The following is a 57,671-nucleotide window of genomic DNA, read 5'->3' as shown; positions in this document are numbered from 1 at the left end:
GACATCAACCTTGATGTATGCGACAAGTGCCACCCATTCTACACTGGTAAGCAACGTCAAGTTAGTTCTGGCGGCCGTGTTGACAAATTCAACAAGCGTTTCGGTGCGCTTACTAGCAAGTAATTACTTGCCAGATGAATTTAGAAAAAAGGGATGCGAAAGCATCCCTTTTTTTATGTCTCAATAAAATATGTGAAGAATAACTGTTAGCTATCAGCTGGGAAATTAATACTTAATGGCATATGATTTAATAACAAATACGAATTACACATAGATGTAATTTGCCATTATAAATGTCAGCGTTGAGGCTCAAATATCACTATGACCGAAGATTTTCGTCAACAAGCTCTAGATTACCATTCCCTTCCTACTCCTGGAAAAATAGCCGTTGCACTGACAAAGCCAGCAAATACGGTTGAAGATCTTGCTTTAGCGTATAGCCCAGGTGTTGCTGAGCCCGTAAGGGAAATCGCTCAAGATCCTGATAACGTTTACAAATATACCGCAAAAGGGAATATAGTTGCGGTGATCACCAATGGCACCGCTATTTTAGGTCTTGGTAATTTAGGCCCGTTAGCTTCTAAGCCTGTTATGGAAGGGAAATCATTACTTTTTAAGCGCTTTGCAGGTATTGATTCGATTGATATTGAAGTCAAACATCGCACTATTGATGAGTTCGTTGATACTGTCGCAAATATTGCCGATACTTTTGGTGGTATTAATTTAGAAGATATTAAAGCGCCAGATTGTTTTGAGATCGAACAGCGCTTAATTGAGCGTTGTAATGTTCCGGTATTTCACGATGATCAGCATGGTACGGCTATTGTCACCGCTGCTGGTATGCTCAATGCCATAGAGTTACAAGGCAAAGATATTAGTGAAGCGGTGATTGTGTGTTTAGGTGCGGGGGCTGCTGCTGTTGCGTGTATGGAGCTCTTGATCAAATGTGGCGCGCAACGTGAAAAAATTTACATGCTCGATCGTAAAGGCGTTATTCATACTCGCCGTGATGATATAAATGAATATAAGCAGCTATTTGCTAACAATACCGATAAGCGCACATTAGAAGATGTGATTGCGGGAGCCGATATTTTCGTTGGTGTATCAGGCCCTGATTTATTACCACCTGAAGCGCTAGCACTAATGGCTGAAAACCCTATTGTATTTGCTTGCTCTAACCCTGATCCTGAAATAAAGCCTGAATTAGCTCATCAAGTTAGAGATGATTTAATTATGGGAACGGGACGATCTGATTATCCTAACCAAGTAAATAACGTTCTATGTTTCCCGTTTATTTTCCGCGGTGCATTGGATGTGCGTGCAAGTCAAATTAATGATGAAATGAAATTAGCAGCCGTTCATGCAATTAGAGAGTTAGCGAAAGAGCCAGTACCACAAAGTGTGCTTGAGGCTGCGGGTGTATCACAGCTTGAATTTGGCCGAGAATATATTATTCCAAAACCGATGGATCCACGTTTATTACCGCGTGTCGCAAAAGCAGTTGCACAAGCAGCCATTGATTCAGGTGTCGCGCGTATTGAGATGCCAATGGGATATATGGAAGTGTAATCGCGCTATTCTATTGATGACAAAAAAATAAAAACCAGCTGTTAGGCTGGTTTTTTTGTAGACATAGTACTGCAATAATTATTCATTAATGTCTTCGTAGCTAATGCCCATTGCGTCCATTAATGCTTTTGCTTCTGCAGGTAGATCGTCTGGGCGATCTTTACGAATGTCATCATCAGTGGGAAGCGGTTGACCTGTGTAGGCATGCAGAAAGGCTTCACAAAGTAATTCACTATTTGTTGCGTGGCGAAGGTTATTCACCTGACGACGAGTACGTTCATCAGTCAGAATCTTAAGCACCTTTAATGGAATCGAAACAGTAATTTTTTTTACTTGTTCGTTTTTCTTACCGTGTTCCGCGTAAGGGCTAATATATTCGCCATTCCACTTTGCCATGTTTTACCTTCTCAGCGATATTGGGTTAATAATGGTGGTAACAGGAATCAACATTTTCTGTTAGCAACGGGGATTGTAGGGCGGCGATATTACGTGAACATCGCGGTTTTGTCCCGTATTGAACAGAAAAATTACAGTAAGGTTGTTACCATTATTTTGTTATGGCTGAATTTTAGCGGGATTTACTGCCATAAGCAAAGACATATAGACGTCCAGATGTGTTGACGTCTTGTTTTGTAGTGGTTAAAGTTGTTATAAATTTACTATCTTGGGTTAAATCCTGCCCCGACAAGGAATGTTTGTATGAGTGATAAGCGACTGGCGACAATTGCAGTAAGAACCGGTATTGATGTTGACTCTCAATATAATGCTGTTGTTCCTCCTATTTATTTAACGTCGACCTATAGCTTTCCAGCTTTTGGCGAAGTACCGCAATATGATTATTCTCGTTCAGGTAACCCAACTAGAAATACGTTAGCTGACGCGCTTAGTGAGATGGAAGGCGGTGCGGGTGGTGTTGTCACCAGTTGTGGTACAGCTGCGATGAATTTATTGGTTACTGCATTATTAGGTCCTGATGATTTGATTGTTGCGCCGCATGATTGTTATGGCGGTACCTATCGATTATTTAATACTCGTGCCAATAAAGGTGACTTTAAGGTTGAGTTCGTTGACCAATCGGATCAAGAAGCACTTACAGCGGCTTTAGCGAAAAAACCTAAACTAATCTGGGTTGAAACGCCGTCTAACCCATTAGTGCGTGTGATTGATATTGCGGCGCTGTGTCAGCAAGCAAAAGCCGTGGGTTGTCTTGTTGCTGTCGATAACACTTTCTTATCGCCACTATTACAACAACCAATTGAATTAGGTGCCGACTTTGTTGTTCACTCAACAACCAAGTACCTCAATGGTCACTCGGATGTGGTTGGTGGGGTACTGATTTCAAAAGATGCCGAAATGGCAGAAAATATTGCTTGGTGGGCGAACTGTATTGGTGCGACTGGCGCACCATTTGATGCTTACCTAACTCTGCGAGGTCTACGTACATTATCACCGCGTATGAGAATGCATGAAGAGAATGGTACCGCGGTATTAAGTTACCTTCAGCAACAAGCGATGGTGGGTACTATTTATCATCCAAGCCTTCCATCCCATCCTGGTCATGAGATTGCCAAACGTCAGCAAAAAGGTTTTGGCTCTATGATGAGTTTTGAGTTTGCGGGTGATCAAGCCCAACTAGAAGTGTTTGTGAAAGAGTTAAAGCTGTTTTCACTGGCAGAATCATTAGGTGGTACTGAGAGCTTAATTGCGCATCCATCAAGTATGACTCACCGTGCAATGTCTGATGAAGCACAGGCAGAAGCGGGGATCACCACCTCATTATTACGTCTTTCGGTTGGTCTTGAAGACCCTAGTGATTTAATAGAAGATCTTGATCAAGCCTTTAAACTCGCGGCGGAGGCTCACTAATGACAAAAGCATTACGCCAATTACATAAATTTGGCGGTAGTAGCTTAGCTGATCCTGAGTGCTATCGCCGAGTAGCGGATATTCTGGCGGAGTATTCAAACAATGAAGATTTAATTGTTGTGTCAGCCGCGGGAAAGACAACAAACCAACTTATATTATGGTTAGCGCAATTAGAAAAAGATGGTCGTCAAGCCCATGAAACCTTGTTATCTGTCCGCAGTTATCAGCAACAATTAATTGAGTCTTTGCTTTATTCGCCGACAGCAGAACGTTTGATTGAATTACTACATGATGATTTATCAACCATTGCTCGTTATGGTGAAAGCCCTATTAGCCCAGCACTTCGAGGCACCATTCAAGGGTATGGTGAAGTATGGTCTGCGCGATTATTAGCGGCATTACTGTGCCAGCGTGACTTACCCGCCACAGATTTGGATTCTCGGTTATTTTTACGTGCCGAACATGCCGCACAGCCAGAAGTCGATAGCCGATCGTCGAAGCCATTATTACAACAGCAGTTTGCACAACATAGCCATCACCGCTTAGTGATCACAGGCTTTATGGCTCAAAATGAGCAAGGGGAAACTGTCTTACTTGGTCGTAATGGTTCAGATTACTCTGCGACAATCATTGGTGCATTAGCAGATGTTTCTCGAGTCACGATTTGGAGTGATGTGGCTGGAGTCTATAGTGCTGATCCACGTAAAGTTAGCGATGCCTGCCTATTACCGTTATTACGATTAGATGAAGCTAATGAGCTTGCTCGCCTTGCTGCCCCTGTTTTGCATAGCCGTACGTTACAACCGGTGGCACAAAGTGCGATAGATTTAACATTGCGTTGTAGTCATCAACCTGAATCAGGCTCTACGCGAGTAGAGCGTGTTCTGGCATCGGGTCGAGGGGCAAAAATTGTCTCTTCGCTTGATGACGTGTGTTTGATTGAAGTTGATGTACCACGAGGTATGGATGTTCAACATGTACGCGAAGACGTTGAGCGTTTATTGTCGCGCCATCAATTAGCGCCTTTAGCGCAAAGCCTAGAGCAGAGTAAAGGCCGTATTATGTTGGCTTATACTCGAGAGGTGGTGAATGACGTATTAAATTTACTGCAAGATAGCGGAACACCTGCCGAATTACGGTTGCGAGAAGGCTTCTCAATGGTTGCTGCTGTGGGCGCTGGGGTGATCAATAACCCTATCCACTGTCATGGCTTTTATCAGCAGTTAAAAGGCTTACCGGTTGAGTTTATGACAGAAGCGGATTCGGGATTAAGTTTGGTTGCTGTATTGCGCCATGTCGAAACTGAAAGCTTGGTTAGTGATATTCACCAAGCGCTCTTTCAAGCTCAAAAACGAGTAGGGCTAGTACTTTGTGGTAAAGGCAATATTGGCACCCGTTGGCTTGAATTATTCGACCGAGAGAAATCAGCGTTAGAAAAACGTCATGGTTTAAGTTTTACTTTAATAGGGGTACTCGATAGTCGTCGTTGTTGGATGAACTTTACAGGTATCGATCCTTCGCTAGCACTGACACAATTTGAACAAGAAGCCATAGAGTATCAAGAGGGTGTGCTTTTCTCTCATCTTGCGAGTGCTGATTATGACGATGTGATTGTGCTTGATGTCACTGCAAGTTCCGAGCTGTCAAAGCGTTATGCAGAAATAGCAGAACACGGTTTGCACTTAATTTCAGCCAATAAAGTGGCGGGCTCTGCGAGCAGTAAAGATTATCATGCGGTGATTGATGCGTTTGCGAAAAGTAGCCGTCATTGGTTGTATAACGCGACGGTTGGTGCTGGGCTTCCGGTGAATCATACTGTCCGTGATTTACGAGAGAGTGGCGATCAGATCATCGCTGTTTCTGGTATTTTCTCAGGCACCTTGTCTTGGTTGTTCCAACAGTATGATGGCAGCGTGCCATTTTCTGAGTTAGTAGAACAAGCGTGGCAACAAGGACTCACTGAACCTGATCCTCGCCATGATTTAGATGGCAGTGATGTGATGCGTAAGCTCGTGATATTAGCCCGTGAATCAGGCCTAGAAATTGAGCCTGAACAGGTTAAAGTTGAAAGCTTAGTCCCAAGCGAACTGGCAGTATTATCTGTTGAGCAGTTTTTTGAACAAACTCAAGTGCTCGATGAGATTTTAGCTGAGCGATTAGAAAGTGCGCGAGAGGAAGACAAAGTGCTGCGTTATGTAGCTCGTTTAGATCGCCATGGCAACGCTTATGTTGGTGTTGAAGCCTTACCCCAAGAGCACGCGCTAGCTAATTTGCTTCCGTGCGATAATATCTTTGCCATTGAAAGCCATTGGTACCGTGATAATCCGTTAGTGATTCGAGGACCTGGAGCGGGGCGTGATGTAACTGCTGGTGCATTATTATCAGATATAAATCGTCTGGCCTGTTTACTGTAACGGTTTGATAAAATTTTAAAGCCCGCTTATTGTTAGCGGGCTTTTTATTTTTTAAAAGCAGCGTTGCGATTGGTTTGTGTTGTAAAAAATAAACCGCAGTAAACTGCGGTTTATTTATTTTATGAGAGAGATAAAGAACTACAGCGCAACAGGGCTGCCGTTACTGTCCATATCTTTTAGCTCAATAAGCACTTCTTCAGCCCAGTCAATCCAAGCTTGGCGGTTATGTAAACCACGACGAAGTGTTAAACGATCTAAGCGTTGTTGGCGGTCCATTGACTTATAATCGCTGAAATGAATTTTTTCTAGCTCTTTGTAATGGCCGATCAGTGTTTGAGATTCATCGATCAATGCAGCAAGTTGCTTTTGCATTGGCTCTGAATTGTGAACACCACAAACTAACAGCTTTGCTGAGAACTCATCGCGAGTTGTGGGATTACGTGCAGGTTCTTCAAACCAATTAAAGAGTGCTTGGCGACCGGCATCTGTAATGGCATAGACTTTACGATCAGGTTTACCCTCTTGAGGCTCAAGTCGACATGTTACTTGATCATTAGTCGCCATCTTATTCAGTTCACGATACACCTGTTGGTGACTCGCTTTCCAAAAATAGCCAATACTATGAGAAAACTCTTTAGTTATATCATAACCCGTTGCTTCTCTGTTGCTCAGCACGGTTAAAATTACGTGTGGTAGTGACATCTCTTCTATCCGTTAAATACGTCAAATAAAAATAACAACTGAACTAGATTACATACGCTTCGTAATGGCGTTTTTTATTTATAATCTTAATATCTTATAGTTCGGTTGAGACCGCATACAATATCATTAATTTGCTTAATATCGATACATCAAGATGAAATATCTGATGTACGGGCTTGCAAATTTATTATCTTGTGACCTTACTTCGATAGCGAAAAATCACTCGCACCATTAAAGGCTTAAACAATCTTATACATCATTGCTCATATCGAAGTTATAACTATCATAGCTCTGTTAAGAAACTTTATGCTGTATCAATATTGAGACAAAAAAGATTTTTCTTAACATATCGATAAATAACGGGAAAAAAAAGGGCCATCAAATGACCCTTATTAATTATTGCAATTTGCTATCCAGTATTTCGCATACCTGTTGCAATACCAGCAATAGTAACCATTAAGGCTTCTTCAAGTGCAGGAGGCAACTCTTCCTGCTGTCGAGTTCGATATAACAGTTCTGCTTGTAGCATATTAAGAGGCTCAACATAAATGTTGCGTAATCGAATTGATTCTGCGCCCCAAGGGTCTTGTTCCATTAAGTGATCGCTATTTTCAACCGTTAATACGGCCTTAATATCTTTACCTAATTGATCACGAAGCTTTTGACCTAATGGCCATAGAGATTCATCTGTTAGACGCTCGTCATAGTATTTAGCAATACCTATATTGGTTTTGGTGTAAACCATTTCAAGCATACCTAGACGTGTCGAGAAGAAAGGCCATTCTCGGCACATCTCTTCTAACAATTTCGTGTGGCCGTTGTTGATTGAATACTGAATAGCTTCACCAGCACCCAGCCATGCGGGTAGCAATAGGCGGTTTTGACTCCATGCAAAAATCCATGGGATCGCACGTAAGCTCTCTACACCACCTTGCGGGTTACGTTTCGCTGGACGAGAACCAAGAGGCAGTTTACCTAATTCAAGTTCAGGCGTCGCAGCACGGAAGTAAGGAACAAATTCAGGATCAACACGTACAACATTACGATAAGCTTCACAAGAGACTTCAGACAACACATCCATCAGTTCACGCCATTCTTGTTTAGGTGCTGGAGGCGGAAGTAGATTAGCTTCCAGTGTTGCACTCGCGTAAAGGCTTAAACTATTGATAGCGACTTCTGGTAAACCTAACTTAAAGCGGATCATTTCGCCCTGTTCGGTTACACGTAAGCCACCTTTTAAGCTGCGTGGTGGTTGGGATAACAGTGCAGCGTGAGCTGGTGCACCACCACGACCAATACTACCGCCACGGCCATGGAATAGGGTGATTTCAACGCCAGCTTGTTCGCAAACATCAACCAGTTTTTCCATTGCGCTATATTGCGCCCAACCTGCAGACATTACACCCGCATCTTTAGCTGAATCTGAGTAGCCGATCATGACCATTTGGTGGTTTTGAATAAAGCCACGATACCAGTCAATATTCAGTAGTTGCTCAATCACATCTGCACCATTATTCAAATCATCAAGGGTTTCGAATAATGGACAGACATCCATTCTAAATGGACAGCCCGCTTCTTGCAGTAGTAAGTGAACAGCAAGTACATCAGAGGCCGTTCGCGCCATTGAAATGACGTATGAACCTAATGCTTCACGGGATTGTTCAGCAATAGTTTTACAGGTTTCAATGACCTCTTTAACTTCTGCCGATGGCTCCCAATCACGAGGAAGGAGTGGGCGTTTTGATGATAGTTCACGAACAAGGAAAGCAATTTTATCTTGCTCGCTCCATTGGTCGTAATCACCCAGTCCAAGGTAACGAGTAAGCTCTGAAATTACATCTGAATGACGAGTACTTTCTTGACGAATATCTAAACGGACTAAGTGTACGCCAAAACATTTAACGCGACGTAATGTGTCAAGCAGTAGACCATCAGCAATGATAGCCATGCCACACTCATGCAATGATTGGTAACACGCATACAGTGGATCCCACAGCTCTGCAATATCTTCAATAATAATATCGGAGGCGGGTTTCTGACCATGAATCTTCGCATCAAGATTGTCACGAGTGTGAAGCAGCTTATTACGTAGTTGCTTTAGAATCGCGCGGTAAGGTTCATGCTCTTCGCCTGCAAGCTCACGCACCGTCTCGTTACACTGAGTCATGGATAATTCGTTGATTAACTCTTGAATATCATTGAGGTAAAGATCTGCCGCTTTCCAGCGTGATAAAGCGAGCACTTCACGTGTCACTTTCGAGGTAACAAATGGGTTACCATCTCGGTCTCCACCCATCCAAGATGAGAAGGTGACAGGTGATGCGTCAAGAGGTAGGGCTTCGCCAAGATGTTGCTGTAATTTTTCATCAAATAGGCGAAGAAATTCTGGTACAGCTTGCCATAGTGAATTTTCAATAACGGCATAGCCCCATTTGGCTTCATCAATCGGGGTTGGGCGTTGCTGACGAATAACATCGGAGTGCCATGCTTGGGCAATAAGCTGTTCCAGGCGCTGTTCGATACGCGCGCGTTCAGAGGTTGATAGCTCGCTAAGTTCTAATTGAGATAAACATTTATTAATCTGTACCAATTTGTGAATCATGGTACGTCGGGCGATTTCTGTTGGGTGTGCTGTTAGCACCAAATCAATATTTAGTTCACGAACCGCTTCAATAGAATCAAGCTGATTGACGTCATTATCGGTCAGCTTATTAAATAGCTCATCGAGTGCATTAGGGCTGCATAGTGTGGTTTCACATTGACGAGAGATAGTATGGTATTGCTCTGCAATATTCGTGAGATTTAGGAATTGGCTAAAGGCGCGAGCAACTGGAAGTAATTGATCATCGGGTAAGTTCTGTAGCTCATCGATAAGCTTTGCACGATCTTCTTCACTACCAGAATGTGCTGATTTAGATAGTTTACGAATAGTTTCGACTTTATCTAACAGTTCGTCACCATGTGCCGTTTTAATGGTATTACCAAGCAGGTGGCCTAGCATACTTACGTTACTTTTTAACGTGCTGTATTTCTCATTCATATCGCATCCATCTCGTAATTTAGTTACATCCAATTTAAACTTCTAACAGACAATCTAGCCGTGATCTCACTTTGAGGTCAACTATCATTACATTTATAAGTGTTAAAACCACTCTACTTTGATTTTGGTCATAAATGCGATTGAAGTCTGTAATTTTGTTTCATTATTGCTCGTTTGCTAACAAATAACAGTTAGTAATAATATTGTCTCAAACTGATGTCAAATCGATGAATGATGAAAATGTTACAAAAAGATGAATAAAAAGTTTTAAAAAGGATGGCTAAAGTGAGGTTTTTAAGGCTTTTCTGTTGACAGTACGTTAATTAATCAGTAAACATATAAATGCAACGCAAACGAATAATTTATTGCTTTATTTAGCCGTAACCTGAGCAAGGAATGCCGGGTCTCCATTGTTAATTTAGGATGTTTTAACATGAACCAAGCGAAGCTTTTTACTCATACCTTCCGACGACGCTAAGTCATATTCGCTTGGTGCGTATGCGCCCCTCATATTTGCTGTTTTCAGCACTCCTTGTTACACGTTACTGCTGCGAAAAATAAAGACTCAAGCCAGTTTTGCGCCTAAACGGTAACAACAATCATTAGACTAAAAATGGAATTTGTAATGTTAAAGACTTTAATTATCGGTGCAAGTGGCTATACCGGTGCAGAACTTGCGAAAATGGTGGTTAAGCATCCTCATTTAGAACTTGCGGGTTTATTTGTTTCTGAAAATAGCCTTGATGCGGGTAAACCGTTAAGTGATTTGCATGGTCAATTGAAAGGCATTGTTGATTTACCGTTACAACCGTTAATCAGTCCAAGTGATATTGCTAAAAATGCTGATGTTGTCTTACTTGCCACAGCCCACCAAGTCAGCCATGACCTTGCTGCTAGTTTCCTTAACGAAGGGTGTCAGGTTTTTGATTTATCCGGTGCGTTTCGTGTCAAAGGTGATGATTTCTATACCCAGTATTATGGTTTTGAACACCAGTACTCAAATTGGCTTGAACAAGCGGTTTATGGGTTAGCTGAATGGAATCATGATGCCATTGCTAAAGCTCAATTAATTGCCGTTCCGGGCTGTTATCCAACCGCATCACAATTAGCGCTTAAACCATTAATTGAAGCCGGTTTACTTGATACCGAGCAGTGGCCAGTGATCAATGCGGTCAGTGGGGTATCTGGTGCTGGTAGAAAAGCGACCATGACAAATAGCTTCTGTGAAGTAAGTCTCCAAGCTTACGGTTTATTTTCCCACCGTCATCAACCTGAAATCAGTACTCATCTAGGTCGCGACGTTATTTTTACCCCCCATCTTGGCAATTTTAAACGTGGCATTCTTGCAACGATTACAGCGAAGCTAGCACAAGGCGTTACGCTAGAGCAGGTAACGGAAGCATTGAACCTAGCATATGCATCTACAGCAGATAAACATGCGGTACGTCTTTTAGGAACACAAGCGGCACGTTTGCAAAATGTAGTGGGTACTTGTTTCTGTGATATTGGTTGGCACGTGGATGGTCAACATATCATTTTAACATCAGCGATTGATAACCTTTTAAAAGGGGCTTCTTCGCAAGCGATGCAGTGCATAAATATTCGAAATGGTTTCCCACAATTAACCGCTTTAGTGTAGGAGTTCGATGATGAGTCAGGTTCCATTGGTCATTAAATTAGGTGGTGCAGTACTTTCATGTACAGAAACCTTAGAAAAGTTATTTTCGGCGATTGATCATTATCAAGCTAATTCGCAGCGTCCATTAATGTTAGTGCACGGTGGCGGTTATTTGGTTGATGACTTAATGACAAAACTGCAACTACCGACAGTGAAAAAACAAGGTTTACGCGTAACGCCTAGTGATCAAATTGCTGTTATTGCTGGTGCATTAGCAGGAACTGCGAACAAATTACTTCAAGGACAGGCGATTAAGTCTGGCGTAAAAGCAGTCGGGCTCAGTCTGGCCGATGGGGGTTTATGCCAAGTGACGCAATTAGATCCTGAATTAGGTTCAGTGGGTAACGCTAAGCCGGGTAATGGCGCATTGATCACACAAATCATGGCTTCGGGTTATATGCCGATCATTAGCTCAATTGGTTTAGATGGGCAGGGCGAGCTGATGAATGTTAATGCCGACCAAGCCGCCGTTGCCGTTGCCGCCGCCGTTGATGGTGAATTGGTATTACTCTCTGATGTGAGTGGTGTATTAGATGGTGAAGGGCAGTTAATTGAAGCGTTAACAGAAGCTGAGGCTGAATCGTTAATTGAACAAGCGGTGATCACCGATGGCATGATTGTCAAAGTACGCGCCGCATTTGATGCCGCAAAAGCGCTAGGCCGTCCTATTGAAGTGGCGAGTTGGCGTTCCCCTGAAAAATTAACAGCACTATTTGCTGGCGAGAGCATCGGTACCAAATTTACGTTGTAATTGAAATTAAGTTAACAATATTTAGCACATCGCCTAAACGGAATAACCGCAAGGCTGATAAGGAGAACAGCACATGAGCAAGATTAATAAAGTTGTATTAGCCTATTCTGGCGGTTTAGATACATCGGCTATCATTCCATGGTTGAAAGAAAACTATGACTGTGAAGTTGTCGCATTCGTGGCCGATGTGGGTCAAGGCGAAGAAGAGTTGGTCGGTATTGAAGAAAAAGCATTGGCTTCAGGAGCTTCATCTTGTTATATCGCCGATCTTAAAGAAGAGATGGTGAAAGATTATATCTATCCATCACTAAAAACTGGTGCGGTGTACGAAGGTAAATACCTACTGGGTACTTCAATGGCGCGTCCAATTATTGCTAAAGCACAAGTTGAATGTGCATTAGAAGTGGGTGCTGATGCGTTATGTCACGGTTGTACTGGTAAAGGTAACGATCAGGTACGTTTTGAAGGTGCATTTGCCGCACTAGCACCACAGCTTAAAGTGATTGCTCCTTGGCGTGAATGGGATCTACGTAGTCGTGAAGCACTGTTAGATTACCTTGCTGAGCGTGATATTCCATGTACCGCATCGCTTGAAAAAATTTACTCTCGTGATGCGAATGCTTGGCACGTATCAACAGAAGGTGGGGTGCTAGAAGATACGTGGAATGCACCAAACGATTTGTGTTGGGTTTGGACAAAAGATCCAGAGCAAGCACCAGATCAAGCTGAAACGGTAACACTTAAGATTGAACAAGGTGAAGTGGTTGCGGTTGATGGTGAAGCAATGACGCCATACAACGTGCTAACGTACCTCAATGAAAAAGGTATCGAGCATGGTGTTGGTCGTATCGATATCGTAGAAAACCGCTTAGTAGGTATGAAGTCTCGTGGTTGTTATGAAACACCAGGGGGCACAATTATGATGGAAGCGCTACGTGCGGTTGAGCAGCTCGTACTGGATAAAGAATCGTTCGATTTCCGTCAAACGCTAGGTCTTAAAGCGTCGCACCTTATTTATGATGGTCGTTGGTTTACGCCATTATGCCAGTCATTAATTGCAGCGGCTGATGAGCTAGCAAAAGATGTGAGTGGTGAAGTGGTTGTTAAACTGTACAAAGGTCAAGCAACCGTGATTCAGAAACGCTCAACTAACAGCTTATATTCTGAAGAGTTTGCGACCTTTGGTGAAGATGATGTTTATGATCACAGCCATGCTGGCGGTTTCATTCGTCTTTACTCACTAGCAAGTCGTATTCGTGCTTTAAATAGCCAAAAGAAATAACCAAAACAATCACGGGGCTCCCTACTTAAGCCCCGTTTGATCACGCCATAACAAGATAAGCAAGTCGATACGTAGAGCAAAGGAGAGGTACCATGGCATTATGGGGCGGACGTTTTAGTCAGGCAGCTGACACACGGTTTAAACAATTCAATGATTCACTGCGTTTTGACTATCGTCTAGCAGAACAAGATATTGTTGGCTCAATCGCATGGTCTAAAGCCCTACGTCAGGTCGATGTATTAACTGAGCAAGAGCAGCAAAAGCTTGAGTTAGCATTGAATGAACTAAAGCTCGCTGTGATGGAAGATCCGGAGCAAATTTTATGCTCAGATGCGGAAGATATTCATAGTTGGGTCGAGCAACAGCTGATTGCCAAAGTCGGTGATCTTGGTAAAAAGCTTCATACCGGACGTTCACGTAATGATCAGGTGGCGACCGATTTAAAATTATGGTGTCGTCAGCAAGGTCAGCAATTGCTATTAATGCTAGACCGCTTACAGCAGCAGTTAGTGACAGTCGCCCGTGCTCATCAAGCTACAGTTCTACCGGGCTACACTCACTTGCAACGTGCTCAGCCTGTGACATTTGCCCATTGGTGCTTAGCCTATGTTGAAATGTTTGAGCGTGATTATTCTCGTTTAACTGATGCCCTCGAACGTTTAGACACCTGTCCGTTAGGCTCTGGCGCATTGGCAGGTACAGCCTATCCGATTGATCGTGAAGTGCTGGCGCATAGCTTAGGCTTCCACCGTGCAACACGTAATAGCTTGGATTCAGTCTCTGATCGCGATCATGTGATGGAGCTGCTTTCTACCGCTTCTATTTCTATGCTGCATCTATCACGTATGGCAGAAGATTTGATCTTCTACAACTCAGGTGAATCTAACTTTATTGAGCTGGCAGATACGGTGACATCAGGATCATCTTTGATGCCACAGAAGAAAAACCCAGATGCATTAGAGCTTATTCGTGGTAAATGTGGGCGTGTTTATGGCGCGATGACTGGCATGATGATGACAGTGAAGGCGTTACCGCTTGCGTATAACAAAGATATGCAAGAAGACAAAGAAGGCTTGTTTGATGCCCTCGATAGTTGGCATGACTGTATGGAAATGGCGGCGTTGTGTTTTGATGGCATCAAGGTTAACAAAGACCGTACTTTAGAAGCGGCTATGCAAGGTTACTCGAATGCGACAGAGCTTGCAGATTACTTAGTGGCGAAAGGCATTCCATTCCGTGAAGCACACCATATTGTTGGTGTTGCTGTGGTTGCTGCCATTGCTAAAGGTTGCGCACTAGAAGAGTTATCACTTGAGGAGATGAAGCAATTCTCTGAAGTAATTGATGACGATGTATATCCAATTCTGACTATTGAATCGTGTTTAGATAAGCGTTGTGCACTGGGTGGTGTGGCACCCAATCAAGTGGATTACGCCATTGGTCAGGCTGAAAAAAGGTTAGAGAAACGTTATTCGCCAAGTGTGAAAGTGCGTGGTGCTCGTTTAACGGATCTTGATGCGATTGAAGGTATGGTGGTGTACTGGGCGGGGCTGGGTGAAAACCTACCACGTAACCGAAACGAATTAGTCCGAGATATTGGCTCATTTGCGGTTGCGGAGCATCATGGTGTCGTCACAGGTTGTGCGTCGTTATATGTCTATGATTCAGGGCTTGCGGAAATTCGTTCGCTAGGTGTTGAAGCGGGTTGGCAGCAACAAGGGCAAGGTAAAGCCATTGTTGAGCACTTGCTTGAAAAAGCTGAACAAATGGCAATTAAGAAAGTCTTTGTACTAACACGTGTTCCTGAGTTCTTTATGAAGCGTGGCTTTACCCCGACATCAAAATCATTACTGCCAGAAAAGGTAATGAAAGATTGCGATCGTTGTCCGCGTCAACATGCCTGTGATGAAGTCGCGCTTGAAGTGCGATTGGATCAAGAGCAGCGAATTCCGACGGTTAATGTTGCTTAACGATGACTATGCCAATTATCTAGATCAAAAAAAGCCCTCATTAGAGGGCTTTTTATTTGGAGAGTTGTTGCGGTTTTGTTTTGGCTCACCAATTAAACGGCAGGTTTTAATTGATGAACAATCTGGACCACAATCCAGACAATACTTCAAAACTTAGCCTAGGTAAGTTTCTAGCTCTTCGCTACCACCGATGTGTTTACCACCGATGAATACCTGAGGAACAGTACTACGACCCGTAATTGCACGTAAAGAAACGGTTGTCGCATCCTTGCCTAGAATAATTTCTTCATACTGTAGACCTTTGTCGATCAAGTTCTGTTTTGCTTTCACACAGAAAGGGCAACCAGGTTTAGAGAATACGGTAATTGATTCTTGTAGCTTTTGTTCTGGTGCGATGTACTTCAGCATAGTGTCTGCGTCAGACACTTTGAATGGGTCGCCTGGCTCTTCGTTTTCAACGAACATTTTTTCAACAACACCATTTTTAACTAGCATGCTGTAACGCCATGAACGCGCACCAAAACCTAGGTCATCTTTCTCAACAAGCATGCCCATGCCTTTCGTGAACTCACCATTACCATCGGGAATGAAAGTGATGTTTTCAGCGTGTTGATCGGCTTTCCATGCATTCATTACGAACGTATCGTTTACCGATACACATAGGATGTCATCCACACCATTCTCAGCAAATACTGGGGCTAACTCGTTGTAACGAGGTAAGTGGCTTGAAGAACATGTTGGTGTAAATGCGCCAGGTAGACTAAATACGACAACGGTCTTATTAGCGAATAAATCTTCAGTTGTTACGTCAACCCACTGATCACCTTTGCGTGTGTGGAAAGTAACTTGTGGTACAGCCTGACCTTCTTTAGATGCGAACATAATGTAATCCCTTAAAAATATAAATGAGTCTGATGTAATCGGAGTGTTTAATCACTTGCTCCGTTTACTGTAGTTATTATGTAACTTTACTCTTGATAGCTCCAATCGTTTACTGCTATGGTTTCAATAGTCAAATCCTATTATAAGACATGCTAATGAATATTCGTGATCTGGAATATCTTGTTGCTCTTTCTGAGCACAAACATTTTCGTAAAGCAGCCGAAGCCTGTTACGTCAGCCAGCCCACATTAAGTGGACAAATTAGAAAACTAGAAGATGAGCTAGGTGTTTCATTATTAGAAAGAACTAGCCGTCGAGTATTGTTCACTGACGCAGGTCTGAGTTTAGTCGCTCAAGCGCAGAAAGTGTTGCTTGAAGTCAAAATACTTACAGAACTTGCTAGTGTGCAAGGAGAAAGTATGTCGGGACCGCTGCATATTGGTTTTATTCCAACGGTTGGTCCGTACCTTCTACCGCAAATTATCCCAAGTTTGAAAGAAGCATTTCCTGAGTTAGAACTTTTTTTACATGAAGCGCAAACTCATCAATTGGTACAACAGTTAGAAGAAGGCAAATTAGACTGCATTATTTTAGCTGCGGTAAAAGAAAGTGAACCGTTCATTGAGTTGCCGCTCTATGATGAGCCGATGATGTTAGCTGTGCCTGAAACACATAAATGGGCGAGTGAAAAAGATATTGATATGTCTTTGTTGCACGGCGAAAGTTTATTGATGCTAGAAGACGGACACTGTTTACGTAATCAAGCTCTTGGTTTTTGTTTTGCAGCAGGCGCGCGTGATGACGGTCGCTTTAAAGCCACCAGTTTAGAAACGTTACGTAACATGGTTGCAGCGGGCAGTGGCATTACGTTACTACCACAATTAGCAAGCCCGAAAGAGCATTGCCGTGATGGGGTGTGTTATATCGCAGCGAAACATCCTCAGCCAACGCGTTTGATCACATTAGCCTATCGTCCAGGCTCGCCACTTAAAGCGCGATATGAAAAGCTAGCTGAAGTGATCAAAGAAAAAATGCCAGAAGTTTTTGCCAAACATACTCAGCCATAATCTCTGTTTAGTTTACTGAAATAAAAAAAGAGCGCTCAATGAGCGCTCTTTTTATATATGTAACAGCGTTTAGAACAACTCTTCAGCCGTTTCTGTATCAAATTTTTGCTCTGATACCGCTTGCTGTACAGAGCGTGTCGGCTCAGTACCTTTAATGAAATACTCATACATTGAGCTTGCATCATTTCGGTTTGAAAGCTGACCTGTTGCACGGTCAATACGCACTTTTACAATATCACTTGGAATTTGCTTTTCTTGTTCAGGGGTATTTTTCAACGCCTGACGCATAAAGTTAATCCATGCAGGTTGTGCAGCATTACCACCGAACTCACCACCGATTGTTTGGTTCTTACCCAGATTATTATTCCAGCTAGTGCGACCTAATTCACGGCGATGATCATCAAAGCCAACCCAAGTCGTTGCCACAATATTTGGGCCATAACCTGTGTACCATGCATCCTTCGCGTTATTGGTTGTACCTGTTTTACCACCAATATCATGACGTTTTAGTACTCTTGCACGCCAGCCTGTCCCATATAGATGCCCTGGCTCACCCCAAATGTTACTGTTGAGCATTTCACGTACAAGGAACGCATTTTGCTCGCTGATCACCTCTGGTGCGTAGCGAACGGGTGGCATAGATATTACTTTTTCAAGATCTGCCGGCGTTGGTTTTTCTGTTTCAGTCGGCGCTGTGGTAGTTACTGTTTTAGTTGCCGTAGTAGTTGCCGTAGTAGATGCTGTGGTATCTGTTGATTGATCGAATTTATGATCTTCAACAGCAGTTGCCATTGCCACTTGCATCTTCGCTTGTGGATTTTTAGCTTGGCATGCATCGTTACAAACAATGGCAGGATCAGCGTAGTAAATTAACTGGTCATCATTGTTATCAACCTTGTTAATTAAGAACGGTTCAACAGCATAACCACCATTAGCAAATACAGAGTAACCTTGTACAAGTTCCAGTGGCGTTAAACTACCAGCACCAAGCGCAATAGGCTCTGCGCGAGGTAAATCTGCACGTTTAAAACCAAAACGAGTAAGATAATCAATGGTGAAATCTAGCCCAGCAATACGTAGTGCACGAATTGCCATTACGTTAATTGAGCGAGCCAAGCCGATACGAGCACGGGTAGGACCACCGTATTTACCATCAGCATTCTTAGGACGCCATGCCGTACCTTGCCACTTATCCCACTTAGTAATTGGCGCATCATTAATGAGAGTAGCAAGGGTTAAGCCTTTCTCTATGGCTGCAGAGTAAATAAATGGCTTAATACCAGAGCCGACCTGACGAATAGATTGCGTTGCACGGTTGAACTTACTTCGGGTGTAGTTAAAACCACCGACCATTGCTAACACGGCACCATTTTCGGGTGACATTGCAACAAAAGACGTATTTGCTGCAGGAACTTGGCTAAGTAGCCATTGATTCGTGGTGACTGTAGCACCGCCTGTTTTATCACTCACAATATTTTGGTTATGTTGAACCCAAATTTGTTGACCTGCAGTAAGAATGTCGCTGGCTTTTTGGGGAGCGGGACCCTGACTTGAGTCAGAAAGGAATTTGCGAGCCCATTTCATACCATTCCAATCGATAGTGGCAATATCACCATTTTTAGTCACGATAGCTGCGGTTTTACCATCAACTTTCGTTACGACAGCAGGGATAAGTTTGCCATAGATAGGCTGATTTTGAAGTTTATTTACAATTTGATTGGCATTTAATGCCGGCTGTCCTGGCTTCCAAAGAACCGCTGTAGGACCACGGTAACCATGGCGTTGGTCATAACTTAGCAGGTTGTTTACTGCGGCTTGCTGGGCATCAAGCTGAAGTTTGCTATTGATGGTCGTATATACCTTCATGCCTTTTTCATACGCAGCCGGACCATAGCGATCCACCATCCATGCACGAGCACGCTCTGCAACATAAGGTGCGTAAAGTTGAATTTCTGCGCCATGATAGTGAGAGACTATAGGTTCAGCGCGCGCAGCATCCATTTGTGCTTTGGTGATGTAGCCCTCTTCAAGCATACGTCCTAAAACAACATTACGACGAGTTGTTGCTCGGTCAATGGAATAAATTGGGTTCATTGTGGATGGTGCTTTTGGCAGGCCCGCAATAACTGCAATTTCAGATAACGTTAGTTGATCAACGGTTTTACCGAAATAGACTTGCGCTGCTGCACCTACACCATAAGCGCGATAGCCGAGGTAAATTTTGTTTAAATAGAGATCAAGAATTTGATCTTTAGTCAGTAGCTTTTCAATATGAATAGCAATGAAAGCTTCTTTGATTTTACGCATGATTGTCTTCTGATTGGATAAGAAGAAATTTCGTGCGAGCTGTTGAGTAATAGTACTGGCCCCTTGACGAGCAGAGCCTGATGTCAAGACGACAAAAGCTGCACGGGCAATACCGATAGGATCGACGCCTGGGTGCTCATAAAAACGACTGTCTTCTGTCGCAATAAAAGCTTCCTGCATGAGAAGAGGAATTTGATCTAATTTAAGAGGTATACGTCGCTTTTCACCAAACTGTGAGATCAGTTTACCATCTTCGCTATACACCTGCATCGGTGTTTGCAGCTCGACATTTTTTAACGTTGCTACATCTGGAAGGTCAGGCTTTACATACAGGTAAAAGCCAAAAATAGTACCAACTCCAAGAATTATGCAAATTAATGCAAGTATTAGTAATCGCTTTATGAACTTCACTTGAGATTTCCCGTTACGCCATCGTGCTAATTGTCATTATCCATTATCTTTTAATTACTAGTATAAAGATAACAAAAAGAAAATTAATGCCGTTGATGGTGTTTATTCGAAATAGTTTGTTTTTTCGCCACATGGGAGCATAACACGGATGTTTCGGAACCCATTAAGTATTGGGGTAGATATTGGTAGCCATAGCATAAAAGCTGTGGCGCTACAGCAGAAAAAAGATCAGTTTGAATTGGCTGCATACGCTGAAGTTGAATTAACCAAATCGGTAATCAATGAACAGCATAATGTAAATGCGACAGCGCTGTTGTCAGCAATACGTCAATTAAAGAAACAACTGCCGTGGCAAGCCAAAAACGTTACTTTAGCCTTACCTGATAGTGCTGTTATCAGCAAAGTTGTTCAACTCGATACCAGTCTCAATGAAGATGAGGCTGAGTTTGCTATCGTCCAAGCATTGGGCGCTGCGTCCCCTTTTCCTGTCGAAGAGTTGTGGTTTGATTACTTCCCCATGGTGAGTGAGCGTTTCTCAGAAGCTGCCACTACAGCACCATATCAAGTCTTTGCTTCTCGTAAAGAAACCATCGATAGCCGCGTTACTGTTTTAAAGAAAGTTGGCTTTAAACCAAAAGTCGTTGAATTACAGACCAACGCATTGTTATGGCTAACCGAATATTTAGCTGAGATAGGCAGCCAGTATACGCAGTGGGGACTGGTTGATGTCGGTAAATGCCACACAGAATTTTGCATGAAACCGGAAGGTAGCAATGCTTACCACCGTGAAATTCGCTTTGGTACTAGTCAATTTGAGGATTCTCCATATCAACAAGAGGCTGAAGAAGAGAATACTGTTGAGCGTTTTACCGAGCAATTTGCTGAACAATTAAAACGCCAAATCCAGCTTTATAACTCAACACATCCTCGCTGTAGCATTAAAGGGTTATGGCTTGCTGGTGGTTGTCAGTCCTTGATTTCAGATGCGCTATTAAAGCAGTTAGTGGGACTAGAGGTTGTTTGGATCAAACCGTTTGAACATTTTAGCCAGCCGAAGAAAGTGACATTACCGAGTGATATGTCGAGTCAATATGCTGTCGCGACCGGATTAGCGTTACGGGGGATGGCATGATCGATAAATTAAACCTTCTGCCATGGCGTGAAGAACGTCGTAAGCAACATAAACAGCGTTTTATTGGGCTTATGGCTTCTGCGGTGTTGGTTGCGTTTTTAGCGAATTATGGGGTAGTTCAATACCTAGATTTGCAGCAACAACAGCAACAAGCCCGTAATGACCAATTTCAACAGGAAATTGATTTACTCGAAAAACGATTAGCCTTTCTACCTAAGTTAGAAGAGCAGCGTAAAGCGATTCAGCTGAGGCTAAACGTGATTGCTGATATTCAACAATCACGTAATCGCGCAACGCAGTTATTGAATCAATTACCGAATGTTGTACCTGGCGGTGTCTATCTTGAATCATTAAATTTGAACTCACAACGAGTCGGCATTAAAGGGGTGGGGGATTCTAACGGTCACTTAGCCGCATTACTGGGTGGGGCAGAGCAATCTAAATGGTTCATTAATGTTGATATGCATTCATTGGTGACAACCAAAGGTAGTCAGTCTGAACAGCTTTCTCAGTTCAATGCTTCTTTTGATTTAACTGTGCCTTCTTTTGCGCAACCAAAAGTAAATAAAGTCGCAAAAAAAGACATTAATAAGGGGAAGTGATATGGCTGATTGGCAAGAACTTGAATTAGATGAAATCACTGAATGGCCTTTGCTGCCTCAATGTATTGTGGCAACGGTCTTGGCTGTGGCGTTAAGCGCGTTTGGTTATTGGTATTGGGTTAGCCCTAAAAATGATCAGCTTGAGCAAATGAAACAAAAAGAGCAGACCCTTAAGTCCCAGCTAGTCAGTCGAGCTTCACAAGTCGCTGCACTGCCTCGGGTTAAAGAGCAAGTTGCAGAATTAAACCGCCGTTACAATGAAATGATTGAGCAGTTGCCGGAAGAGCAAGAACTAGCGAGTTTGCTCGCGGGAATTAATGATATCGGTGTCAACAATGGTTTGGTGTTTCAATCAATCAAATGGGCACCCAGAGTTGAGCACGAGTTATATTACGAATTACCTATCAATATGCAGTTGACGGGGAATTACGAGCAAATTGGTAAGTTTGCGGAAGCCGTTGCGAGCTTGCCTCGTATTGTTAACTTAAACAATGCTGAGTTAAGTCGCGTTAAGCCGTTAGGTCAGCCTGATGAAACCTTGTCTTTGAAAGTCTCTGCAACGACCTATCGTTTCAAGACACCAAGCCAAGAAAAGAACAATAGTGATGAGGGCTAAGCTATGAAAAAAGTAGTGTGGTTATTACCTATTGTTATTGGTTTAGTGGGGTGTCAGGCAAATGATGATTCTGTCGCAGAGTTTATCGCAATGACCCATAACGAAGCAAAAGCGCGAGTTAAGCCTTTGCCTGAGCCTTTTGTCTTTGAGGCTGAAAAGTTTGTAATGACCAGCAAACGAGTACCGTTTGTTAAACCAATTCCAGAGCAGTTGCTGGCCAAGAAAGAGACGGGCGAGTGTTGGCAACCACAACTTGATCGTCAACTCAGTAAACTTGAAAACTTTGCGTTAGAAAAACTCTCAATGAAAGGGGCAATTGGAAACAAAAAGCAACTTTGGGGACTAGTTTTTACACCTGAAGGCGACTTGATGAAAATTAAGCCCGGTCAATATATTGGTCTTAATCGCGGCAAGGTACTTACAGTTAGCGACAAAGTAATTGAAATCGAAGAAACATTACCAGATGGCAAAGGATGTTGGCTTAAACGACCGACTAAACTGGCGCTAGTTCAGCAGTAATCAAGGATAAGTTATGAAAGGGAATGTGTGGATGTTAAGCCGCCAGTATCTAGCAACACTTTGGCTGTTATGCTGTGGGGTATTAGCTTTTCCGAGTGTTGCTGCTATACCTGCAGCTGGAATGATTGATAATCAGATTCAAGCTATTGATTTTCGTCGTGATGGAAAAGGACGAGGGGTATTAACCGTTCGTTTAGATAAGCCGCAGTCGTTAGTTGATTTACGTCGTAATGGTAACAAACTGCAGTTAGATATTTTTGATACTGTACTTAAAGATGACATGATTTATACGCTTGATGTCGTTGATTTTGCAACGGTTGTTAATAGTATAGAAACTATGCGTGTATCGAACGGTGCGCGCTTAATTTTCACTATGAAAGGCAGTTACGATTATGATTACAATCTTCGTGGTAAGCGTCTTGAAGTGATCATTGAAAAGCGTGTGAAAAAAGCGGTAAAAGGCACCAGCTCTAACGCCAAGATCAATTACAAAGGCAAGCCGATTTCAATTAACTTCCAAGATATCCCTGTGCGTAATGTTCTGCAGCTAATTGCTGATTATAACGACTTTAACTTGGTTGTCTCGGATTCGGTTAGTGGTAATGTCACGCTACGTCTTGATGATGTACCTTGGCCGCAAGTGTTAGATATTATTCTGCAATCAAAAGACTTAGATAAGCGAGTGCGTGGTTCTGTGTTATTGGTTGCCCCTAAAGCGGAACTCACAGCAAGCGAACATCAGGTAATGGAAGCGAAGCGTAAGCAACAAGAGTTGTTGAGCCTGCGTTCTGATTTGATTCAAGTGAACTATGCGAAAGCAACGGACATTGCAGAGCTTTTAAGCGGCAGTACTGATGGTGTTGGGATGCTCTCTGAACGTGGTTCATTGCATGTTGATGAGCGTACCAATGCACTTATCATCAAAGATACCCCTGATAATATTCGTAGTATCAAAGATATTGTGTCATCACTTGATATTCCGGTTAAGCAGGTACAAATCGAAGCGCGTATTGTCACCATTAATGAAGGTGATATTGATGAGCTTGGTGTGCGTTGGGGGGTCTCGAAAGTGAATGGCGATACCACTGTTGGCGGTTCAATTGAAGGTAACTTAGCAAGCTCTGGCTTATTGGGTGAAGGTACAAGCGTTGATGATTTTCTTAACGTTAATCTAGGTGCTGGCGCAGGTGCCGCTTCAATAGCGTTCCAGGTTGCAAAGTTAGGTAATATCTTACTTGATTTAGAGCTTTCGGCGTTACAGACTGAAAATAAAGCAGAAATTATCTCTAGTCCTCGTTTGATGACCACTAATAAGAAGACGGCGTATATCGAGCAAGGTACAGAAATTCCGTATTTAGAAGCGTCATCCAGTGGTGCAACATCGGTATCGTTTAAAAAAGCAGTACTGAGCTTAATGGTTACACCACAAATTACACCGGATGATAAACTCGTGTTAGATCTTGAAGTGACTCAAGATAACAAGGGTGAAGATGTCCCTACCGGTACGGGCACTGCGATTTCTATTGATACTCAGCGTATTGGTACTCAAGTACTGGTAAATAATGGCGAGACAGTGGTTTTAGGCGGTATTTACCAACACAGTATGACCAACGTGACACGTAAAGTACCGTTATTGGGTGATATTCCAGTATTAGGTGCATTATTCCGTCATAAAATGGAACAAATGGGTAAGCGTGAATTACTTATCTTTGTGACACCTAAAATTGTTATTCAGTAGTCTTTACTGGTAATCAACAAACCTTAAAAATTTAGCTACACTGTTATAGCAGCGGATGGATCCTTATTAAATTAGTTCCATCCGTTGTTTTTTTGGACTATATAATTATTATTTTGCCATATTCATGCTCAGCAATAGCGGAATTACAAGGTTATTACGATTGACCTTAGACCGCTGCTGAGCCATTATGGCGACCTCTTTGGGTAGGACAGGCATAATAAAATACTGATTAGGAGTGACTAGCGCTTGCAATGTAGCTATCAGTCCTGAGATAATTTTCTGTCTTATCACGAATTATATGTGAGGAACTTGGCGCCTCGGGCTTATTAATTAAATAGAGCCTGCGGGTGGTGTCGTTTTATTAACCGCGCGTAAAATTGCTAAAAATGGCTGAAAAACGAAATATTTTCTTGGTCGGCCCAATGGGTGCCGGCAAAAGCACTATTGGTAGACACCTTGCACAGCAGCTGCATATGGAATTCTTTGACTCAGATACAGTTATTGAAGAACGTACAGGTGCTGATATTAGTTGGGTCTTTGATGTGGAAGGTGAAGACGGGTTCCGTGTTCGCGAAGAAGCCGTTATCGACGATCTAACACAAGAGCAAGGCATTGTTCTGGCAACAGGTGGTGGTTCTGTTAAAACTAAAGAGAACCGTAATCGCCTTTCTGCACGTGGTATCGTAGTTTATCTAGAGACGACTATCGAGAAGCAACTTGCTCGAACTCAACGCGATAAAAAGCGTCCTCTACTTCAAACTGATACGCCTCGTGAAGTGCTGGAAGCACTTGCAGAAGAGCGCAATCCATTATATGAAGAAGTCGCTGACTACGTTGTTCGCACTGATGATCAAAGTGCGAAGGTAGTGGCGAACCAAATCATCAAAATGCTAGAAGAGCGTTAATCAACAAAAAGAGAGAAGCTGACCATGGAACGGATCAATGTCAATTTAGATGACAGAAGCTACCCTATTTCAATTGGCGCCGAGTTGTTTTGCAACTCGGCGTTGTTTGCATCTGCGATTCCTGCGGGAAAGCGGGTGGTAGTGGTCAGTAACGAAACTGTTGCCCCGCTGTATGCACAGCAGGTAATGGAAACCATCAGTTCATTAGAGTGCCAAGTGGCATTACTTTCTCTCCCTGATGGTGAACAATACAAAACGTTAGAGACTTTTAATCAAATCATGACTTTCTTACTTGATGGTAATTATGGTCGTGATGTTGTGATTGTAGCGCTCGGTGGCGGTGTCATTGGTGATGTCGTGGGCTTTGCTGCTGCAAGTTATCAACGTGGCGTAGATTTTATTCAAGTACCTACAACATTACTTTCTCAAGTGGACTCATCTGTTGGTGGCAAAACCGCAGTGAATCATCCATTGGGTAAAAATATGATAGGCGCTTTTTATCAGCCCAAAGCGGTAGTGATTGATAATCACTGCTTACAAACCCTACCTGAACGTGAGTTTGCAGCGGGAATGGCTGAAGTGATCAAGTATGGCATTATTGCCGATCACGACTTTTTTGTCTGGTTAGAAGACAACATTGAACGCTTACAAGCACTCGATAACGATGCATTGTGTTATGCCATTGCACGTTGTTGTCAAATTAAGGCAGATGTTGTTGCGGCTGATGAAAAAGAATCAGGTGTACGAGCTTTACTTAATCTCGGTCATACATTTGGTCATGCGATTGAAGCAGAGATGGGCTATGGTAACTGGCTGCACGGCGAAGCGGTGTCGGCAGGCACAGTACTAGCGGCTAAAACTGCGGCAATACAAGGCCTTATTAGTGATGACGATGTAGCGCGAATTATTCGACTGCATGAGCGAGCAAAGCTACCGGTAATCGCACCTGAAACAATGGGCTTCGATGATTTTATTAAGCACATGATGCGCGATAAAAAGGTATTATCAGGCCAGCTACGATTGGTTCTACCGACATCCATTGGCAGTGCTGAAGTCGTGTCTAACGTGACACATGAAGTATTGCGGGATGTGATTAATCACTAAGTCGTGGTTATTCATGCGTAGCACACTAGAGGCAAAAAACTTGGATCTGGATAGCCAGATCCAGTTGCTCTCTCGAGTACAATTTATTACTCGATTTAGCTCTCATCTTATTTTATTGAATGGTACGCAGGGCTCAGGAAAAACATGGCTTGCACATCAATACCTCGAAAACTATGCCCAACATGCTGAACAAGCATTGCTGACGTGCACAGATGATCAAACACTGCTGCAACAACGAACACTGCTACTGCAACAATTTCATTCAACCCCAATGTTTAACGAGCAAGATTCGTTAAGTCAAAGTGCTGAGCATTTACTGCCTGAAAAGATCAACTTCGTTATTATTATTGATAATGCACACTTTTTAGCGCCTGAATTACTTGCTGAATTATGGGCACTGGTTCGTCAAACAGAAATGCATTCTGGTTGGCAAATTAATGTATTGCTCTTTGCTGATCCTAATGCCATCACTCAGCCATTCGGCGATATTGTTCGTACAATAGGGCCGGCCTTACTTGAGTTAGACATTAGTGAGTTAAGCCCTAATGAAATTAGTCAGTTTAGCGAGATGTTACTCAATGATGAGCAACTCGGAAGTCAGCATCGACGAGACATTAAGTCACGATTAGCTAGAGTTGAACCTCGCCCTGGTGCATTACAACAATTACCACAACAGGACGTGACTGCGATGAGTCAAGGATCACGACGTTTACCCCCGGCGCAACTGTTAATAGGGTTGATTGCCATAGTGTGTATCAGCATTGTGGGATGGTTTGGATTTAAGGCATTACAAGGCACAAAGACAACGAAAGTTACGTCTGGTGAGACTTTTCTTGCATCTAAGGCTGAGCCTATTGTGGCCGATACCATCGAGAGTACAGGTATCGTTATTGATGAAACGCCATTACCAACAGAGATCCATAGTGAAGGGCTGACGGTGGGGCGTGCTGAAAATGTAGCGCAACGGGTAGTTGTACCATCACCACTGATTGATGCGATACTTGATGAGCAACGTGTTGGTGGTACAGGCGAAAGTGCTGCCAAAGAATTTACCCAAGAGGTGCTAGACGTACCTGCTCAAAGTGAGCCTGTTATATCTGATGGTGTAGCGACACAGACTCGTCAGCAAGCCACAACAGGCAATGCGGTAACACTCGAAGATGAGACTGACGTAAAAGCCCAAAGCTCGTCAGCGACTAGTATTAAGTCACATGATTCAAGCGCTTTACCTGCATCTGCTGTTAAGATAACAGAGCCCAAACTAAAGCTCTCTGCAACGACAATGATTGCAAAGTCAGATAGTAAACCGCGACTGCCGAAAAAAGAGGGGGCTGTTCAAACGCCGATTAAGCTTGCTAATACGGCCTCTATACTCGCGATAAATAAAAGGCATTATGCTATTCAATTGTCTGCTTCGATAAGCTGGAATGAAACTAAAGCCTTTGTTGAAAAGAATAAAATCCAGTCTTCCGCTCGTATTTATAAAACACGTCGAGACGACAAAATATGGTTTATTGTAATTTCGGGTGATTACACAACAGCGACTCGGGCACGCTCGGCAATAAAAGCCTTACCGAAGCAATTAAAAGCGTTAAGCCCGTGGCCTAAATCATATCGAAAAATTCAACAAGAAATAGAACGTTGAAAATAAAGCTGTGAGGGCAGTTATTTACGTGAATTGGTATCGGTAGAGGGTAGAAATGAGGTACAATCCGCGACCTTTCGTGACAATATTGCTAGTGTTGGTGGGTTTAGCTTAATGAAAAAGCATCGTGCATTCCTAAAATGGGCTGGGGGTAAATACTCTCTCGTTGAGGATATTAAACGACATCTACCGCCTGCGCGTAAATTGGTTGAGCCTTTTGTTGGGGCGGGGTCGGTTTTTCTTAATACCGATTACGACCATTACTTATTGGCCGATATCAACCCTGATCTGATCAATCTTTATAACATCCTCAAGCATGAGCCTGAACGCTATATTGAAGATGCACGTAAACTTTTCACGCCTGAATACAATAATAAAGAAGCGTATTTGAAAATTCGTGAAGAATTTAATGCGAGTGATGATCCGTATTTACGCTCATTGTATTTCTTATACATGAACCGCCATGGTTTTAACGGCTTATGTCGTTATAACAAAAAAGGTGGCTTCAATGTGCCGTTCGGCTCGTATAAAAAACCTTATTTCCCTGAAGCTGAAATGTATTATTTCTCGGAAAAAGCAAAACGAGCTACGTTTGTCTGTGAAGGTTATCTCCAAACATTTTCACGCGCGAGAAAAGGGTGTGTGGTGTACTGCGATCCGCCTTATGCGCCATTATCTAGCACGGCTAATTTTACCTCTTATTCTGGTAATGGCTTTAGCTTAGATGATCAGGCCACCCTTGCTGACGTTGCAGAAAAAGCGGCAGCAGAGCGAGATATAGCGGTGTTGATTTCTAACCACGATACTGCACTAACGCGTCGTTTATACACAGGAGCAGATCTTTCTGTGGTTAAAGTAAAACGTACCATTAGCCGCAATGGTAGTGGGCGCAATAAGGTCGATGAGCTGTTAGCTTTATTCTCTGTTTCAAGCACAGAGCAGGCGCCCGCGTTTGCTTCTGAAGAAGAATAATTAGATCGCCGTTGCCCATTGCGCAACGGCAATGATTGCCATAATCATTGCGCCAATAACCACAATCCCCACAACAATAAATGACCATGGGCTTGATTGCTTAAAATCATGCTGCCGATTATTATCTGATTGAACGCCAAATAATGCCGCTAACACACTCACAATAACTTGTAATGGTGTGCTTTTCTTTGACTTAGCTATATTCATCTAGCCTCTTCTTCTTCCCCTTTTTACTGAGTGTAGTGGCTTGTCTCATCATTTTGAACAACTGAAGTAATAAATAAATCCATTGGGACAATATTTCACGGTTCGGGTAGAATTATGGCAATTTATTGAGCTTGGTTTTCCAAGTATCAGGTTTTGTGTATCGAAGAGAGGCAAGTACATGAAGGACTTCTTGATTGCTCCATCTATCTTATCGGCTGATTTTGCACGTTTGGGTGAAGACGTTGACAAGGTGTTAGCTGCGGGTGCAGACGTTATTCACTTTGATGTTATGGATAATCATTACGTGCCTAATTTAACGTTTGGTGCGCCTATCTGTAAGGCTCTTCGTGACTACGGTATTACCGCACCGATTGATGTGCATTTAATGGTAAAACCGGTGGATCGCATTATTCCTGATTTTGCTAAAGCAGGCGCAACGATGATCACGTTTCATGTTGAAGCGTCAGATCATGTTGACCGTACTTTACAACTGATCAAAGAACATGGTTGTAAAGCGGGTGTGGTTTTTAATCCGGCAACGCCACTCCACCACCTTGATTACATTATGGATAAAGTCGATATGATTTTATTGATGTCAGTGAATCCAGGCTTTGGCGGTCAATCTTTTATTCCAGCAACACTTGATAAACTACGTGAAGTTCGTAAACGTATTGATGCATCAGGCCGTGATATTCGTCTTGAAATTGATGGTGGCGTGAAAGTTGATAATATTCGAGAAATTGCAGCTGCTGGCGCAGATATGTTTGTCGCGGGCTCTGCCATTTTTAATGAACCTGATTATAAAGTCGCGATAGACAAAATGCGCGCAGAATTAGCTGAGGCTAAATGCTAATGGTATTTGAAAACATCAAGTTTATAGCGTTTGATTTAGATGGCACATTACTCGATAGCGTACCTGATTTAGCAGATGCTGCTGATAAAACGATGCGTCACCTTGGACGAGAAGGCGTGACCGTAGAGCAAGTTACCACTTGGATCGGTAATGGTGCTGATATTTTAATTGGTCGCGCATTAAGCCGAAGTGTTGATGTCGATCCAACGATTGATCCAGAGCTACAAAAAGAAGCTCGCCAATTATTTGATCACTACTACGAGCTTGGCGGTCATGTAAAAAGTGCATTGTATGCCGACGTAAAAGCGACACTCGCTGCATTTCATCAAGCGGGTATGTCAATGGCGATTGTAACCAATAAACCGTCGCAATTTGTCCCGCATTTACTTGAAGAGCATGGCATCAGCGAGTATTTTGTTGATGTGATTGGTGGCGATACTTTCCCACTGAAAAAACCAGATCCTTATGCACTGCATTGGTTAATGGAAAAACACAATATTGCCGCGTCTGAGATGTTAATGGTGGGTGATTCTCGCAATGATATCTTGGCAGCAAAGGCTGCAACATGTCATTCGTTGGGTTTAACCTACGGCTATAACTACGGTCAGCCTATTGCAGAGAGTGCACCTGATGTTGTGTGCGATTACTTCAAGCAATTAGCAAATGTGGTTAAACTAGGCGACTAGTACATTCCAGTGTACACTGGCTAACAAAGTAAAAAGCGGGAGTATGCCTCTCGCTTTTCTATGAATAAGAAACTAACAGGATTGTCTGATCATGAGTAAACCCATTGTATTAAGTGGCGTACAGCCTTCTGGTGAATTAAGTATTGGTAACTACCTAGGTGCGCTGCGTCAGTGGGAACAGATGCAAGACGATTACGATTGCCAATACTGTGTGGTTGATTTGCATGCCATCACAGTACGTCAAGATCCTAAAGCGCTGCATGAAGCAACATTAGATGCATTAGCGATTTGTTTAGCGGTGGGTGTTGATCCACAAAAGAGCACGTTATTTGTTCAGTCACATGTGCCGGAGCATGCTCAACTAGGCTGGTTATTAAACTGTTACACCCAAATGGGTGAGCTAAGTCGTATGACGCAGTTTAAAGACAAATCAGCGCGTCATGCGAATGATGTAAACGTGGGCTTATTCGGTTACCCAGTATTGATGGCAGCTGATATTTTATTATATGGCGCACATCAAGTACCTGTAGGTAGCGATCAGAAGCAACACTTAGAGTTAGCTCGTGATATTGCTACACGTTTTAATAATTTGTATGGCACAGAAGAAAGTCCAATTTTCCAAATTCCTGAGCCGTACATTCCATCGGTTGGTGCGCGTGTCATGAGCCTACAAGACGCGACTAAGAAAATGTCGAAGTCTGATGATAACCGTAAGAACGTGATCACTTTGTTGGAAGATCCAAAATCGATTCTTAAGAAGGTTAACAAAGCACAAACTGATGCAGAAACACCACCACGCATTGCATTTGATACCGAGAACAAAGCAGGGATCTCAAACCTAATGGGTCTGTATTCAGGCGCAACAGGCAAGACGTATGCTGAAATTGAAGCACAATATGCAGGCGTTGAAATGTATGGCCCATTTAAGAAAGATGTCGGTGAAGCATTAGTTGCTATGCTTGAGCCAGTACAAGCTGAATACCATCGTATTCGTGCTGATCGTGCTTACCTTGATAGCGTAATGAAGCAAGGTGCTGAAAAAGCTTCTGCACGTGCGGCTGAAGTGCTGAAAAAAGCATACCAAGCGGTAGGCTTTGTTGCTCGCCCTTACTAACGAGTAACGATAGATAGATTAAGCAGGGCATTTGCTCTGCTTTTTTTATGGTTTGCGTTTCTAGTGATGTGTTGCACAATAGGGCGCAGAATAGAAAAGGTTGCTGTAGATATATGCTGTTAATTATTGATAACTATGATTCATTTACTTATAACCTGTATCAATACTTTTGTGAGTTAGGCGCTGAGGTTAAGGTTGTCCGTAATGATGAGATTGATCTCGCAGGTATTGAGTCGCTAGCACCCACCCATTTAGTCATCTCTCCTGGACCTTGTACCCCAAATGAAGCGGGTATATCACTACAAGCCATTGAATACTTCGCAGGTAAATTGCCTATTTTAGGCGTGTGCTTAGGTCATCAATCGTTAGCACAAGCTTTTGGTGGGGATGTGGTACGAGCAAGGCAAGTGATGCATGGTAAAACCTCTCCGATCAAGCATAATAATACCAGTGTATTTGAAGGGTTAAATAATCCATTAACAGTGACTCGTTATCATTCCTTAGTCGTTAAACAAGATACGCTGCCAGATTGCTTTAACATTACAGCATGGACTGAGCGTGAAGGGGAACTTGATGAAATTATGGGGATCGCTCATAAAACATTGCCGTTAGAAGGGGTGCAATTTCATCCCGAGAGTATTCTAACGGAGCAAGGGCACGCCTTATTAGCCAACTTTCTTAAGCGCTAGATTTCGAATTAAATCGCGATTTTTATTATATTCCTGTCTTAAAATCGCGATATCAACCACACATCTTCTATTTTTATATTTCCAACTCTCATTTGTTGAAATTGCAAAGCTATTCACTAGCATATTTCTCTGTGCTATTCATTTCCTGATAGGAAACACACCTTTTTGTCTTTGTTGGTTAATAAACTTGCCGAGATAACGCATAACTATGTCAGTTTTATTAAAAAAAGCATCGTTGCCAAAGAGCAAAAAAAATATTCTGCTATTGGCAAAGGTTAATAAAATGTAAATACTATGATTATAGCGTTATACACAGAAGGATAATGTGATGACTACAGAGCAAAGAGTAGAACGTAATTTATTTGATGAGGTAATGGTACCTTGTTATTCACCTATGGCTGAGATCCCAGTACGTGGCAGTGGTGCGCGAGTATGGGATCAACATGATCGTGAATATGTCGATTTTGCCGGTGGAATTGCGGTGAGTTGTCTGGGTCATTGCCATCCAATTATGGTTAATGCATTAAAAGATCAAGCCGATAAGTTATGGCATTTAAGTAATGTGTTAACTAATGAACCTGCATTGCGTTTAGCGAAAAAACTCACTGAGTTATGTTTTGCTGACAAAGTCTTTTTTGCTAACTCGGGAGCTGAAGCTAACGAAGCGGCACTGAAATTGGCTCGCCGTTATGCGGTCGATAAGTTTAGTGCTGAAAAAGATCAAATTATTGCCTTTCATCAAGGCTTTCACGGTCGTACTTTTTTCACCGTTACTGTTGGTGGGCAAGAAGCTTACTCAGATGGTTTTGGCCCTAAACCTCAAGCGGTAACGCATATTCCTTACAATGACTTATCAGCTTTAGCTGAGATTATGTCTGAGCGAACTTGTGCGGTGATGATGGAGCCATTGCAAGGTGAAGGTGGTTTGGTTAGCCCGAGCGTTGAGTTTGTTCAGGGCGTGCGTGAGTTATGTGATAAGCACCAAGCCCTATTGATATTTGATGAAGTCCAAACTGGCAATGGTCGTACCGGTGATTTTTATGCTTATCAAGGTTTAGGTGTAACACCTGATATTTTAACGACGGCTAAGTCACTGGGTGGTGGTTTCCCAATTGGCGCAATGCTTACCACAACAGCATTAGCAGAACATTTAAAAGTCGGTACTCATGGTTCAACGTATGGCGGTAATCCGTTAGCATGCGCTGTCGCAGAAGCGGTAATTAATGAAGTGAGTAAACCCGATGTTCTAGCTGGCGTGAAAGAGCGTGAACAGTGGTTCCGTGAAGGGCTGACAGCGATTAATGCTAAATACCCAATTTTTGCTGAGATCCGCGGTAAAGGTTTACTGCTGGGAGCGTCTCTCACAGAAGAGTGGCAAGGTCGTGCACGTGACATTCTTGTTCAAGCTGGCAAAGAAGGCTTAATGATGCTAGTTGCTGGTACGAGTGTTGTGCGCTTTACGCCATCGCTAGTGATTGAAAAAGCCGATGTGGATGAAGGTATGGCTCGTCTAGAACGCGCTATCGCAACACTCTATAACGCCGAGTAATTCTACTTTGCATTGCTGCTGGCAGTTGAGGAACGACTGCCAGTTATCTTATAAGACTTATTGTTATCCATCTAGTTAGTGACAATAGTCACTACCTGCATCAGGAGGGAAGTCGATGCTGGTTATTCGTCCTATCATCGCTGATGATTATTCTGCACTCATGCAGTGCGCTGAAGAATCAGGTCATGGTTTTACTTCATTACCTGTTAACGAAGAAATGCTTCGTAACCGCATTGCTCATTCAGAGCGCAGCTTTGCCAAACATGTCGTTCGCCCAGAGGATGAAGGCTACCTGATGGTCGCTGAAGATACAGATACCGGCGAGATAGCAGGCACCACAGCCATTGAAGCGGCGATTGGCTTAGAAGCCCCTTTTTATAACTATCATCTAAGTACTGTGGTTCATGCCTCGCGTCGATTAGGGGTACACAATACCGTACAGTTACTGACATTAGGTAATCACTACACCGGAGATACCGAGCTTTGCACGTTATTTTTACGTACACCATGGCGTGAAGGTTTAAATGGTCGTCTATTGTCTAAAGCGCGCTTTTTAATGATGGCAGAGCATCGTCATCGTTTCGCCGATGTGGTATTTGCTGAAATGCGCGGTGTTTCCGATGCAGAAGGGAACTCACCTTTTTGGCAATGGCTAAAAGATAACTTTTTCTCGATTGATTTTATTCATGCTGACTATCTAACGGGGATCGGAGCAAAAGGCTTTATTGCGGACTTAATGCCTAAACTTCCGATATACGTCAATTTACTGAGCAAAGAAGCCCAAGCGGTTATAGGTCAAGTTCATGACAACACGCGTCCTGCATTACGTTTGCTAGAAAATGAAGGTTTTTCATGCCGTGGTTATGTCGATATTTTTGATGCAGGCCCGACGGTTGAATGTGATGTACGTAATGTTGAAACGGTTCGCCACTCAAAGCGTTATATCGTTGAAATTAACGATCATCAAAGTGAACAGCAGTGCCTAGTGGCGAATACATCATTTACTGATTTTCGTGCGGTTGCGAGCCCACTGGAAATCAATGATAAAGCGCAAACCGTGGTTATGACGCAAGAGGTCGCTGATACTCTCATGGTTAATACCGGTGAGCCTGTGCGCTTTATTGAGCTGTAAAACTACGAATATAAAGAGGGGAGAAAAGTATGAGTCAATGGATTGCGGGTCAATGGGTTGATGGTTTAGGTGATGAGATGGCATCGCTCAACCCCTTTACTGATGAAGTGATTTGGCAAGGCCGAGCCGCGACAAGTGAGCAAGTCTCGCAAGCGGTGAATGCTGCGCGTGCAGCGTTACTTCAATGGCGTCATACTTCCCTTGTTGAGCGCCAAGCCATCGTGGAACAATTTGCCGAGTTGGTGAAGGACAATAGTGAAAAAATTGCCATTACGATAGCAGAAGAAACGGGTAAACCGTTATGGGAGACTCGAACAGAAGCAGCAGCAATGGTAGGGAAAGTGGCGATTTCGTTACGTGCTTATCATGAACGGACAGGCCAACGCGAGAAAGATATCGCAGGTACGACAGCGATTGTACGTCATAGACCATTAGGGGTGATGGCTGTATTTGGGCCCTATAATTTCCCCGGTCATTTACCCAATGGCCACATCGTACCTGCATTGCTTGCAGGTAATACGGTGGTATTCAAACCTTCTGAATTAACGCCTAAAACGGCTGAAGTTGTAATGAAACTCTGGCAACAAGCAGGATTACCTGATGGGGTTATTAATCTTGTGCAGGGAGCCCGCCCAACTGGAGAGGCACTCGCCGCTTCAAAAGATATTGATGGTTTATTATTTACGGGCAGTGCTAATACTGGGCATATTCTGCATCGCCAATTTGCAGGTCAACCGGGCAAGATGCTGGCATTAGAAATGGGGGGGAATAACCCCATGGTGATCTCCAATGCTTATGGTGATCTCAATGCTACCGTTTATACCATTTTACAATCTGCTTTTATCAGCGCAGGACAACGGTGTACTTGTGCTCGCCGACTATACTTACCCTTGGGTAGCGAAGGGGATGCGTTGTTGGCAGCTTTAGTGGAAGCAACCAAAGCGATTGTGGTCGATGGACCATTTGCCGAGCCTGCGCCGTTTATGGGGCCTCAAATCTCCCGTCAAGCCGCAGACAATATTGTGCAAACTCAACGACAATTAGTATCGCTTGGTGGCGAAGTATTGGTAGAGGCAAAGCGCGGACAGGGGGCGGTGGTTACACCTGGGATCGTTGATGTTACGAATATCGAAAATTTACCCGATGAAGAATACTTTGGCCCATTATTGCAGGTAGTGCGTTATCAAGATCTTGCTCAAGCTGTGTGTCTTGCGAACGACACCCGTTATGGCTTATCAGCCGGGCTTGTATCAACCGATGATAGTGAATGGCAATATTTTATTGATCATATTCGCGCGGGGATTGTAAATCGTAATCGCCAGTTAACGGGAGCGAGTGGAGATGCACCGTTTGGTGGCCCAGGAGCATCTGGTAATTTACGCCCAAGTGCTTACTACGCTGCTGATTATTGTGCTTACCCAATGGCATCAATGGAAGGTGAGGCAACATGCTTACCTGAGCAGTTATCTCCGGGTATTTCACTCTGAGACTAATAGGTTCACTGTATTACTTACAGTAAGGATTGTGCAGCATGGAACAATTATTTACCGCGTTATGGCAAGATTATACTCAGCGATTATGCCCTTCAGCGCTGAATATTCGGCAATTACTTACCGAAGATGCGCCACTTAGAAATGATCATATTGCGTTGCGTACCTTTGCACTACCTAAATGTGGTTTAGCAAGATTAGCGGCTCCATTTATTGCGGTAGGTTATAAACCCAAAGGTCGATATCATTTCAAAGCGAAAAAGTTATATGCAGAGCACTTTGAACATCCCGATCCTTCTGCGCCTAAAGTATTTATTAGTGAACTGCAATTAGGATTATGTTCAACAGAGTTACAAACAGAAGTACGTCAGCTTGTCGATCAAGTTGATGATGCTTATTTTGCTGATCCTGCTTTTCTTTCTCAAGGTAAACCATGGCAATTAAGCCGTGATAGTTATCAGTTTTTAAATGCAGAAAGTGAATATGCAGGGTGGGTGGCAGCGCATGGTTTTGGTGCTAATCATTTTACTGTTGATATTAATCAGCTTGAGCAATTTAATGAAATTTCTGAAGTGAACCATTTTCTCGAATCAAGTGGTTTTGACATTAATCAGGCGGGAGGTGCGGTAAAAGGCGATCCTACTGTGATGTTAGAGCAATCAGCAACCATGGCTGATAAAGTCATGGTCACGTTTTCTGATGGTGAGATGTTGGTCTCTGGCGGATTTTATGAGTTTGCTAAACGTTATTTACAGCCAGATGGTGAGATTTATACCGGATTTGTAGAAGCTTCGGCAGATAAGATCTTTGAAAGTACTTATAACTCTTGAACAGTGTAAACAATGCAATAAAAAGCAGCCAATTGGCTGCTTTTTTTAAATCTGTTAATTATCGAGGGGAGATCCCCAAATACCACTGTCTTCAACAGGACAGCGACGTAAACCTGTTTGCTGTTCTAAATAACAACGACGGTCACTAAAGCCTGTCATCTCAATAGTTGTAGGTTGAGGAGCGATAGCGCCAGGTACAGTGGTGTAGCTATTCGGGGCAAAACGTTCAATATCCATATAAAAACCAAAAAAAGATGAAGTCCATTCATTGCTTGAATTTAGCATTTAATTTGAGCAATACAAGTTAATTAATGGCATTAATGACACACTTTTTAAAGGTATTTATGGGGTGGATTATTAATCAATAAGAAATAAAAAAGCCGCAACAGTGTGCGGCTTTTTTCGTACGGTTAAAGACGTTAAAAATTAACGCGTACCGTAAACAACAATCGTCTTACCGTGAGCAGAGATTAGATTCTGCTCTTCAAGCATTTTTAGAATACGACCCACTGTTTCACGAGAACAGCCAACAATTTGACCGATTTCTTGACGAGTGATCTTAATCTGCATGCCATCAGGGTGCGTCATTGCATCTGGTTGTTTTGCAAGATTTAGCAATGTCTGTGCGATACGACCTGTAACATCTAAGAATGCCAAATCACCTACTTTCTGGCTTGTCACTTGTAGGCGACTTGCCATTTGAGCAGATAAGCGCATCAGAATATCAGGGTTAACCTGAATTAACTGACGGAATTTTTTGAATGAAATTTCTGCTACTTCACAAGGACTTTTCGCACGAACCCAAGCAGTACGCTCTTGATCTTCTTCGAATAAGCCAAGCTCACCAATAAAGTCACCTTGGTTTAGGTAAGAAAGGATCATTTCCTTACCTTCTTCATCCTTGATTAGTACAGCAACAGAACCCTTCACAATGTAGTACAACGTTTCTGCTTTCTCACCTGCGTGGATCAGCGTACTTTTCGATGGGTACTTGTGAATATGACAATGGGAAAGAAACCACTCTAAAGTTGGATCTGTTTGCGGTTTACCTGGAACCATATTACTAACTTCCTCTGCATTTGTTGCCCAACAGCATTGGTTTCTTTTCTAACTTTTATCACGAGAAAAAAAACTGCCTACTGATAGGGTATCCATTCAGCCGCTGGGCTGCAAGCTAACTTGAATAAGTTAGAGTGTATCCTTTTTCTGCGCCTTTTTCTTGATATTGATCTAGTAGATTCGTTCATTTCATATGGATAACTGTGCACAGGATCACAATGCGGCGAGATAATTTTAAGTGGTGCGATAAGTAATGATTATTACGACGATTTTTAGAGAGGAAAAAAGTTGTTATTAAGGCGGAGAATTAGGATTTACATTCATTATTTAATCAATAAGACTAGAGACAATTATTGGGCGTTTGAATAAGGATTAAGCGATGCAGTCCCGAGTAAAATGGGTAGAAGATATGACTTTTTTAGGTCAATCTAGCTCCGGTCATAGTGTAGTCATGGATGGTAATGGAGGGGATAAAGCTCCAAGTCCAATGGAATTGGTATTAATGGCGGCGGGAGGGTGTAGCTCAGTAGATGTTGTCAGTGGTTTACAATCCCAAGCGCAAAATATTGTGGGTTGTGAGGTTCTTATTTCAGCTGAGCGTCGAGAGCAAGCGCCACGTTTATTTACCGCAGCCAATTTGCATTTTATTGTTTCAGGTTTTGATTTAAATGAAACCTTAGTGGCTAACACCATTGCTGATTCTTTAGAGAAATATTGCTCTGTATGCTTGATGATTGGTGAAAAGGTTAAGTTGACTCATTCGTATGAAATCATCACTGCTTAATAATGATTGAGATGAAAAAGGTTGGTGTTTGTGCCAACCTTTTTTCTATTTATTTTCGTTTGTGCAAACTTAACTGATTTTCCCTGTATTAATCAGTTTCTCGATAAGGGGGCGCATGATCAATTCCATTGCAAAACTCATTTTTCCACCAGGGACGACAAGCGTGTTATGACGTGACATAAATGAGCCTTGGATCATGGAAAGTAAATACGGAAAATCGACATTATTTAAACCGCGAAATCGGATCACAACAAAGCTTTCATCTAAGCTTGGGATCCCTTTGGCACTCACCGGGTTTGAGGTATCAACGGTTGGTACACGTTGAAAGTTGATATGTGTGCGTGAAAATTGCGGAGTTAAATAATTTAAGTAATCGTCCATGGAGCGAACGATTGACTCCATCACCGCTTCGCGAGAGTGCCCTCGATCTCTCGTGTCACGAACAATTTTTTGGATCCACTCCAAGTTAACAATGGGTACCATGCCAATAAGAAGATCAACATGCTGTGCGACATGGATCTCGCCATCGACAACCCCACCATGTAAGCCTTCATAAAAGAGTAAATCAGTGTTTTCTGCTAACTGTTGCCACGGAGTAAACGTTCCGGGCATTTGGTTGTAGGGTACGGCTTCGTCAAATGTGTGTAGATAACGGCGAAAGCGGCCAGTGCCATCTTCACCATATTGTTTGAAAAATTGCTCTAATTGGGCAAAGTCATTGGCTTCTGAGCCAAAATAGCTGATATGTCGACCTTGCTCTTTAGCTTTGCGGATCTCAGTGTCCATTTCAGGGCGGGTATAGCGATGGAAGCTATCGCCTTCTAGCCATGCCGCATTAATGTTCATCATATTGAACATCTTTCGGAATGCTTCAGAAGTCGTCGTGGTTCCTGCTCCTGATGAACCAGTAACTGCAATAATAGGATGTTTTGCAGACATGACTAACCTTGTCGTTGTTGATTATCGAAAGATAAATGAGAAAGCAGGCAATAATAAAATTACCTGATCGGGCAACAATGCTACTACAAGTTAACAGGGATGTCGGGATTGAAAAGTGAAACTGCTAGCGGAGGCAAGTTTTGAGTCGTAACTCTCTGGGCACGACTCACATTAATAAAACTTATTGCAACTGATTGCGTAATTTTATGTCGACAGATTCATGCAATTCAGAAAATACAATCACAGCATCACCGGATTTCAGTTGCTGCATCACGTAATTCACTTTGTTTTCTAAGCTCATTTCAACTTCACCGTAATCAGTGCCTTCACGTAGCACAAATTGTTCAATCAGGTTAGTCAGTGTTTCTGGGGCGATATCTTGCCAAGGAATGATCATTTTATATCTCGTCGACTGCGTTACTGATACGCGCAGTATATGATAAAAATATCACTAGCCCTATTGAGGAGTGGTGAGTTTGGTTTTAAACCATGTTGGAACGCTGTGTTCGAGCCAAAACGTCGGTTTAAAAATAGAACCACTAACGAACCCAACATGGCCACCTTTTTCATATAAGTTGTAGTCGATATTACTCGGCAATGGTTGTGATGGGATCACCGATTCGGTCATGAACGGATCGTCTTTGGCATGGATAATCCGCAGTGGTGTACTGATCAAGTTGAGCTGTTGAAGGCCACTACAACGTTGATAATAATCGTCAGCATCAATAAAACCATGGAGAGGAGCGGTAATGTGCTGATCAAATTGCCATACCGTATTTATCGCAGCTAATTGCTGGTGGGTGATGGGCATTTTATCTTGATGAAGTGTTATTCGTTTTGCCATTGTGCGCTTCATCGAGTTGAGTAGATATTGCTGATAGATCTTAGAAAAACCTTGTTGAATACGTGCCGAGCATGAGGCTAAATTTAATGGGGGAGACACCGCTTGAGCGGCAACGAGATCACTGTCGTCACCATATTTTGCAAGATAGTTAATCAGCATATTACCGCCAAGGGATACTCCCACTGCGATAAAAGGCCGTAGGGGGAATTGCTCACGTAACCATGTAATGAAAAAGCGTGCATCACTGACTTCACCTGAGTGATAACCTCTAGGTTGACGGTTTAGCTCACCGCTGCAGCCTCTAAAATGCATCATAACCCCAAGCCAACCTTGTTGTTTTGCAGCATATAATAGTCCATTGGCATACGGACTATGGAAGCTGCCTTCTAAACCATGGAATAGGATCATTAATGGTTTGCTATCGTCTGTAGGAGCTTCTGTCCAAGCGAGATCAAGAAAGTCATCATCAGGCGTGGTCAGTCGTTGCGTCACAGGTGTGAATAGTGGCTGGCGACGAACAAATCGCGGTAATAAGGTTTGAATGTGTGGATTTTGTAACCCTGATGCTGGCGTAAATTGAGACATGAATATCCTCTGTTACAGCGAAAAATGGGATAAAGGGGGGTGGCGTAATAACTCGGCAATGGTTTTTAAGCCAAAGATCAATTGCTGTTGGTTTAGCGGTGAGCTAATGGCGAGCCGTACTGCTGGTTGAATATGATTACCTCTAGGAGTAAATAATTCTGCTGATTTAACTATGACTCCACGGGCTGTTGTTGCCGCCATAAAATCACTTAAGCGCCAGTCTTCTGGTAATTGCAGCCAAACATGAAAACTATAAGTCTGGGTTGTAATGGCAAACTCACCAAGGTATTGCTGTACCAATAATTGCCGTTGTTGTATTTCAGTACGAACGGTCGTTAATACCCGATCGGCATCACCTTGAACAATTAATTCACAAGCGATAGCAGAGAGCAGTGGGCTGATCATTAAGCTGTGGTTATAGAGTGCTGCACTTAGATGTTGCTGCCACTGTTTCGGCACTTGGATGTAACCTAAGCGAAGTCCTGGTGCGAGGCATTTTGATAACCCTCCGATGTGGATTACATGTTCAGGTGCTAGGTTGATTAAAGGCGGTGGCGGTGAGGGCGGCAGTAATCCGTTGACGTCATCTTCCGCAATTAACACATTATGCTCACGACACACGCTAATCACTTCTTCACGACGAGAGAGCGGCATTGTTACCGAAGTTGGGTTTTGCTGGGTTGGTGTTAAATATATTAGCCGTGGTTGGTAGAGTTCACAGGCCGATGCGAGACTGGCAGGGATCACCCCATCTTCATCCATCTCAACACTTTTTAGGGTAATACCATGTTGACGAGCAAGGGTTAGAAAGCCGGGGTAGCAAAAGTGTTCGACTAACACGGTATCACCAGCACGACAGAAAATACTCAGCAATAATTCCGCAGCATGTTGTGCGCCTGAGGTGAAATACATCTGCTCTGATGAAACATTAATGCCTTTTTGATTTAACCATTGGCAAACGATATGACGATGATTATCGATCCCTTGTGGTGGCTGATACAACATCATGTCATTTAATTGCGAGGGATTAGCACTAATTTTTGCCATCGCTTTGCTTATCATCTCACTGCGATCAAATCGCGGAGGAATGTTATAGCCGAAATTACATTCTTCAGTCTGTAACTCTTCTAATTGATAGATCCAGTGATGGTTTTTATTGTTATCACAGACATACGTCCCAGCCCCAATACGTGCTTCGACAAGATGACGTCGTTCCGCTTCTGCATAAGCACGTGTCACTGTACCGACGGTAACCTGTAATTGATCGGCAAGTGCGCGGTGTGTGGGGAGTTTCTCCCCAATTGCGATGTCACCTTGCTCGATAGCTCGTGCAATTCCATCTGCAATTTGACGATAAAGTGGTTCTTTAGTTTTAGCGATAAGTTGGATATTTAATAACTTTTTCTCGATTGTCATGGTGACAATAAATCCTTTGATCTTAATAACTTCCCTTGTTAGGTTAAATTGTGCGCACAAAACAACCGTATTGCCAGAGATTTTTTATGTTGTCGCGAAATAACTAAAATTGTATCGGTACAATTTCGTGGGAGATGATCTGGATAGTTTTATTTCTATCGTTTATTAAGGAAAGTGTGTGGAAGGATCAACAATCATCTCAGTTATTTTATTTGCCATATTAATGACAGGCACGCCGGGGCCTAACAATATGATGGTGACCGCCTCTGGAGCAAACTTTGGTTATTGGCGTAGTGTTCCGCATATTACGGGGATCAGTGTGGGTATGGCGAGCATGATCAGTTTACTGGCGGCAGGGCTCGGCATTATTTTTGAACGTTATCCTATGGTTCACGAGGTATTAAAAGTTGTTGGGTGTGCGTACTTATTGTATTTAGCATGGAAAATAGCCACCGCTGGCAGCATGAGTAAAACAGAGCAAACAGTGAAGGCGAAACCGATGAGTGTATTCTCTGCTGCTCTGTTTCAATACGTTAATCCTAAAGCATGGATGATGTCAGCAACGGCAGTAAGCACCTTCGCCGTTAGCGGGGCGCACTATTGGTTATCGATATTAATGATTGTATCGGTATTTTTCGTGGTGGGTTTTGTTTGCGTTTCGCTATGGACTGCAACTGGAGTGGTGATACGTCATTGGCTAACATCAGAACGTCGCACGATTCGGTTTAATCAGACGATGGGAGCACTAACGGCAGCATGCGTGATGATGATTTGGTAGTGGTTGTGGTTGTCCTTTGTTCTAGATAACTGAAAATAACAACGCCAACGAAGTGCTCGTTGGCGTTATAGGTGTTAGGCGATATTATTCGGCACTAAATTGAGATTCCATCTCTTCTAATTGCTCTTGTAACTCCATCCAAGCAACTTCTACATCTTCCAAATCCGATTTTGCATCACCTTGCAGTTTTAATTGCTCATTCATACGGACTTTGTTCTCGGCCTCATAAATACTGCTATCGCTTAATGCGGTTTCAGCATCGGTGATGATGGCATTGAGCTTATCCATTTGCTTTTCAAGCTTGGTGATTTCTTTACGAATAGGGGCTGTTTGTTTACGGAACTCTGCCTCTAAACGTTTTTGCTCTTTACGCGATGCCGCGCTGTTATCTTTGTTGGTTTCAGGTTTTGTTGCTTGTTGATCACGGCGCTCATTACGTTGTTGCTCGGTAAGCCATTTGTGATAATCATTTAAATCACCATCAAACGGTACGACTTGGCGATCATGTACTAAATATAAGTCATCGGTTGTTGCACGTAGTAAGTAACGGTCGTGACTGACAATAACCATTGCACCTTCATAAGATTGCAGTGCCAACGTCAGTGCTTGGCGCATATCTAAATCAAGGTGGTTGGTTGGCTCATCGAGCAGCAATAGGTTAGGACGTTGCCATACAATCAGTGCTAGCACTAAGCGGGCTTTCTCACCGCCAGAAAACGGACCGACTTTTTCTAGCGCTTTATCACCAATAAACCCAAAGCTACCTAAATAATCACGGAGTTGTTGCTCGGTTGCTTGTGGCGCAATACGTGCCATATGCTGAACTGGGGTATCATCAAGGTACAAGGTTTCTAATTGGTGCTGGGCAAAGTAACCAATTTTAACCCCTTGCGAATACGCCATATCACCGGCTTTCGCTGGTAAATCACCCGATAGCATTTTTATCAGAGTCGATTTACCGGCACCATTTCGACCAAGTAGGCCAATACGACTACCAGGAACAAGATTCAGGCGAATTTTTTCTAAAATCAGTAAGTCGTCATAACCTGCGGCAACTTGATCCATCATTAAGATTGGGTTCGGCAGAGCACTTGGCTCGCGGAATTCAAAACTGAATGGGTTATCAAACTGAGCCGGTAACACTTTTTCCATACGTTCGAGGGCTTTAATACGACTTTGCGCTTGGCGTGCTTTACTGGCCTTGTAACGGAAACGTTCAATGTATGACTGCATGTGCGTCATTTGCTTTTGTTGTTTCTGGTACATCGCTTGTTGTAGCACTAGTTTTTCGGCGCGTTGTACTTCAAACGATGAATAGTTACCGGTGTAACTGTGCATGGTTTGATTTTCAATATGGATAATGCGGTTAACCACAGGATCTAAGAAATCGCGGTCATGGGAAATTAACACCAAGGTACCACGGTAGCTTTGCAGCCATTTTTCCAGCCACATTACGGCATCTAAATCTAAGTGGTTAGTTGGTTCATCGAGTAGTAGCAGATCAGAGCGGCATAATAGCGCTTGAGCAAGGTTAAGGCGCATACGCCAACCACCCGAAAATTGGGTCAGATTCCATTGCATCTGGTGCTGTGAAAAGCCGAGGCCGTCAAGTAATTCTGCCGCACGAGCATTGATACTATAGCCACCAATGGTGTCCATTTTACCGTGAAGCTCTGCGACTTTAGTACCATCATCAGCTTGTTCTGCGGCAAGAAGTTGGCGTTCAAGTTCACGGTATTCACGGTCACCATCAATGACATACTCAATAGCTGCGCGCTCTAACGCTGGTGTCTCCTGAGCAACCCATGCCATTTCCCAGTTACTCGGAAATTGGCAGTTGCCAGCATCTAAGCTGAGCTCATTTTTCAGTAAAGCGAACAGGGTCGATTTACCACAACCGTTTTTACCGACAAGACCGACTTTGTCGCCCGGGTGGATCGTTGAAGTGGCGTTTTCAAGTAATACTTTGCCACCACGTAGAAGTTGGATATCTGAAAAGATAATCATCAATATTGCCGGGGTCTTGCCCGCTCCACTAAATAAACTGGACTTATGGGCGGAAGTCTAACTCAAACAGCGCAGAGTGGCTAACATCTCTCTATTGCTTTAGGTTACGTTTTGCTGAACAAATGATAAACAAAAGATCATGTTTGTTAACAATTAGGTATGATGGAATAATACTGAGCAAGTCCTTATTGTTGCACATGATGAATATGAACGATTGTCAAAGGATGTTATGACACGACAAAACTTACCATCAATTCTCATTATTTTTGCTCATCCTGATCCTGATGAGTCCGTTGCTAATCGCGCAATGTTGCAAGACATTGAGCTATTAGGTCACGTTACTGTGCATGATTTATATGCCACGTACCCCGATTTCTTTATCGATGTTGTCGCAGAGCATGAGCTGATCGCGAGTCACGACATCATTATTTTCCAGCATCCGCTCTATATGTATTCCTGCCCATCATTGTTGAAAGAGTGGTTTGATAGAGTGTTAAGCAAAGGCTTCGCTCACGGTGACGGTAATGAAACCGTGGGTAAATATTGGCGCTCGGTGATCACGACTGGCGGTGGAGCAGAAGCTTATAGTCCAGATGGTTATAACCGTTATGGTATTGATACCATTTTAAAGCCATTTGAAATTTGTGCTGATCTTTGCCAAATGCATTGGTTACCGCCACTTATCTTGCACTGGGCAAGACGCGTCACGCAGGATGAATTAAACCAACATGCACGCGCATACCAATCATGGTTAGCGAACCCTTTGATTATTGAGCCTCGAATTAGCTTAACGAAGAAGGAGACCAACAATGACCAATGATTTCCTTGTTCTAAGTGTGGTTTTTTTGGCCGCAGCTATTATTGCCGTCCCTTTGGCGCAAAAGCTTGGCTTAGGTTCAGTGTTAGGCTATTTGATTGCGGGTATTGCCATTGGCCCTTGGGGCTTAGGCTTGATCTCCGATGTTGATGCTATCCTCCATTTCTCTGAATTTGGCGTTGTGTTGTTACTGTTTCTGATTGGTTTAGAGCTTAATCCGAAAACACTGTGGCAAATGCGTAAACCCATTTTAGGGTTAGGTGGTGGGCAGGTGGTGATCACCAGTGGGGTTATTGCCGTAGTGGTTATGAGCTTTAATGGCTTTTTACCTTTGTTGACGTGGCGCGATTCAGCCGTGATTGGCATGGGGCTGGCGTTATCTTCAACAGCAATTGCACTACGTGTAATAGAAGAGCAGCAATTATCAGGAAGTGAAACTGGGCAATCGGGTTTTGCGGTACTGTTATTTCAAGATATAGCAGTGATCCCAATGCTTGCCTTACTCCCAGCTCTCGCTGGCGGTAAAGGGGGGAGTTGGAATGATGCATTTTGGATGTTAGGTGGTATCGCCGTATTACTTGTCGGTGGACATTTTTTACTTCGTCCACTGTTTCGTTATGTGGTGATGAGTGGTGTTCGTGAACTGTTTAATGTTGCGGCATTACTGTTAGTGCTTGGTATTGCATTGATTATGCAGGCGCTTGGATTATCCATGGCGTTAGGGGCATTCTTAGCGGGGGTGCTATTAGCTGAGAGCGAATATCGCCATGAATTAGAAATTGCGATAGAGCCGTTTAAAGGGTTATTACTGGGGCTGTTTTTTATCTCAGTGGGTATGGCGGTAAATATTGGGTTACTGTGGCAATATCCATTACAGATTTTAGCCGCGGTATTAGCATTAATCGCAGTAAAAGGAATCGTGCTCTATCTTTTAGCCCGGATATTTGGCGTAAGAGAAAAGTCACGTAGTCAGATGGCGGCGATTTTAAGTCAGGGGGGTGAGTTTGCGTTTGTCTTGTTTACTGCCGCTCGTGCTGAAGGTTTACTAGATGCGCAATTATTAGCTTTCTTGCTGGTGGTTGTAAGTATATCAATGATGACAACGCCGCTCGTATTAACGCTTCAAAATCGCTGGTTTGTGCGAAGCTTCAAAGCGAGTGAGCAACCGGAGCCAGAATCGGATGTTGTTGATCGTGCACCTCGTGTCATCATTACGGGGTTTGGACGCTTTGGACAAGTTATAGGACGATTACTGTTTGCTAATAAAATTAAAGTGACTGTACTTGAGCGAGATCCGAGCCAAATCCAATTTTTACGCAAGTTCGGTTATAAAGTTTTTTACGGTGATGCTACTCAGTTAGATTTGCTCCGCGCTGCAGGGGCAGATAATGCGGAAGCTATTATTATCTGTACTGATGCACCGACAGAAGTCATGGAAGTGGTGGCTATGTGTCAGCAACATTTCCCGCACTTAAAAATATTAGCGCGGGCGAGAAGTCGTGTTGAAGCGCATCAATTACTAGGTCAAGGTGTTGAATGTTTCTCACGTGAAACTTTTGCTGGTGCTCTTGATTTAGGTCGCCAAGCCCTCATATCTTTAGGTATGCATCCGTATAAAGCGAAACGTGCAGAGGCACATTTTCGTAAAATAGATACACAAGCCTTACGGGACCTATTGCCGCAGCATAGTGAAGACGTCAATTTAGCATCAAGGCAAAAAGAAGCCCGTAAAGAGTTAGAAGAAATTTTCGATCGTGAAATGCGAGGTGAGGAAGAGCGCCATCATGGTTGGGATTAAGCTAGCGCTTGTGTGATGATCAAGGAAAGAGCAGGATGATAAAAAAACGATTTATCGCAGGGGCTGCATGCCCTAGTTGTCAAACCATCGATACTTTACGCTGGTGGCAACAAGATGATGTTGAATATGTCGAGTGTGTGGCTTGTGATCATGCAGATACACGGGTGCCACAATCGGTACAAGAAAGTGAACAACTTTCGTCAACGACCAAACAACAAGTGATAGGTGTTTTCAAGCCTGACTAATACGGAATTAGCATCATTGCCATATTATCCTGTATGATGTCGAGCAAAACTTATCACCCCAAGCTCAAATTTTGGAGTAAACATGAAAGTCGCTAAAGACACAGTAGTAAGCTTAGCTTACCAAGTGAAAACTGAAGATGGTGTAGTTGTAGATCAATCAACAGTTGAAGCTCCACTTGATTACCTTCACGGTCATAACAATCTAATTCCTGGCCTTGAAGCAGCGCTTGAAGGTCATGTAGCTGGCGACAAGTTCGAAGTAACTGTTGCTCCTGCTGACGCTTACGGCGAGCACATGGACGAAATGGTTCAACGTGTTCCTGCAAACGTATTCCAAGGTGTTGATGAAATTACTGTTGGTATGCGTTTCCTAGCAGATACTGATCAAGGTCCAATCCCTGTTGAAGTAACTGAAGTTGATGGCGATCACGTAGTTGTTGATGGTAACCACATGCTTGCTGGTCAAACGCTAGGTTTTGATGTTGAAGTTGTTGCAGTACGCGCAGCGACTGAAGAAGAAATTGCACACGGTCACCTACATCAAGGTGGTGGTTGTTGTGGCGGCGAAGGCGGTTGTGGCGATCACGGTAACAATGACGAAGGTTGCTGCGGTGGCGAAGAGAAAGGCGGTTGCTGCTCTCACTAATATCATTTGATGATATCAATAAAAAAGGAAGCTTAGGCTTCCTTTTTTGTTTTCATTTTTTAGTCAAACACGATTAATAGTGTGGCGGCGGAGTTTCTTCCGACTCGCTAGCCATATTTGGTGCTTGCATGCCTTTTACCTTACCCACTAAAAATCTCATCTGAACTTCCATGCGGTCAATCATGAACTGTTGTTTGGTAAGGGCATCATTAAGATCATCAATAGTTTGCTCTTGAAAGGCTTGTTTCATTTCAAGTTCATCAATACGGTGTTGTAATTGTTCAATCTCAGTCATGGTCGTTTTCAATCGGTTGACCAGGCTTGGGCAAATCCAGATGATGATCCAGAGATGACGTTACCTGTTGGGCTAATAGCGACATCATACACCACTGCTGTAGCGGGTCGAGTGTCTTGCTGACGTTCCGCCTTCCAACTACCGATATTTTTCCCATCCGATGTTTGCCATAACTCCACTCGGCGTGAGGGAGTGCCAGTTGCTACCATTGAACCATCATCAGAAAAACGCGCACTCGAAAGGGTTTGTTGGCGAAGGGTAATGTCTAGCTCTGATACTTTCTTGCCGTTGGTTAAATCCCAAATAAAGACGTCATTGGTGCCATCGGCAGTCAGGGCAAATTTTCCATCTCGTTGTAGTGCGACTCGAGTAATGCGACTTTTATGAGGGAAACCATACAAGATTTGTCCTGTTCGGGTATCCCATAAATAGCCATTATGATCATTGCCGCCGGATAGCGCGTAACGGCCATTAGGAGAGAGAGCGACACTATTAACTTTCTCTTGATGAGCTAAAAACTCAAGTCGTCTTCCTGTGCTAATATTGATAAATAAGGCCTTACCATTACTTAGCGCTAATAAGATGTCGTCGCCATTATTGGCAATAGCGACATCTCTAATGGTAGTGTCATCAATCGACCATAAACCTTGTGCTTGGGACCAGCCAAGATCCCAAATAGCAAAATTTTGTGCTGTGGCCGTGATAGCAAAACGTTTATTGTCAGAAATATGGCTACTTATCACCGTACTGTGATGTTGATCTTGAGAACCAAAATCAGCTAACTTTTTGTTTTGATGTAAGTCCCATAGCACGATACCTTGTTCGATTGCAGCAACTATTGCAAAACGACCATCTCGGCTAAGGCTAAAACTGGTTGCACCTTGTGGGGCTAATTGCCAGCGTTGGACTTCTGAGCCAGAAAAGAAACAACCACTCAAGGTCAAAGTGGATAAAAATAAACAAAATGAAAAAAAAGTTTTATACATTAAGCTCTTGTTCCGCTTGCATAGGGTAACTAGTAGAGTAAATTAGTCTGATTAAATAACTGAACTGACATGCTTTTTACAGTTACTTAATCAAATGCTAGTAGTATATTGTTATAACTTTATTTTCATACTCATTCTAAAAAGTACAGTTAAAAAATGAGGCATTGCCTCACTGACTGATGGAGAAATACATGAAACCTGTTCTAAAGATGTCTGTATTGGCAGCAACAATTTTCCTCGCTGTTGGTTGTCAGGATGATAATAAAGCAGACACCAATAAGCCTGCTGAACCTGCGAAAGTAGAGCAGGTTGCTGCTAAGACTCCAGCTGCTGATGCTAAAGTTGAATTTAAAACTGAAAATCAAAAAGCAGCTTATGCAATTGGTGCATCACTGGCGCAATACCTATCAGCCAACCTTGATCAGCAAAAAGAGCTAGGTCTAGACCTAAATCGTCAAGACGTACTTCAAGGTGTTGAAGATGTATTTGCGGGTAAGAGTCGTTTAACGCAAGAGCAAACCCAACAAGCGCTTCAAGAACTTGACCAGCGCGTAGCTAAAATTGTTGAAGAAAAAGCAAAAGCTGAAGCTGAGAAAAACATAAAAGCTGGTGAAGAGTTCCGTACTAAGTTCTCGAAAGAAGCAGGTGTTGTAACAACTAAAACTGGCCTAATGTACAAGATTGAGAAAGAAGGTACAGGTCCAAAACCAACAGCAACCGATACAGTTGAAGTAAATTATAAAGGCATGCTAACTGACGGTACTGTATTTGACAGTTCTTACCAGCGTAATCAACCTGCCACTTTCCCTTTAAATCAAGTAATCCCTGGTTGGACTGAAGGCGTTCAGCTAATGCCTGTAGGTTCAAAGTTTGAGTTTGTTATTCCGCCACAACTTGCTTACGGCGCTCAAGCAAACCCAAGCATTCCAGCTAATTCAACATTGGTATTCCAAGTTGAGCTACTAAGTATTAAAGGTGATAAAACTGCAAAACCTGCAGCGGCACCAGCTGAAAAACCAGCAGCTACAGAGACAAAAACACAATAGTTGAGCAATACTTACCAATAAATATGCTGATAAATATCAAGACCCGACTTATGTCGGGTCTTTTCTTTTTAATTATCTGATAAACTTACTAGCAATATTTTAAATTTTATTGATTCTATTTAATACATAAGTTGAATGTATAAGTCGTATTAATAGTATTGATTGCAACATGGAAGATTGAAAAGTGGTTTCAACTGATAACTTTGGTTCAGAGGTGATGGTCGACAGTGATATCGTCGATAGCCGAATCTTCTCTGAGCATGATTATATTATTCTTCGCTCTTATGAAGCCGTTGTTGATGGTTTAGCAGCGTTAATTGGTCCCTTTTGTGAAATCGTGCTCCATTCATTAGCCGATCTCAACACCTCTGCGATTAAGATTGCTAACGGAGAAAATACCGGCCGTAAAGTTGGCTCGCCAATCACTGATCTTGCATTACGCATGCTACGCGATATTGAAGGTTCTGAGCGCAATTTTTCTCGTGCTTATTTCACCCGTGCTAAAGGTGGTGACTTAATGAAGTCAATCACGATTGCCATTCGTAACGGTGAAAATAATATCATTGGCTTACTGTGTATAAACGTTAATTTAGATGCCCCTTTCTCTCAAATTCTGCAGTCGTTTATGCCTACTGATGAAGCTAAGCAAGCGGCATCAACGGTTAACTTTGCCAGCGATGTTGATGAGCTCGTTGATCAAACGGTAGAACGTACTATCGAAGAAATTAATGCAGATAAAAACGTATCAAATAATGCCAAAAACCGTCAAATCGTGATGGAGTTGTTTGATAAAGGCATTTTCGATATTAAAGATGCAATTAATCGTGTTGCAGATCGTTTAAATATCTCCAAACACACTGTGTATCTGTATATTCGTCAGCGAAAAACCGAGGATGGTGAGAAGTGAGTTTAACTTACGCTATCGTGGTCAATGGTCCTGCATACGGAAATCAAACATCACGTTCAGCTTATCAATTTGCAAGAGCATTAATTGAAGAAGGACACGTATTACAACGCGTGTTTTTTTATCAAGATGGCGTGTTAAATGGCTCTGCATTAACGGTACCAGCATCCGATGAATTTGATCTTGTGGCGGCATGGCAAGCATTAGCTAAAACACATAATGTCGAATTGCAAACCTGTGTGGCTGCCGCATTGCGTCGCGGTATTGTCAGTGAACAAGAAGCAGAGCAAAACCAATTATCTGCTGTCAATCTTGCAGATGGCTTTGAACAGGTAGGGCTTGGTGGTCTTGCTGAAGTCTTGTTAACGGCAGATCGCGTCATACAATTTTAGTGGTATAGATATGAATTCACTGGGCTTTATCTTTAGAACTTCACCACATGGCAACAATAGTGGGCGAGAAGGGCTAGATGCTGTATTGGCAAGTTCGGCTTATACTGAAGAGTTGTCACTGTATTTTATTGATGATGGTGTATTTCAGTTATTAAAACAGCAGCAGCCACAAGCAATTTTAAGTCGAGATTATATTGCGACATTTAAAATGCTTGAACTTTATGATGTTGAAAATATTTATGTGAATGCAGAATCACTCCGTGCGCGCGGACTAACAACAGATGATTTGATCATCGATGTGATTGTTTGTGAACAAGCACAATTAATAGAAAAAATGCATCAATGTCGACAACTTCTTACATTTTGAGGTCGTAATGCTTCATACCGTTACTCGCTCACCCTATCAAAGCCAATCTTTGGCCCAATGTTTAGCATATGTTGCCGCTGGTGATGAAATATTGCTGTTAGAAGATGCTGTGATCGCCAGTTTGGCAAAAAATAATTATTTAAATGTAATAAAAAATATTGGCGTAAAAATTTATTTACTTGAGGCTGATCTCATTGCACGTGGATTGCAAGGTAAATGTGATGAGAATCTTAATGTTATTGATTATAAAGGCTTTGTTTCGTTAACCGTTAAGCATGAGCAGCATATGAAATGGGCGTGAATAAGTATGATATTAGCCTTAAAAGTGATAAAAAACGGATTGTTTAAGAAATGATCACTTGATTGATCGTTGGTTAGATCTTGACACCCTAGGGTGCGATGCCTAAAATTTCGCGTCCTCCTGTTGTTGGGAGGCAGATTTTTCACCTTACGAAAGTAATATTCAGGAGCTATTTAATGGCAACTATTAACCAGTTGGTACGTAAGCCACGTGCTAAGCAAGTTGTAAAAAGCAACGTGCCAGCACTAGAAGCGTGCCCACAAAAACGTGGTGTATGTACTCGTGTTTACACTACTACACCTAAAAAACCGAACTCAGCATTACGTAAAGTATGTCGTGTTCGTCTAACAAACGGTTTCGAAGTAACATCATACATCGGCGGTGAAGGTCACAACCTTCAGGAGCACTCAGTTGTTCTTATCCGCGGTGGTCGTGTTAAAGACTTACCGGGTGTTCGTTACCACACTGTTCGTGGTGCACTTGACTGTGCAGGCGTTAATGACCGTAAACAAGGTCGTTCTAAGTACGGTGTGAAGCGTCCTAAGTCTTAATGGATTCCGTTAAGTAAGGCCAAACACTAAAATTATTTAATTTTGAAGAAACTGAAAAGTTTTGGATAACCTGAAGAAGACAACGGAGATAATCCATGCCACGTCGTCGCGTAATCGGTCAGCGTAAGATCCTTCCAGATCCTAAATTCAAATCAGAATTGCTGGCAAAATTCGTTAACATCCTTATGGTTGACGGTAAAAAATCTACTGCAGAAAAAATTGTTTACTCTGCACTAGAAACTATGGCTGAGCGTTCTGGTGAAGAACACCTAGCTGTATTTGAAAAAGCTCTTGAAAATGTACGTCCAGCGGTAGAAGTTAAGTCTCGCCGTGTGGGTGGTTCAACTTACCAGGTGCCTGTAGAAGTACGTCCAGTACGTCGTAATGCACTAGCTATGCGTTGGTTAGTTGAAGCTGCGCGTAAGCGTGGTGAAAAATCTATGGCTCAGCGTCTAGCAGGCGAAATGCTTGATGCGGCTGACAACAAAGGTTCTGCTGTTAAGAAACGTGAAGACGTTCACCGTATGGCAGATGCGAACAAAGCGTTCGCACATTACCGCTGGTAATATAGCTGGTAATACCGCTTGGGCACGGCAGGTTTTCCTGCTGTGCCTAAACCATATTCTAAGGTTCACCTTAGTAAGAGGATACAACCGTGGCACGCAAAACGCCTATCGAGCGCTACCGTAATATTGGTATCTGTGCTCACGTTGACGCCGGTAAAACAACAACGACCGAGCGCATCCTGTTTTATACAGGCCTATCTCACAAGATTGGTGAAGTACACGACGGCGCTGCTACTATGGATTGGATGGAGCAGGAGCAAGAACGTGGCATCACGATCACCTCTGCTGCAACAACCACCTTTTGGCGCGGTATGGACAAGCAGTTCGACGAGCACCGAATCAACATCATTGATACTCCAGGACACGTAGACTTCACCATTGAAGTTGAACGTTCACTACGTGTATTAGATGGTGCTGTTGTTGTGTTCTGTGGTTCTTCAGGTGTAGAGCCTCAGTCAGAGACTGTATGGCGTCAAGCTGATAGATACGAAGTACCACGCATGGTTTTCGTTAACAAGATGGACCGTACTGGTGCCGATTTCCTTCGCGTTATCGAGCAAATTAAAACCCGTCTTGGCGCAAACCCAGTACCTATTCAACTGAATATTGGTGCTGAAGATGAATTTAAAGGTGTAATTGACCTGATCAAAATGAAGGCCATTAACTGGTCAGAAGTTGATCAAGGGACTAGTTTTACCTATGAAGACATTCCTGCTGAGTTATTAGAAGAAGCAGAAGAATGGCGCATGAATTTAGTTGAGTCTGCCGCTGAAGCGAATGACGAACTAATGGATAAATACCTTGAAGAAGGCGAGCTGACTGAAGCTGAAATTAAAGCTGGTCTTCGTCAACGTACACTCAACAACGAAATCGTACTCGCGACTTGTGGTTCTGCATTCAAGAACAAAGGTGTTCAGGCAGTACTTGATGCAGTTGTTGATTTCCTTCCTTCACCAACAGAAGTAAAAGCAATTACTGGTGAAGATGAAAACGGTAACCCTGTTGAACGTCACTCAGATGACAATGAACCTTTTGCAGCTCTTGCGTTCAAAATTGCAACAGACCCGTTTGTAGGTACGTTAACATTCATGCGTGTTTATTCTGGTGTTGTAAATTCAGGTGATACTGTCTTTAACAGCATTAAAGATAAACGTGAACGTTTAGGTCGCATTGTTCAAATGCATGCGAATAAGCGTGAAGAGGTCAAAGAAGTGCGTGCTGGCGATATCGCTGCAGCTATTGGCCTTAAATTTGCGACAACAGGTGACACCCTATGTGATCAAAATCATAAAGTGATTCTTGAGCGCATGGACTTCCCTGAACCAGTAATTCAGATCGTTGTTGAGCCTCGTTCAACAGCTGATCAGGATAAGATGGCAATCGCGCTAGAAAAATTAGCGATGGAAGATCCATCTTTCCGAGTAGAAATTGATAATGAATCTGGCCAGACATTAATTTCTGGTATGGGTGAACTTCACCTTGATATCATTGTTGATCGAATGAAACGTGAATTTAGCGTTGACTGTAATGTGGGTAACCCACAAGTTGCTTACCGTGAAAGTATTCGTGGTACAACGGAAGTCGAAGGTAAATTCATTCGCCAAGCTGGTGAAACGGGTGGGCGTAACCAATATGGTCACGTTTGCTTACGATTAGAACCAACTGAGCCTGGTGAAGGTTTCGTATTCGTAGATGAAATCGTGAATGGTAGCGTGCCGAAAGAGTATATCACGGCTGCAGCGATTGGTATCGAAGAACAAATGAAGAGTGGTGTGCTTGCTGGCTACCCAATGGTTGATGTTAAAGCAACGCTGTTCGACGGTTCATTCCACGAAACTGATTCTAACGATATTGCATTTAAAATCGCAGGTTCAATGGCATTAAGACAAGGTGCGCTACAAGCAAACCCTGTATTGCTTGAGCCTATGATGAAAGTTGAAATTACCACGCCTGAAGATTGGATGGGTGATGTTGTTGGCGATCTTAACCGTCGTCGCGGCATGATCGAAGGTATGGACGAAGGCAATGCGGGTATTAAAATTATTCGTGCACAAGTTCCATTATCGGCAATGTTTGGCTATGCAACTGATTTGCGTTCAGCAACACAAGGCCGTGCGTCTTATTCTATGGAGTTTAGCGAGTACGCTGAAATGCCAAAGAATGTTACTGACAAAATTATTGCAGAACGTAACTAATTTCATTATTGCGTCGATGGCTATTGACGCATAAAATACAAACTTCAGAGCCGTCCCCGACCTAGTAGGGGGCGTATCTTAACTAGGAAGGAACACAATTGTGTCTAAAGAAAAATTTGAACGCGTAAAACCGCACGTAAACGTTGGTACTATCGGTCACGTTGACCACGGTAAAACAACTCTAACTGCTGCTATCTGTACTACACTTTCAAAAGTGTACGGTGGTGCTGCTCGTGACTTCGCATCAATCGATAACGCTCCAGAAGAGCGTGAGCGCGGTATCACAATCTCTACTTCTCATGTAGAGTACGATACTCCAACTCGTCACTACGCACACGTTGACTGTCCTGGACACGCCGATTACGTTAAAAACATGATCACTGGTGCTGCTCAAATGGACGGCGGTATCCTAGTTGTTGCTGCAACTG

General features: G+C 42.9%; 56 protein-coding genes (1 of these 56 running past the window's edge). 41 read left to right on the top strand and 15 right to left on the bottom strand.

The window, feature by feature from the left end:
- Together rpmE and C9J46_RS09695 are read left to right on the top strand one after the other, a co-directional pair.
- Positions 1–123, top strand: the 3' portion of a protein-coding gene (gene rpmE / locus C9J46_RS09700) for a 50S ribosomal protein L31 (protein WP_105061118.1). Its footprint begins 90 nt before the window's first position; the window shows 123 of its 213 coding nt (coding positions 91–213); its start codon lies beyond the left edge, outside the window; its stop codon occupies positions 121–123.
- 198 nt (positions 124–321) lie between these two features.
- Positions 322–1,569: a malic enzyme-like NAD(P)-binding protein gene (locus tag C9J46_RS09695; protein WP_107207482.1), complete on the top strand. Its 1,248-nt coding sequence runs from the start codon at positions 322–324 to the stop codon at positions 1,567–1,569.
- A 78-nt stretch (positions 1,570–1,647) separates the two neighbouring features.
- Here the strand turns inward: C9J46_RS09695 and metJ are convergent, their stop codons facing one another.
- Positions 1,648–1,965, bottom strand: coding sequence for a met regulon transcriptional regulator MetJ (metJ, locus tag C9J46_RS09690; protein ID WP_005371859.1), 318 nt, complete (start codon positions 1,963–1,965; stop codon positions 1,648–1,650).
- A gap of 303 nt (positions 1,966–2,268) precedes the next feature.
- Between metJ and C9J46_RS09685 the strand changes: the two genes are divergently transcribed.
- Together C9J46_RS09685 and C9J46_RS09680 are read left to right on the top strand one after the other, a co-directional pair.
- Positions 2,269–3,435 carry an O-succinylhomoserine (thiol)-lyase gene (locus C9J46_RS09685; protein ID WP_107290829.1) on the top strand — a complete coding sequence of 389 codons (1,167 nt, stop codon included), beginning with the start codon at positions 2,269–2,271 and terminating at the stop codon, positions 3,433–3,435.
- Positions 3,435–5,849 carry a bifunctional aspartate kinase/homoserine dehydrogenase II gene (locus tag C9J46_RS09680; RefSeq protein ID WP_107290828.1) on the top strand — a complete coding sequence of 805 codons (2,415 nt, stop codon included), beginning with the start codon at positions 3,435–3,437 and terminating at the stop codon, positions 5,847–5,849. Before C9J46_RS09685 ends, C9J46_RS09680 begins: the two co-directional genes overlap by 1 nt.
- Before the next feature lie 138 nt (positions 5,850–5,987).
- On the opposite strand, the gene C9J46_RS09675 is transcribed toward C9J46_RS09680, so the two are convergent.
- Positions 5,988–6,551 (bottom strand): PadR family transcriptional regulator, encoded by a 564-nt coding sequence (locus C9J46_RS09675; protein ID WP_107207485.1) that lies wholly within the window; start codon positions 6,549–6,551, stop codon positions 5,988–5,990.
- Positions 6,552–6,960: 409 nt separating this feature from the next.
- Positions 6,961–9,591, bottom strand: a complete 2,631-nt coding sequence (ppc, locus tag C9J46_RS09670; RefSeq protein ID WP_107247099.1) for a phosphoenolpyruvate carboxylase — start codon at positions 9,589–9,591, stop codon at positions 6,961–6,963.
- A gap of 625 nt (positions 9,592–10,216) precedes the next feature.
- On the opposite strand from ppc, the gene argC reads away from it, so the two are divergent.
- The 4 genes from argC (at position 10,217) to argH (ending at position 15,272) form a co-directional block, all read left to right on the top strand.
- Positions 10,217–11,230, top strand: a complete 1,014-nt coding sequence (argC, locus tag C9J46_RS09665; protein WP_107260635.1) for an N-acetyl-gamma-glutamyl-phosphate reductase — start codon at positions 10,217–10,219, stop codon at positions 11,228–11,230.
- A 10-nt stretch (positions 11,231–11,240) separates the two neighbouring features.
- Positions 11,241–12,020, top strand: coding sequence for an acetylglutamate kinase (gene argB / locus C9J46_RS09660; protein ID WP_107207488.1), 780 nt, complete (start codon positions 11,241–11,243; stop codon positions 12,018–12,020).
- Positions 12,021–12,093: 73 nt separating this feature from the next.
- On the top strand, positions 12,094–13,302 hold the full coding sequence (locus C9J46_RS09655; RefSeq protein WP_045083862.1) for an argininosuccinate synthase: 1,209 nt from the start codon (positions 12,094–12,096) through the stop codon (positions 13,300–13,302).
- A 92-nt stretch (positions 13,303–13,394) separates the two neighbouring features.
- The gene (gene argH, locus C9J46_RS09650; RefSeq protein WP_107247102.1) at positions 13,395–15,272 is read left to right on the top strand and encodes an argininosuccinate lyase; all 1,878 of its coding nucleotides are present in this window, start codon (positions 13,395–13,397) and stop codon (positions 15,270–15,272) included.
- Between the two features lie 153 nt (positions 15,273–15,425).
- Here argH and C9J46_RS09645 read toward each other — a convergent pair whose 3' ends face one another.
- Entirely contained in the window at positions 15,426–16,154 is a 729-nt protein-coding gene (locus C9J46_RS09645) for a glutathione peroxidase (RefSeq protein WP_107207490.1), read from the bottom strand.
- Between the two features lie 155 nt (positions 16,155–16,309).
- On the opposite strand from C9J46_RS09645, the gene oxyR reads away from it, so the two are divergent.
- A complete protein-coding gene (gene oxyR, locus C9J46_RS09640; RefSeq protein WP_005371846.1) occupies positions 16,310–17,221 on the top strand; it encodes a DNA-binding transcriptional regulator OxyR in 912 nt (303 codons plus the stop codon).
- Between the two features lie 69 nt (positions 17,222–17,290).
- Here the strand turns inward: oxyR and C9J46_RS09635 are convergent, their stop codons facing one another.
- Entirely contained in the window at positions 17,291–19,939 is a 2,649-nt protein-coding gene (locus C9J46_RS09635; protein WP_107290827.1) for a penicillin-binding protein 1A, read from the bottom strand.
- A 148-nt stretch (positions 19,940–20,087) separates the two neighbouring features.
- On the opposite strand from C9J46_RS09635, the gene pilM reads away from it, so the two are divergent.
- From pilM to dam, 9 genes are all read left to right on the top strand, one after another.
- On the top strand, positions 20,088–21,071 hold the full coding sequence (pilM, locus tag C9J46_RS09630) for a type IV pilus biogenesis protein PilM (RefSeq protein WP_107207492.1): 984 nt from the start codon (positions 20,088–20,090) through the stop codon (positions 21,069–21,071).
- Positions 21,068–21,673, top strand: coding sequence for a PilN domain-containing protein (locus C9J46_RS09625; RefSeq protein ID WP_107207493.1), 606 nt, complete (start codon positions 21,068–21,070; stop codon positions 21,671–21,673). Before pilM ends, C9J46_RS09625 begins: the two co-directional genes overlap by 4 nt.
- 1 nt (position 21,674) lies before the next feature.
- A complete protein-coding gene (locus C9J46_RS09620; RefSeq protein WP_107260646.1) occupies positions 21,675–22,289 on the top strand; it encodes a type 4a pilus biogenesis protein PilO in 615 nt (204 codons plus the stop codon).
- Between the two features lie 3 nt (positions 22,290–22,292).
- Positions 22,293–22,808 (top strand): pilus assembly protein PilP, encoded by a 516-nt coding sequence (locus C9J46_RS09615; RefSeq protein WP_107290826.1) that lies wholly within the window; start codon positions 22,293–22,295, stop codon positions 22,806–22,808.
- Positions 22,809–22,821: 13 nt separating this feature from the next.
- Positions 22,822–24,546 (top strand): type IV pilus secretin PilQ, encoded by a 1,725-nt coding sequence (locus C9J46_RS09610; RefSeq protein WP_233217738.1) that lies wholly within the window; start codon positions 22,822–22,824, stop codon positions 24,544–24,546.
- A gap of 386 nt (positions 24,547–24,932) precedes the next feature.
- Positions 24,933–25,451 carry a shikimate kinase AroK gene (gene aroK, locus C9J46_RS09605; protein ID WP_105061105.1) on the top strand — a complete coding sequence of 173 codons (519 nt, stop codon included), beginning with the start codon at positions 24,933–24,935 and terminating at the stop codon, positions 25,449–25,451.
- Positions 25,452–25,475: 24 nt separating this feature from the next.
- Positions 25,476–26,555 carry a 3-dehydroquinate synthase gene (aroB, locus tag C9J46_RS09600; RefSeq protein ID WP_045083869.1) on the top strand — a complete coding sequence of 360 codons (1,080 nt, stop codon included), beginning with the start codon at positions 25,476–25,478 and terminating at the stop codon, positions 26,553–26,555.
- Between the two features lie 13 nt (positions 26,556–26,568).
- Positions 26,569–28,200 carry an AAA family ATPase gene (locus tag C9J46_RS09595; protein WP_107290825.1) on the top strand — a complete coding sequence of 544 codons (1,632 nt, stop codon included), beginning with the start codon at positions 26,569–26,571 and terminating at the stop codon, positions 28,198–28,200.
- A 114-nt stretch (positions 28,201–28,314) separates the two neighbouring features.
- Positions 28,315–29,172 carry an adenine-specific DNA-methyltransferase gene (gene dam, locus C9J46_RS09590; RefSeq protein ID WP_107207497.1) on the top strand — a complete coding sequence of 286 codons (858 nt, stop codon included), beginning with the start codon at positions 28,315–28,317 and terminating at the stop codon, positions 29,170–29,172.
- Here the strand turns inward: dam and C9J46_RS09585 are convergent, their stop codons facing one another.
- Complete coding sequence (locus C9J46_RS09585) at positions 29,173–29,379, bottom strand: DUF2970 domain-containing protein (protein ID WP_107260651.1); 207 nt, start codon at positions 29,377–29,379, stop codon at positions 29,173–29,175.
- Between the two features lie 178 nt (positions 29,380–29,557).
- On the opposite strand from C9J46_RS09585, the gene rpe reads away from it, so the two are divergent.
- The 8 genes from rpe (at position 29,558) to C9J46_RS09545 (ending at position 37,722) form a co-directional block, all read left to right on the top strand.
- Complete coding sequence (gene rpe, locus C9J46_RS09580; protein WP_105061101.1) at positions 29,558–30,232, top strand: ribulose-phosphate 3-epimerase; 675 nt, start codon at positions 29,558–29,560, stop codon at positions 30,230–30,232.
- Positions 30,232–30,918 carry a phosphoglycolate phosphatase gene (locus C9J46_RS09575; RefSeq protein WP_370444983.1) on the top strand — a complete coding sequence of 229 codons (687 nt, stop codon included), beginning with the start codon at positions 30,232–30,234 and terminating at the stop codon, positions 30,916–30,918. The genes rpe and C9J46_RS09575 overlap by 1 nt, the downstream gene beginning before the upstream one ends.
- Positions 30,919–31,009: 91 nt before the next feature.
- Complete coding sequence (trpS, locus tag C9J46_RS09570) at positions 31,010–32,032, top strand: tryptophan--tRNA ligase (protein ID WP_107247110.1); 1,023 nt, start codon at positions 31,010–31,012, stop codon at positions 32,030–32,032.
- A 113-nt stretch (positions 32,033–32,145) separates the two neighbouring features.
- Positions 32,146–32,721: an aminodeoxychorismate/anthranilate synthase component II gene (locus C9J46_RS09565; RefSeq protein WP_107207501.1), complete on the top strand. Its 576-nt coding sequence runs from the start codon at positions 32,146–32,148 to the stop codon at positions 32,719–32,721.
- 328 nt (positions 32,722–33,049) lie between these two features.
- The gene (locus C9J46_RS09560; RefSeq protein ID WP_105061097.1) at positions 33,050–34,270 is read left to right on the top strand and encodes an aspartate aminotransferase family protein; all 1,221 of its coding nucleotides are present in this window, start codon (positions 33,050–33,052) and stop codon (positions 34,268–34,270) included.
- Between the two features lie 115 nt (positions 34,271–34,385).
- Positions 34,386–35,402, top strand: coding sequence for an arginine N-succinyltransferase (astA, locus tag C9J46_RS09555; RefSeq protein ID WP_107207503.1), 1,017 nt, complete (start codon positions 34,386–34,388; stop codon positions 35,400–35,402).
- Positions 35,403–35,431: 29 nt separating this feature from the next.
- Positions 35,432–36,889: a succinylglutamate-semialdehyde dehydrogenase gene (gene astD, locus C9J46_RS09550; RefSeq protein ID WP_107290823.1), complete on the top strand. Its 1,458-nt coding sequence runs from the start codon at positions 35,432–35,434 to the stop codon at positions 36,887–36,889.
- Between the two features lie 44 nt (positions 36,890–36,933).
- Positions 36,934–37,722: a DUF1338 domain-containing protein gene (locus C9J46_RS09545; protein WP_107290822.1), complete on the top strand. Its 789-nt coding sequence runs from the start codon at positions 36,934–36,936 to the stop codon at positions 37,720–37,722.
- Positions 37,723–37,776: 54 nt separating this feature from the next.
- Here the strand turns inward: C9J46_RS09545 and C9J46_RS09540 are convergent, their stop codons facing one another.
- Together C9J46_RS09540 and crp are read right to left on the bottom strand one after the other, a co-directional pair.
- The gene (locus tag C9J46_RS09540; protein WP_008988108.1) at positions 37,777–37,959 is read right to left on the bottom strand and encodes a hypothetical protein; all 183 of its coding nucleotides are present in this window, start codon (positions 37,957–37,959) and stop codon (positions 37,777–37,779) included.
- A gap of 189 nt (positions 37,960–38,148) precedes the next feature.
- Positions 38,149–38,781, bottom strand: coding sequence for a cAMP-activated global transcriptional regulator CRP (gene crp / locus C9J46_RS09535; RefSeq protein ID WP_005371802.1), 633 nt, complete (start codon positions 38,779–38,781; stop codon positions 38,149–38,151).
- 379 nt (positions 38,782–39,160) lie between these two features.
- On the opposite strand from crp, the gene C9J46_RS09530 reads away from it, so the two are divergent.
- Positions 39,161–39,565 carry an OsmC family protein gene (locus tag C9J46_RS09530; RefSeq protein ID WP_107207506.1) on the top strand — a complete coding sequence of 135 codons (405 nt, stop codon included), beginning with the start codon at positions 39,161–39,163 and terminating at the stop codon, positions 39,563–39,565.
- 69 nt (positions 39,566–39,634) lie between these two features.
- Here the strand turns inward: C9J46_RS09530 and C9J46_RS09525 are convergent, their stop codons facing one another.
- From C9J46_RS09525 to C9J46_RS09510, 4 genes are all read right to left on the bottom strand, one after another.
- Positions 39,635–40,504 carry a phosphoribulokinase gene (locus tag C9J46_RS09525; RefSeq protein WP_005371800.1) on the bottom strand — a complete coding sequence of 290 codons (870 nt, stop codon included), beginning with the start codon at positions 40,502–40,504 and terminating at the stop codon, positions 39,635–39,637.
- 181 nt (positions 40,505–40,685) lie between these two features.
- Positions 40,686–40,901 (bottom strand): YheU family protein, encoded by a 216-nt coding sequence (locus C9J46_RS09520; RefSeq protein WP_005371799.1) that lies wholly within the window; start codon positions 40,899–40,901, stop codon positions 40,686–40,688.
- Positions 40,902–40,961: 60 nt separating this feature from the next.
- On the bottom strand, positions 40,962–41,933 hold the full coding sequence (locus tag C9J46_RS09515) for a hydrolase (RefSeq protein ID WP_107290821.1): 972 nt from the start codon (positions 41,931–41,933) through the stop codon (positions 40,962–40,964).
- A 12-nt stretch (positions 41,934–41,945) separates the two neighbouring features.
- Complete coding sequence (locus tag C9J46_RS09510; RefSeq protein WP_107260657.1) at positions 41,946–43,349, bottom strand: PLP-dependent aminotransferase family protein; 1,404 nt, start codon at positions 43,347–43,349, stop codon at positions 41,946–41,948.
- A gap of 178 nt (positions 43,350–43,527) precedes the next feature.
- Between C9J46_RS09510 and C9J46_RS09505 the strand changes: the two genes are divergently transcribed.
- The gene (locus C9J46_RS09505) at positions 43,528–44,127 is read left to right on the top strand and encodes a LysE family translocator (protein ID WP_107290820.1); all 600 of its coding nucleotides are present in this window, start codon (positions 43,528–43,530) and stop codon (positions 44,125–44,127) included.
- A gap of 84 nt (positions 44,128–44,211) precedes the next feature.
- Here the strand turns inward: C9J46_RS09505 and C9J46_RS09500 are convergent, their stop codons facing one another.
- Complete coding sequence (locus C9J46_RS09500) at positions 44,212–46,134, bottom strand: ABC transporter ATP-binding protein (RefSeq protein ID WP_107207510.1); 1,923 nt, start codon at positions 46,132–46,134, stop codon at positions 44,212–44,214.
- Positions 46,135–46,363: 229 nt separating this feature from the next.
- Between C9J46_RS09500 and kefG the strand changes: the two genes are divergently transcribed.
- The 4 genes from kefG to slyD all read left to right on the top strand — a co-directional run bounded on the left by kefG (position 46,364) and on the right by slyD (position 49,640).
- Positions 46,364–46,954, top strand: a complete 591-nt coding sequence (gene kefG / locus C9J46_RS09495) for a glutathione-regulated potassium-efflux system ancillary protein KefG (protein WP_107207511.1) — start codon at positions 46,364–46,366, stop codon at positions 46,952–46,954.
- Positions 46,944–48,749, top strand: a complete 1,806-nt coding sequence (gene kefB, locus C9J46_RS09490) for a glutathione-regulated potassium-efflux system protein KefB (RefSeq protein ID WP_107290819.1) — start codon at positions 46,944–46,946, stop codon at positions 48,747–48,749. Before kefG ends, kefB begins: the two co-directional genes overlap by 11 nt.
- Before the next feature lie 35 nt (positions 48,750–48,784).
- Entirely contained in the window at positions 48,785–48,994 is a 210-nt protein-coding gene (locus C9J46_RS09485) for a YheV family putative zinc ribbon protein (RefSeq protein WP_107207513.1), read from the top strand.
- Between the two features lie 82 nt (positions 48,995–49,076).
- A complete protein-coding gene (gene slyD / locus C9J46_RS09480; protein WP_107290818.1) occupies positions 49,077–49,640 on the top strand; it encodes a peptidylprolyl isomerase in 564 nt (187 codons plus the stop codon).
- 73 nt (positions 49,641–49,713) lie between these two features.
- On the opposite strand, the gene C9J46_RS09475 is transcribed toward slyD, so the two are convergent.
- Together C9J46_RS09475 and C9J46_RS09470 are read right to left on the bottom strand one after the other, a co-directional pair.
- Positions 49,714–49,935: a SlyX family protein gene (locus tag C9J46_RS09475; protein WP_005371779.1), complete on the bottom strand. Its 222-nt coding sequence runs from the start codon at positions 49,933–49,935 to the stop codon at positions 49,714–49,716.
- Between the two features lie 8 nt (positions 49,936–49,943).
- Complete coding sequence (locus C9J46_RS09470) at positions 49,944–50,921, bottom strand: WD40 repeat domain-containing protein (RefSeq protein WP_107247122.1); 978 nt, start codon at positions 50,919–50,921, stop codon at positions 49,944–49,946.
- A 191-nt stretch (positions 50,922–51,112) separates the two neighbouring features.
- On the opposite strand from C9J46_RS09470, the gene fkpA reads away from it, so the two are divergent.
- From fkpA to C9J46_RS09425, 9 genes are all read left to right on the top strand, one after another.
- On the top strand, positions 51,113–51,967 hold the full coding sequence (gene fkpA, locus C9J46_RS09465; RefSeq protein WP_107207516.1) for an FKBP-type peptidyl-prolyl cis-trans isomerase: 855 nt from the start codon (positions 51,113–51,115) through the stop codon (positions 51,965–51,967).
- A 184-nt stretch (positions 51,968–52,151) separates the two neighbouring features.
- Positions 52,152–52,874: a transcriptional regulator gene (locus C9J46_RS09460; protein WP_005371773.1), complete on the top strand. Its 723-nt coding sequence runs from the start codon at positions 52,152–52,154 to the stop codon at positions 52,872–52,874.
- Entirely contained in the window at positions 52,871–53,263 is a 393-nt protein-coding gene (tusD, locus tag C9J46_RS09455) for a sulfurtransferase complex subunit TusD (protein ID WP_107290817.1), read from the top strand. The genes C9J46_RS09460 and tusD overlap by 4 nt, the downstream gene beginning before the upstream one ends.
- 10 nt (positions 53,264–53,273) lie before the next feature.
- Positions 53,274–53,630 (top strand): sulfurtransferase complex subunit TusC, encoded by a 357-nt coding sequence (gene tusC, locus C9J46_RS09450; RefSeq protein ID WP_005371769.1) that lies wholly within the window; start codon positions 53,274–53,276, stop codon positions 53,628–53,630.
- Between the two features lie 7 nt (positions 53,631–53,637).
- A complete protein-coding gene (tusB, locus tag C9J46_RS09445) occupies positions 53,638–53,931 on the top strand; it encodes a sulfurtransferase complex subunit TusB (protein WP_107207518.1) in 294 nt (97 codons plus the stop codon).
- Positions 53,932–54,107: 176 nt separating this feature from the next.
- Positions 54,108–54,482 (top strand): 30S ribosomal protein S12, encoded by a 375-nt coding sequence (gene rpsL / locus C9J46_RS09440; protein WP_004399892.1) that lies wholly within the window; start codon positions 54,108–54,110, stop codon positions 54,480–54,482.
- A 95-nt stretch (positions 54,483–54,577) separates the two neighbouring features.
- The gene (rpsG, locus tag C9J46_RS09435; protein ID WP_005371760.1) at positions 54,578–55,048 is read left to right on the top strand and encodes a 30S ribosomal protein S7; all 471 of its coding nucleotides are present in this window, start codon (positions 54,578–54,580) and stop codon (positions 55,046–55,048) included.
- 89 nt (positions 55,049–55,137) lie between these two features.
- On the top strand, positions 55,138–57,243 hold the full coding sequence (fusA, locus tag C9J46_RS09430; protein WP_107207519.1) for an elongation factor G: 2,106 nt from the start codon (positions 55,138–55,140) through the stop codon (positions 57,241–57,243).
- 100 nt (positions 57,244–57,343) lie between these two features.
- The coding region (locus tag C9J46_RS09425; protein WP_233217737.1) for a GTP-binding protein at positions 57,344–57,671 on the top strand (328 nt) is incomplete at its 3' end.

Source organism: Photobacterium sp. GB-36 (assembly GCF_003026135.1).
Classification (GTDB): domain Bacteria; phylum Pseudomonadota; class Gammaproteobacteria; order Enterobacterales; family Vibrionaceae; genus Photobacterium.
The sequence above is the reverse complement of the archived record's forward strand: the minus strand, read 5'-3'. Positions and strand labels throughout refer to the sequence as shown.

Bases quoted from the DNA above. Each gene is read 5' to 3' on its own strand.
- argB (WP_107207488.1), top strand. From the start codon at position 11,241: ATGAGTCAGGTTCCATTGGTCATTAAATTAGGTGGTGCAGTACTTTCA.
- C9J46_RS09565 (WP_107207501.1), top strand. From the start codon at position 32,146: ATGCTGTTAATTATTGATAACTATGATTCATTTACTTATAACCTGTAT.
- tusC (WP_005371769.1), top strand. From the start codon at position 53,274: ATGAATTCACTGGGCTTTATCTTTAGAACTTCACCACATGGCAACAAT.
- C9J46_RS09615 (WP_107290826.1), top strand. From the start codon at position 22,293: ATGAAAAAAGTAGTGTGGTTATTACCTATTGTTATTGGTTTAGTGGGG.
- rpsG (WP_005371760.1), top strand. From the start codon at position 54,578: ATGCCACGTCGTCGCGTAATCGGTCAGCGTAAGATCCTTCCAGATCCT.
- kefB (WP_107290819.1), top strand. From the start codon at position 46,944: ATGACCAATGATTTCCTTGTTCTAAGTGTGGTTTTTTTGGCCGCAGCT.
- aroK (WP_105061105.1), top strand. From the start codon at position 24,933: ATGGCTGAAAAACGAAATATTTTCTTGGTCGGCCCAATGGGTGCCGGC.
- C9J46_RS09520 (WP_005371799.1), bottom strand. From the start codon at position 40,901: ATGATCATTCCTTGGCAAGATATCGCCCCAGAAACACTGACTAACCTG.
- aroB (WP_045083869.1), top strand. From the start codon at position 25,476: ATGGAACGGATCAATGTCAATTTAGATGACAGAAGCTACCCTATTTCA.
- ppc (WP_107247099.1), bottom strand. From the start codon at position 9,591: ATGAATGAGAAATACAGCACGTTAAAAAGTAACGTAAGTATGCTAGGC.
- C9J46_RS09525 (WP_005371800.1), bottom strand. From the start codon at position 40,504: ATGTCTGCAAAACATCCTATTATTGCAGTTACTGGTTCATCAGGAGCA.
- C9J46_RS09655 (WP_045083862.1), top strand. From the start codon at position 12,094: ATGAGCAAGATTAATAAAGTTGTATTAGCCTATTCTGGCGGTTTAGAT.
- C9J46_RS09515 (WP_107290821.1), bottom strand. From the start codon at position 41,933: ATGTCTCAATTTACGCCAGCATCAGGGTTACAAAATCCACACATTCAA.
- argH (WP_107247102.1), top strand. From the start codon at position 13,395: ATGGCATTATGGGGCGGACGTTTTAGTCAGGCAGCTGACACACGGTTT.
- C9J46_RS09475 (WP_005371779.1), bottom strand. From the start codon at position 49,935: ATGACTGAGATTGAACAATTACAACACCGTATTGATGAACTTGAAATG.
- astD (WP_107290823.1), top strand. From the start codon at position 35,432: ATGAGTCAATGGATTGCGGGTCAATGGGTTGATGGTTTAGGTGATGAG.
- kefG (WP_107207511.1), top strand. From the start codon at position 46,364: ATGACACGACAAAACTTACCATCAATTCTCATTATTTTTGCTCATCCT.
- C9J46_RS09530 (WP_107207506.1), top strand. From the start codon at position 39,161: ATGCAGTCCCGAGTAAAATGGGTAGAAGATATGACTTTTTTAGGTCAA.
- C9J46_RS09680 (WP_107290828.1), top strand. From the start codon at position 3,435: ATGACAAAAGCATTACGCCAATTACATAAATTTGGCGGTAGTAGCTTA.
- C9J46_RS09675 (WP_107207485.1), bottom strand. From the start codon at position 6,551: ATGTCACTACCACACGTAATTTTAACCGTGCTGAGCAACAGAGAAGCA.
- C9J46_RS09560 (WP_105061097.1), top strand. From the start codon at position 33,050: ATGACTACAGAGCAAAGAGTAGAACGTAATTTATTTGATGAGGTAATG.
- C9J46_RS09625 (WP_107207493.1), top strand. From the start codon at position 21,068: ATGATCGATAAATTAAACCTTCTGCCATGGCGTGAAGAACGTCGTAAG.
- C9J46_RS09540 (WP_008988108.1), bottom strand. From the start codon at position 37,959: ATGGATATTGAACGTTTTGCCCCGAATAGCTACACCACTGTACCTGGC.
- C9J46_RS09595 (WP_107290825.1), top strand. From the start codon at position 26,569: ATGCGTAGCACACTAGAGGCAAAAAACTTGGATCTGGATAGCCAGATC.
- rpe (WP_105061101.1), top strand. From the start codon at position 29,558: ATGAAGGACTTCTTGATTGCTCCATCTATCTTATCGGCTGATTTTGCA.
- oxyR (WP_005371846.1), top strand. From the start codon at position 16,310: ATGAATATTCGTGATCTGGAATATCTTGTTGCTCTTTCTGAGCACAAA.
- dam (WP_107207497.1), top strand. From the start codon at position 28,315: ATGAAAAAGCATCGTGCATTCCTAAAATGGGCTGGGGGTAAATACTCT.
- C9J46_RS09500 (WP_107207510.1), bottom strand. From the start codon at position 46,134: ATGATTATCTTTTCAGATATCCAACTTCTACGTGGTGGCAAAGTATTA.
- trpS (WP_107247110.1), top strand. From the start codon at position 31,010: ATGAGTAAACCCATTGTATTAAGTGGCGTACAGCCTTCTGGTGAATTA.
- argC (WP_107260635.1), top strand. From the start codon at position 10,217: ATGTTAAAGACTTTAATTATCGGTGCAAGTGGCTATACCGGTGCAGAA.
- crp (WP_005371802.1), bottom strand. From the start codon at position 38,781: ATGGTTCCAGGTAAACCGCAAACAGATCCAACTTTAGAGTGGTTTCTT.
- C9J46_RS09620 (WP_107260646.1), top strand. From the start codon at position 21,675: ATGGCTGATTGGCAAGAACTTGAATTAGATGAAATCACTGAATGGCCT.
- C9J46_RS09470 (WP_107247122.1), bottom strand. From the start codon at position 50,921: ATGTATAAAACTTTTTTTTCATTTTGTTTATTTTTATCCACTTTGACC.
- C9J46_RS09695 (WP_107207482.1), top strand. From the start codon at position 322: ATGACCGAAGATTTTCGTCAACAAGCTCTAGATTACCATTCCCTTCCT.
- C9J46_RS09610 (WP_233217738.1), top strand. From the start codon at position 22,822: ATGAAAGGGAATGTGTGGATGTTAAGCCGCCAGTATCTAGCAACACTT.
- fkpA (WP_107207516.1), top strand. From the start codon at position 51,113: ATGAAACCTGTTCTAAAGATGTCTGTATTGGCAGCAACAATTTTCCTC.
- rpsL (WP_004399892.1), top strand. From the start codon at position 54,108: ATGGCAACTATTAACCAGTTGGTACGTAAGCCACGTGCTAAGCAAGTT.
- C9J46_RS09545 (WP_107290822.1), top strand. From the start codon at position 36,934: ATGGAACAATTATTTACCGCGTTATGGCAAGATTATACTCAGCGATTA.
- pilM (WP_107207492.1), top strand. From the start codon at position 20,088: ATGTTTCGGAACCCATTAAGTATTGGGGTAGATATTGGTAGCCATAGC.
- C9J46_RS09585 (WP_107260651.1), bottom strand. From the start codon at position 29,379: ATGAATATAGCTAAGTCAAAGAAAAGCACACCATTACAAGTTATTGTG.
- C9J46_RS09485 (WP_107207513.1), top strand. From the start codon at position 48,785: ATGATAAAAAAACGATTTATCGCAGGGGCTGCATGCCCTAGTTGTCAA.
- C9J46_RS09510 (WP_107260657.1), bottom strand. From the start codon at position 43,349: ATGACAATCGAGAAAAAGTTATTAAATATCCAACTTATCGCTAAAACT.
- astA (WP_107207503.1), top strand. From the start codon at position 34,386: ATGCTGGTTATTCGTCCTATCATCGCTGATGATTATTCTGCACTCATG.
- metJ (WP_005371859.1), bottom strand. From the start codon at position 1,965: ATGGCAAAGTGGAATGGCGAATATATTAGCCCTTACGCGGAACACGGT.
- C9J46_RS09685 (WP_107290829.1), top strand. From the start codon at position 2,269: ATGAGTGATAAGCGACTGGCGACAATTGCAGTAAGAACCGGTATTGAT.
- tusB (WP_107207518.1), top strand. From the start codon at position 53,638: ATGCTTCATACCGTTACTCGCTCACCCTATCAAAGCCAATCTTTGGCC.
- slyD (WP_107290818.1), top strand. From the start codon at position 49,077: ATGAAAGTCGCTAAAGACACAGTAGTAAGCTTAGCTTACCAAGTGAAA.
- C9J46_RS09645 (WP_107207490.1), bottom strand. From the start codon at position 16,154: ATGTTCGCATCTAAAGAAGGTCAGGCTGTACCACAAGTTACTTTCCAC.
- C9J46_RS09575 (WP_370444983.1), top strand. From the start codon at position 30,232: ATGGTATTTGAAAACATCAAGTTTATAGCGTTTGATTTAGATGGCACA.